Here is a 57,671-nt window from a genome sequence, read left to right as displayed (position 1 = left end):
CGAAAATATTTTGACTTATAAAACTGTCAAAAGTAGTAAAGTTGCACACGATTTAAAAAAAGTAGATTGGGAAAAAGATTTTCCGAATAGATACATTTCAAATATATTAGTAGGTAAATGATCTTTAAGGTGTAATACTTCTTTTAAATAGACTTTACTAGTTAAAGTTTGCGACATCGATCTAAGGGTTAAAAAATTTCAATCAGTCATACTTCTTTTACCACAATAATTATTACTAACTTAAAAGTCTATCCATAACCACCACCATTCCCACCAACGTTAAATTTTTGTTAAATCTGAAATCCGCCTTGCTTAGTGTATTTTTCACACTATATTTGTGCTCTTCATATTTAGGTTTATAATTGGTTAAAAGGACCTCATTCTCCCCGTTTGAGGTCCTTTTTTATTTACCGGTTTTCAGGCTAAAAAATACTCATTGCCTGTATAATTTCCATCGGCCTAAATTTTAAAATACCTAAAAAAACAGGGATAAAAGAAGCATTGGTTAGAAAATAGGATTATTACAGAAAGAATCTCGCGCTGTTACAAACATTATCTGCCTAGTAAAAGTTATTGCTGAAAAAGAAACAAGCGGTGGAAAAAGAAGAAGCAAACGAACCTGGAAACGAAAGTTCGGGTTTAACAGGAAGCGGCGCAAGCAGGCGCAGTTTTTTATCAAAAATAGCCGTGGCAGGCGCTGGGTTATCTTTAGCACCGCTGATCACTTCGGCAGCAGAACATGAAGCAGAAAGGGCGGGCATTGCACCGGTGAAAGTAAACGGTGTAACGCTGCTCATCAACGGAAAAAGTCAAACCTTGAATTTAGACACGAGGGTAACATTGCTGGATGCTTTACGCGAAAAACTGAATTTAACCGGAACAAAAAAAGGCTGCGACCACGGCCAATGCGGTTCGTGTACGGTTTTGATGAACGGCAATCGCGTCAATTCGTGTTTGGTATTGGCCGGGATGTGCCATGATGCACAAATCACAACCGTAGAAGGTTTGGCAAACGGCGAAAAACTGCACCCGATGCAGGAAGCATTTATCAAATACGATGCTTACCAGTGCGGCTACTGCACGCCGGGACAAATTTGTTCGGCGGTAGGTTTGGTGAAAGAAGGACACGCCAAAACCGATGCCGAAATTCGGGAAGCTATGAGCGGCAACATCTGCCGTTGCGGTGCTTACCAGAACATTTTAAGTGCCATAAAAGAAGTACAACAACAAACTGCCTAAACAATCCGACTAAAAAAATATTATGGAACCATTCAAATTAGTCCGGGCGCAAAACAACGCAACTGCCATTGCCGCTGCTTCCTCCAAAGACACCAAGTTTATTGCCGGCGGCACCAACATCATTGATTTGATGAAGCTGTATATCGAAACGCCAAAACAACTGGTAGATATTACCGGCTTAAACCTCAACCAGATTGAAACACAAGCCGATGGCAGCATCAAAATCGGTGCGCTGGTTAAAAACAGTACGCTGGCTTATCATCCAACCATCGCCAAACAATTTCCTGTGCTTTCGGAAGCTTTGCTTTCCGGTGCTTCGGCACAACTAAGAAATATGGCTTCGGTTGGCGGAAACCTGTTGCAAAGGCCACGTTGCTATTACTTTTACGATACGGCTTTTCCTTGCAACAAACGAGAACCCGGAACGGGCTGCTCTGCCATTCCGGGCTATAACCGCAACCACGCGGTTTTAGGGACTACCGAAAATTGTATCGCCACGCACCCTTCTGACATGTGCGTTGCGATGGCTGCTTTAGGCGCAACTATCCAAGTTCAAGCCGCAAAAGGCGTTCGCAGTATTGCTTTTAACGATTTTTATATCATCCCGGGAAAAACGCCGCAGTACGAAACGATTTTAAGGCCGGGCGAACTGATTACTTCGGTAACGATTCCGGCTTTGCCTTTTGCTGCTAAATCGCATTATTTAAAAGTGCGTGACCGGGCTTCTTACGAATTTGCGCTCACTTCTGCGGCCGTTGCTTTGGATGTTTCTAACGGAAAAATCAACAATTCGCGAATCGCATTGGGCGGCGTAGCAACCAAACCTTGGCGGTCATTGGCAGCAGAAAAAGTACTGAACGGCGCAACTGCAAACGCCCCAACATTTAAGGCAGCAGCCGATGCAGCGATGGCCGATGCAAAACCACATAAATATAACGCATTTAAAATTGAGCTGGCAAAACGCACGATCGTCCGTGCTTTGGAAACAGTGGGAGGAATGGTATGAACGAGACAGTAGGAAAACCTGTTGACCGTGTTGACGGAAAACTGAAAGTAACCGGTGGCGCTACTTATGCAGCCGAATTTAACTTAAAAAATATGGTTCATGCCGTTGCCGTAACCAGCAACATTACGAAAGGCAGGATAAAAAACATCAATACCAGCATGGCAGAGAAATCGCCGGGCGTAGTTGGGGTGATGACTTATAAAAACTCGATGCAACTGCATTCGCCGCAAAGTTCTGATCCCAGTGGCGGCAAGTTCGCCGAGAAAGACCTTTTGCCGCTGCAAAACGACCGTGTTTTTTATGACGGGCAAATTATTGCCCTGGTAATGGCCGAAACCTTTGAGGAGGCAGAATATGCTTCAACTTTGTTAAAAGTAGATTATCAGGCAGAAGAACCAATTTTTGATTTAGAGAAAAATTTAGCAAAAGCTTATAAACCTGAAAAAGCATCAACCGGGTCAGAAACTCAGGTCAGCCGCGGAAATGCAGACCATGCGTTGCAATCAGCGGCGGTAAAAATGGAAGAAACCTACACCACACCGGTTTATCACCACAACGCGATGGAGCCGCACGCAACGGTTGCCCTTTGGCAGGGTGAAACGGTAACCATTTATGACGCAACGCAATCCGTTGCTGGCACAAAAACTTTAATGGCTTCAATGCTTGGCGTTCCCAAAGAAAAAATAAGGGTGATAGCTTACTACATTGGCGGTGGTTTTGGATCGAAAGGATTTTCCTGGCCTAATACAGTTTTAGCGGCAATGGCTGCCAAACAAGTTGGCCGTCCGGTAAAACTTGTGTTGAAACGGCAGCAAAATTTTACAACAGCTGGGCGTCGTTCGCAAACCATTCAAAAAGTAAGTTTAGGGACAGACCAGGCGGGTAAGTTTTCTGCCATTAAACACGATAGCACCGTAGAATCGTCTTTTGTGGATGAATTTGTAGAAACGGCTGGCGTGGCAACTCCGATGATATACAGCAGCCCCAATGTAGATGTGAGCCATAAATTAGTGAGGTTAAACAAAGTAACCCCTTGCCCGATGCGTGCACCCGGCGAGGCACCGGGAACTTACGCGTTGGAAGTCGCGATGGATGAGCTTTCCTACAAATTGAAAATGGATCCGATACAGCTTAGGACAGTTAATTATGCTGAAAAGGACGAGGATAAAAAGAAAGATTTTTCATCCAAATACTTAAAAGAATGCTACCAAAAAGGTGCTGATTTGATTGGCTGGAGCAAGCGGAACCCGGAACCAAGATCAATGAAAGAAGGCAAATATTTGGTAGGTTACGGCATGGCAACGGCAACTTATCCCGCAAACCGAAGCGCTTCTTCTGCCAAAGCGGTATTGTTTGCAGACGGACATGTAGAAATTATGTGCGCTACGCAAGACATTGGAACCGGAACTTATACCATTATGACCCAGACTGCAGCAGATGCTTTAAGTTTGCCCATCGAAAAAGTAAAGGTTAAATTAGGCGACAGTGAATACCCGAAAGGCGCAAATTCAGGCGGTTCGCAGGTTACTGCAAGTGTTGGCCCTGCCATCCGCGCCGCTTCCCTCGGTTTGGTGAGCAAGCTGAAAAAGATGGCAGTTGCAGATGCTAAATCGCCTTTGCACGGTCAAAAAGAAGATGATCTGGTTGCGGAAAACGGACATATCGTTATCAGAACAAAAAGGGAAACCGGAGATGCTTATACTGATATTTTGAGCCGTCAAGGTTTGCAGGATTTACGCTCGCAGGCCGCAACCAAGGTTTCTACGCGGCAGCAAACAGAATCAAACCCAGCTACGGCAGGAAGTTCGGAAGCCGAAATTGAAGAAGAAAGCAAAGGAAACCCATTTGTTCAGGTTGATGAAAAAACAGACCGGAAGCCATTTTCTTTCCATTCTTTTGGTGCCCAGTTCGTTAAAGTTTTGGTTGACCCTGATTTGGGTATGGTACATGTTGATAAAGCAGTAGCGGTGATGGATGTGGGCACAATTATGAACGAAAAGACCGCCAAAAATCAGATTATGGGCGGGATGATTTTTGGGATTGGTATGGCTTTGATGGAGGAAACCAACTACGACCCAAACCGTGGCAGGCCGGTTACCAAAGACCTTGCCAACTATTTAGTTCCCGTCCATGCTGATATGCCTGAGTTTCAGATCGAATTTATCAACAAACCGGATATGTTAATTTCGCCAATTGGTGCAAGGGGTATTGGAGAAATTGGCATCACCGGGATTACGGCTGCCGTCAACAATGCCATTTATCATGCCACTGGCAAACGGGTTCGGGAACTGCCGGTAACGCCAGACAAACTTTTATAAGGTAAAAGAAGCATTTTCGGTTTTGGTTTTCCTGCCGGAAATGCTTCTTTTACCACCTTAAATTCTTTGATTATTATGTCCGAACTGCAACGTTTGTTAACTGCTTATGACCGTCAGCGTGAAACCGGAAACCCTTGTGCCTTGGCTACCGTTACCGAAGTTGAAGGTTCATCTTACCGACGGCCGGGCGCAAGGATGTTGGTTACTGATGATGGGCATTTGACCGGAAGCATCAGCGGCGGCTGTTTGGAAGGAGATGCCTTGCGCAGGGCGAGGCGTGTCATGCTTACCGGAAAAAGCGAAACCATCATCTACGACAGCACGGATATTGAGGAGGATTTGCAGCACGGCGCACAATTGGGCTGTGAAGGCACGATCCATATTTTGTTGGAATCAATTGATTATGCTGACCCAAATAATCCGGTTGAATTGTTGCGGAAAACTTCCCGGCAGGACTGGCAAGTAGTTTTAATCACAATTTTAGGTGCTAAAAACAGCATCAGCAATTTGTGCGGCAAGCGTGCTTTGCTTACAGATTCCAATCAGCAAGAACTGAGTTTAACCGGAAACGAAGCAACAGACCGACTCATTTTAAAAGATGCGTTGGAAGTTTTTCAATCCGGCCAATCGTTAACACAAAATTACCAGGATGGAGAAGAAAACCTTCGCCTGTTTCTGGAAGTGATTTTGCCTGCGCCGCAGCTTACTGTTTTTGGAGCCGGCAACGATGCACAGCCTTTGGTAAAACTGGCAACAGGTCTCGGCTGGCGTGTCCATATTATTGACGGGCGTATGCCGCAGGCAACCGTGCAGCGTTTTCCCGAAGCAGAAACGGTGGAAGTTGTTAAGTTAGCTGATTTGCAAATGCAGCAGTTTTTTCCCGGTTACGCGGTTTTGATGAGCCATAATTACCATTACGATTTTGCGGTATTGCAACAATTAGCTTCTTTTAGCCAGGTAAATTATATCGGCATTTTAGGCCCGCGAAAAAAAACAGACCGTTTGCTGGATGACCTGCAAAAAACAGGAATTTCTTTAAGCGAAGCAGAAAGCGAACGTTTGTACGGGCCGGTCGGTTTAAACATCGGTGCCGAAACTGCCGAAGAAATTGCGGTTGCCGTAATGGCCGAACTGTTGGCCATAAAACATCAAAGCAAAGCTGGCTTTTTGCGCGATCTTGACGGCCCGATCCATAACCGAAATTTTATTGCTGCTTCTACACTTTGAACCCTTCAGAAACCCCAAAACCTGATCTTAATATTGCAGTTGTTATTTTAGCCGGCGGTTCATCTTCCCGTTTAGGAAAACCAAAACAACTGCTTCACTATCAAAACGAAACCTTGATAAAACATGCGGTAAAAACAGCATTGTCCGTTTCGCCAAAAGCAGTGGTTGTGGTAAGCGGTTTTTTGCATGAAGAACTGGTGGGCGAAGTAGAAAGCAACGAATTAGTTCAACTTATCCATAACCCAAACTGGCAGCAAGGAATGGGTTCTTCCATCCGTGCCGGCATCAATGCACTCGGCCAGCACCCGGGTTTTTCAAAAATTGATGCCGCTTTGATTTTACTATGCGATCAGCCTTTAATCAACGCACAACATTTGCAACGCTTGCTTGCCCAATTTTCTGCCGATAAAAGAAGCATGATTGTGGCAACCGGTTATGCAGAAACCCAAGGCGTTCCGGCTATTTTTGATCGTTCTTTGTTTCCTGTCCTGCAAAACCTGCCACCAGAAAAAGGCGCACGATGGCTGTTCAAGGCGCATCAAAACAATGTTGCTGTTGTCCCTTTTGAAGGTGCGGCAATTGATGTGGACACGGAAGAAGACTACCAGCGTTTGCTTGCGTTAAACAAACCGCAACGCTAACATATATTTTACCGGATAACGCCGCTGCCGGGCAAAGCGGTTGTGTTATCGGCCACAGAAAGCACGCTATCCACTACAAAATTACTGACGCCGCGCCAAGGCAAGGTGCCGATGTATTCCTTGTAGTGCAACTGCACCAATTTTCCACCAGATGTTTCCAACTGGTTTGCAATACGCTGATCTGTAATCGAAAACATAAATTCGTTGGAAGAAATAGAACCTTGGCCAGCACCGGAACGAATTCCTGTTTGGATCAACCGGCCTTCGTTCGTTTTAAAAATATAGCCTTTTTTAACGATGTAATTTAATTCACCTGCTTTTACGCCTTCGCCAAAAACAAAAAAGTAACGGTAGTAAATAAAACCCGCTATCAGCAGGATCAAAACAATAGAAATAATAGTTACCGGTCGTTTCATAACTCACTGATTTTTTACTGCTAAAAGAAGCATTAATGTTTGGATATAGATCTTAAAAACTTAAAATAAGGCCACAACTTCCTTCTATTTTAACCCTCAGGCCTTCTTGCAAATTTGTTGCGGTAATCTGGTTTTCGCTAAGCAAATCCGTAAAAACATAATTTCCGGGAGATGAAATGTTAAACAGGTTCAGCAAATCATCGGTAAACTTCACCTGCAGTTTCACTTCATCGCGGTTAAAGTTAACAATAATCAGCAACCGTTCCTGATCCGTGTAGCGCAAGTAAGGATAAACTTTGTTATTAAAACCGCGTTCCCCTTCGTTCAAATAAAGCAAATCGTAAAAAGCACCGTTTCCGATCGCCTCATGTTCAGCAGTAATTTGCAACAAATGGCTGTAAAAATTACGCAAAGCTTTTTGTGCGTATGATAGTTTGGCACCATCCATTTTTCCGCCGTTCAGCCATTTCAAATGCTCGGGCATGCAACAATAATCAAAAATAGAAGTGCGGCCATCGCTGGAAGAAAAACCAGTTGTGCCTTCTGCCGGTTCGCCAACTTCCTGTCCGTTGTAAACCATCACCGGCCCCTGCGAAATGGTGGCCGAAACAATCATCGCCGGTAAAGCCAGCCAGGGGTTTCCGGCAAAATAACCGGATGCAATCCTCACTTCGTCGTGGTTTTCCATAAAACGCAGCATCCGTTCGGTAAACCCATTGTGCTGATGCTGCCACTGGTCGCGTATTTCGTACACATTTCCTTCGTAATCATTGCGGACCAGCTTTTTCAGCGTATCGTACAAACCCACTTTATCGTACAAATAGTCAAACTTTCCTTCAAAAATGTACCTGCCGTAATCCTGCGGGTTGTAGGCTTCTGCAATAAAAATTACGGTTGGATAAGCTTCTTTTACCTGTGTAATTACCCAATGCCAAAATTCTACCGGCACCATTTCCACCATATCGCAACGGAAACCGTCAACGCCTTTTGCCGCCCAAAACAGTAGGATGTCGCGCAGTTTAAACCACAACGGCGGAATCGGGTTGAAGTACGTTTGCCTGCCGTTTACATAATCCACACCGTAATTTAGTTTGATTGTTTCGTACCAATCATTGATGGAAGGCGCTTCGTAAAAAACATCGTTGCCGGTTGCTTTTGCCGGAAACTCAGTAAACATGCCATCTTTCAAAACGTTTTTAAATTCTGTCCCGCCCGGGTTTACATCTCCCGGAACCCAAAACTTTTTGCCCGGTAAATAATAAAAATCGTTTTGCGGACTGAAGGCTTTTGTGTTATCGTCCTGCTCGCCAATATCAATTACGCCTTCCGGTTTTGCATTCGATTGATAAGTGCGCGCAACGTGGTTCGGGACAAAATCAATAATTACTTTTAAATTGTGTTGGTGCGTTCTTTCGATCAATGCTTCAAATTCCTGCATCCGGTTTTTCACATCAACGGCCAAATCCGGGTCAACATCATAATAATCTTTAATGGCGTACGGCGAACCAGCACGTCCTTTCACCACGTCCGGATCGTCTGGTTTGATGCCGTAATAAGAGTAATCCGTCATGGTTGCATGTTCGATCACACCCATAAACCAAACGTGTGAGAAACTCATTTTCCGGATTTCTTCAAGCGCACAGTCGTTGATGTCGTTAAATTTTCCGCAACCGTTTTCTTCTATCGAACCATAATATTTATTGGTTGGGTTTTGATTGCCAAAAAGACGGACAAACAACTGGTAGATCAGCAGTTTATGTCCGTTTTGCTGAGGGTTTTGGGTTGATACGTCCATGGTATAAGTTTAAGCGATACTGTTTTTAGGGCGATAAAAACAGTATGAGGTGAATCAGGGTTTATTGACAATAACTTGCTGTTTAGCAGAAATGTTCTGTTCCTGATCGTAAACTTTAACTTTTACTTCCCGGTTAGATTTGTTGCTGATTTCAACGCGGCCTGCATAAACTTTAATGTTTAACAAGGCATCCCTGAAATTGATTTGGAACGAAAAGCTCGTCCATTTTTCGGGCAGAAAAGGGTTGAGGTGCAAGGTTCCGTTTTTTACCCGCATCCCGCCAAAACCTTCTACCACGGACATCCAGGTGCCGGCCATTGAAGTAATGTGGCAGCCATCGCAGGTATCATTATTGTAATTGTCTAAATCGAGGCGGGAAGTGCGTAGATAAAACTCATACGCTTTTTCCTGATCACCCAGTTTTGCTGCTAAAATTGCATGAACGCAAGGCGAAAGCGAAGATTCGTGTACTGTTCGTGCTTCGTAAAAATTAAAATTTCTGCGGATGGTTTCCAGATCGTACCGGTCCTGGAAGAAATAAATGCCTTGTAAAACATCGGCCTGTTTAATAAAGCAGGAGCGAAGGATGCGGTCCCAGCTCCATTTCTGGTTGATTGGGCGTTCGCTTTCAGGCAAATCTTTCACCAAAATTTGTTCTTTGTCGAGGTAATTGTCCTGCTGCATAAAAATCTGGTTCACCTTATCAAACGGAAAGTAAAGCTGACCGGCAATTTTATTAAACAACGATGCTTCTTTTACCGCATCAAAATTGGTCTTGGTGAAAATTTCCGCAAGCCTTTCCGGGTTTTGTTTTTGAACGATTTCTGTCGCTTCCAGCACATATTTTAAACACCAGGCCGCAATCGTGTTGGTGTACCAATTGTTGTTGATGTTGTTTTCGTACTCGTTCGGGCCGGTTACGCCAAGCATCACATATTGCTGCCGAACTTCCGACCAGTTAACACGCTGCGCCCAGAAACGTGCAATGCCGATCAAAACTTCCAAACCATTTGAAGCCAGATAAGCTTCATCACCGGTATAATTGATGTAGTTGAAAATAGCATAAGCAATCGCGCCATTACGGTGAATTTCCTCAAACGTGATTTCCCATTCGTTGTGGCATTCTTCGCCGTTCATGGTAACCATCGGGTAAAGCGCGGCACCATCTTTAAAACCTAATTTTTCGGCGTTTTCGATCGCTTTTTGCAATTGGTCGTAACGATAGATCAACAGATTTCGCGCCACTTCCTGCCCGGCCGTTGCCAGGTAAAAAGGAATGCAATAAGCTTCTGTGTCCCAATACGTTGAGCCGCCGTACTTCTCGCCGGTAAAACCTTTCGGGCCGATGTTTAAACGCGCATCTTTGCCGGTATAAGTTTGTTCCAACTGAAAAATATTAAAGCGGATGGCTTGTTGTGCGGCCACATCTCCTTCAATTTTAATATCGTTCATTTCCCATTTTTCGGCCCAGGCTTCGGCTTGTTCTTTCAGCATTTGGTTGAAACCTTTTTTGGTGATTTTATCAAGTGTTTCTTCAGTTTTGAGCTGAAGTTCTCCTGCGGGATGGTTGAACGAAGATAGATTTGCAGCGTATTTATAAAGCGTTATGGTTGATGCTTCTTTTACCGGTGTTTTTATTTCGAGGCCGGTAAATTTTTCGCGTTCTATTTGTGTTGGTTTAAGTTGAACAGGTTGACCATCCAACGAAACTGAAAACTGCATCCCGGTGCAAACTACAAAACCAGTTTTTTTGGTCCGCATTTCTACAAAGCTTCCGTTTTCGTAAAAACCTTTTCCGGTTTCGTCCCAAAACTTTTCTTCGTAATTGGAATCCTGGTTGCTTACATCGCCATTGATAAAAGGCGTTAAAGTGATTTCGCCCGAAAAATTAACAGGCGTTAAACTGTACCGAACCGCACCGCATTCATCATCAACCATACTGCAAAAACGCGTTGCCTGCACTTTTACGATTTTTCCGGAAGCTGTTTTGGCTTCAAAATTCCGTTCCAAATAGCCTTGCTGCATGTTCAGTTCCCGCCGGAAAGAGGAAACTTCGCACTTTGCCAGATCTAAAATTTCGCCGTCAATTTTGATTTCAATCCCAGCCCATTCGGCAGCATTTAAAACTTTGGCAAAGTATTCCGGGTAACCGTTTTTCCACCAGCCAACGCGGGTTTTATCGGGATAATAAACGCCGGCCACATAATTTCCCGGCAGGCTTTTGCCGGTATAAGTTTCTTCAAAATTGGCGCGCTGGCCCATACGACCATTTCCCAGACTAAAAATGCTTTCCGAGATTTCGTGATTCTCGGCATCAAAACTTTCTTCAATTATTTTCCACTCGTGTAACTGCAAATATTGCTTCATACTTCTTTTATACGGCTTTTAATTTTTCGAGGTCCATTTCGCTTAAACCTGGAATAACCAGATTCGCTTTGCTTAAAATTTCGGGCGAACCAATGCCAACCACTTTCATTCCGCCTGCCAAAGCGGCTTCTACACCGGCAATGGCATCTTCAAAAACAACACAAAATTTCGGGTCAACTTGTACGGCTTCGGCGCCTTTTAAAAAAACTTCGGGGTCTGGTTTTGCTTTGGAAACATGGTTGCCATCAATCACGGCATCAAAAAAAGGAGTCAACCCGGTTTTATCCAAAATAATCCCGGCGTTTTTGCTGGCCGAACCCAATGCTGTTTTTATGCCTGCATTTTTAACCAGTTGCAAAAATTCTTTGGCACCCGGCAAAACTTCATCAGGCTTCATTTTGCTGATCATTTCGGTGTACCATTCGTTTTTGCGGCTGGCCAATTCCTGTTTCTCGGCTTCGGTTTTGGTTACGTTCCCAATCTCCAAAACAATTTCCAAAGATCGAACGCGGCTTACACCTTTTAACCGTTCGTTGTCGTGCAGAGTGAAGTTGATGCCCAGTTCATCCGCCAGGCGTTTCCAGGATTTAAAATGATAAACGGCTGTATCTACAATTACGCCGTCGAGGTCAAAAATACAAGCTTTTACGTCCATGCTTTTTTTACCGGATAAAAATGAATAAAATTTTCATAAAAAAACCGGATGGCGGCAAAGTATTGCCAACGATTGGAAAGTTGAAAAACTTCCACATAGAAAACGTTCAGCCCGAACTAAAGCTGAATAGCAAACTGCTGTCGATTGCTCCAGTGTCCAGCCCCGATATCGGCCGTATTCTTGTTAGCGGTTATGTTTTGTCTCTGGAAGTTTTGGTAAACCAGATTTTTTAAGTTGTTCTTTTGCTTTTGCAAGTTTTTCAGGAAACAAAACAACATTGTCATACTGATTAAGTTCTGGGTCAATAGTAACTCCCTGAATTCCTTTTTTATTTGCTTCTACTGTTGTTTTCATAATCAAATTTACTGGTTATTTCTACGAACAGCAAATGCCTGGTTCTTTGCCAAACCGTTGTTGTGTGTATGGTTTTTATTTTGTCTCGGGCATGTTGCCTTTTCCTAAATTACAGTTGGAACAAAGAGTTTTTAAATTGTCCATGTTTGTTTTACCACCTTTTGACCAAGGTAAAATATGGTCACAGTGTAATACAACACCAGGATGTGTTACTGGACTTTTACCACAAGAAGTGCATCGAAATCCATCTCTTAGGAAAACACTAAAGCGAAGTCGTAAAGAAATTGACCTTGTACTATTTTGAATTAACTGCAGTTCTGCCGCTTTCTCTTCTATTTCTTCAATTAATTTCTCCTGTACAATTTGTTCCTCTTCTTTAAATTCAGCATTTTCGTAATCAATGAATTTTCTCAAGGCTTCCATCCAAGTTCCAAAATGTCGAATATAAGTAGTGCCGCCATATTTAGAGATCGGTGCTTTCATGTCTTTATTGACCGGTTGTTGACCAAGCTTTATCCAAACTGTAGCGATATTTTTGAAAAGTTCCTCTTCTGATATGTTAAAAGGAGATCGTGCTGGTTCTAATCCGGCTTTCTCTAAAACGATAAACCACGATTTAAATCTTCTTTGTATAGTTGACGAATGATATTTACCATGTTTTGAATAGTCGGACTGCGTAACGGTGTCTTTACCTGTAATTTTAGAAACAGAAATTACGTCTGCAATAAGTTCTGTTTCTGGAACATTTATGTTGTATTCTTTAAGTTCAAATTTCATTATGCTGCCTTACTAAACTTGCCTAAAACACACATAATTGCGCCATATATTAAAATTATTTTTAAGGCTGAAAGAAAAACCTACAGGTTTTTGTTCACCTGGTAGTGGTTTAATTTTGCTTCGATGGCAGCATTCTGGTTCCCCGAATAAGTTCCGTAAGCGCTAACCAACGTTCCTTTAATGTTATATATATCAGAAGAAATACCGTACAAGATTGACATATCAGACGGATTGGTCATTCCTTCAAAACGGTAAAATTCATCAATCTCAAATTCGTCTGCTGTCATCTCGATATGCTTTTCCCGGCATTGCATCCTGTCGTGGTCAACGTTAAAATCTTCGGTATAACCACGGGAAATTAAATCATTTAAAGCATCTAATAAAGTTTCGTAATTTTTCATGTTATTGGCGGTTAAGGTACAAGGTTATGGCTAAAAGGTTTACAGCAAAGAATCATTGTCACGGATCTCGTTTCGGCCCGATTTAAAATTAAGGTCAATTTCTTTGTCAATGGCATCTTTTAAATGGCTTTCTTTATCTTTGATATAAGCTGCATTGGCATCATGGTTTTTGGTGATCAAATCCAAAACACGGTCTTTTTCGTGCTTGATTGCTTCTGCCGATTCTTTGACCGGGTACAAAGAATAAACGGTAAGCGCAAAGTAATTGCCGTGGTCTGCCAGGTAAACTTCTTCTTTCGGATGAATCGTTGTATATTTTAAAGATTCGATATTTCCGGAATAAGGCACTGTATAAATGGCGTAATAAAGGGTTACAAAATCGCTGGTAAGGCTGCTGGTCAAATTCGATCCCAAAATATCGGCAGCAATGTTTTTCTCGAAACTAAACTCTTGGTTTTGCACACTGATGTCCGAAGTTTTGATTTTGAAATCATTAAAATCCCATTTGGCGGAAAGGTCGTCGTAAACGTCTCTTTTGATTTTTTTCAGGTCGCCTTCGTCTAAACTGTTCGAAAGCCGCAACGCTTTGATCATTTCGGGCAGCTTCCGCAGGTTTTCATTGTATATTTCATCCAAACGGTGTTCAAATAATGCAAATTTTGGTACAGTCATCACTTTAAGGTTTAAGCTTAGTGTATAAATTCTTTAACTTATTTTTTAACTTGTTAAACATTATTATGTTTTAGATCGGATTTTTTTATTTATGCTTGGCTTGCATATGAAGTTGTTTAAACTTATTCTTTTGTGCTTTACAACATGCTTCTTTTACCCTATAAAAGTTGGTGCCTGTATCTGCCTGAACAAACCAAAAACCAGGCAATGCCAATTTTTAGGCGGTAAAAGAAGCATCAGCCAAAAAAAAAAGGGCCAAAAAAAAAGTTTAAACAACTTCTATATTTACAAACATCCGGCGTTTATATAAGTTTACATTTTTGTTACAACTATAGTAGGCAAGAAAAACACCGATAAAAGAAGCATCCTGTTTGTTGCCGGAAAAAGAAATGCAATTCGCAGCTCAATTACCGGCAACAGCAGCTTAAAAAAACAGAATATGCATTTAAACGAATTTACAAAACATCCGAGGATCGTGATTATTGGCGGTGGCTTTGGCGGGATACAATTGGCCAAAACGCTCAAAAATTTAGATGCTGAAATACTGCTGATAGACCGGCACAACTACCACACTTTCCAGCCGTTGCTTTACCAGGTGGCAACCGGAAGTTTGCAGGCAGAATCCATTTCTTTTCCGCTGCGTAAAATCTTTCATCGCCAAAAAAACCTGACCGTTATTTATGCCAATGTAAAAGGCGTTGATGCGGCCAATAATATCATCAGCACCAGCGATGGCGATGTTTGTTATGATTATTTGGTGCTTGCCACCGGCTCTAACACCAATTTTTTTGGCAACGAGCAGATCGAACATTACGCCATGCCCATGAAAAACGTAACCGAAGCGTTAAACCTGCGCAGCCTGATTTTGCAAAACCTGGAGGCTGCTTTTGTAGAGCAGGATTTGGAAAAAAAGCAGGCGTTGTTAAATTTTGTGATTGTGGGCGGCGGGCCAACTGGTGTAGAGCTTTCCGGCGCGATTGCCGAGTTTAGAAACCATATTTTGGAAATGGATTACCCGGTACATCAAAAAGAGATGATGCGGGTTTTTTTGATCGAAGGAAAAAAGGAACTGTTGGCGGCAATGTCCGAGCAGGCTTCGGTTGAGGCAAAAGCCAACCTGGCTAAAATGGGCGTAGAAATTAGCAACGATGTACACGTTAAAAGTTACGACGGCAATTTATTGACCGTTGACAACGGGCAAACGATCTACACCAAAAACGTTATCTGGGCCGCCGGTGTAATGGGCGAACTGCCGGAAGGTTTTTCTCCGAAAATGTTGACACGGGGAAACCGTTTGCAGGTAGATGAGTTTAACCGTGTTTCCGGCCTGAACAATGTTTTTGCCATTGGCGATGCCGCCGCACAAATTTTGCCAAAATATCCACAAGGGCTTCCGGGCGTGGCACCGGTTGCGATGCAGCACGGCGAGCATTTAGGCAAAAACTTAATCAGGCTGCTTAAAGGCGAAGAACTGAAACCTTTTGTTTATAAAGATAAAGGCACTTTGGCCACCATCGGCAGGAACAAAGCCGTGGCCGATTTGGGCAAGCTGCACCTGCATGGTTTTATTGCCTGGCTGATCTGGATTTTTGTGCACTTGATGTCCCTGGTCGGGTTTACCAACCGCCTGATCGTATTTTTAAGCTGGGCATCAACCTATTTTACCTATAACGGCGGGAACAGGCTAATTATCAGGCGATTTAACACCAAGGAAATGAAAATTGATGTAAATGCCGATTGAAGCCAATGCTTCTTTTACCGGTATAAATTTGGTATTGGGATAAGTTTTTCAGACCAATTTTACAGGTATAAAAACAGTATCAATTTTTGCAAAAAATTTGTGCAGGAGCTTTCTTCTTCTGCACAAATCCTCAAACAAGATAAAATCAGAAACGTGGTTTAAATCCTTCAAATTCCATCATCTTCCGGGTTTCGTTTTCGGGGATCGAAACGGATTTGTAGGTTTTATAATCGTAATGGATGCATACAGTTTGGCCGGTTGTGCAAACCTGCTCTTCGCCGGTTTCTGTCATTTTTACAATCACATAATCAACATCAAAACTGCTGTTGCCAATCCTGGAAGTGCGGACGTAACAAAAAATCTGGTCGCCTAATTTTAAAGGTTTCAGGTAACTTATTTCTGATTTTCCCAGGATGAGGTTTGTATCGTCCCAGTTCCATTGGATAATTTCTTTAAAATAATCCGTCCGGGCAATTTCAAAAAAAGTTAAGTAAACAGCATTGTTTACATGGCCAAAAGCATCCAGGTCAGAAAAACGGATGTTGATCGGGGTTTTAAATTTGTAATTAGCAGTAATTTCGCGCATTTCCAGTCAGTTTGTCTTTTAAAAAATAATATTAGCGCCATTCTGTCATTAAACAGCTTTTGTTTTGCTAATGGTATTGTGTTTGAATAATAGTTTTCAGAAGTTAAATAAACAAAAAATAAAACCTATAAAAAAATGACACTCGTAAAATTTAGCCCTGCAAAAAATACATCATCTGTTAACCCATGGTTTACCGATGTTTTTGAATCTGTTTTTAACGATTCTTTGCTGACTGACCGTTTGGTGAGCCGTGTTCCGGCCGTAAACATTGCCGAAACAGAAGCTGATTTCCAAATTGAACTGGCTGTACCGGGCATGCAAAAAGAAGATTTTAAAATTGCGGTTGATAAAAATGTTTTGACCATCAACGCCGAGAAAAAAAGCGGACAAACAGAAGGCAAAAAATACAGCAAACGCGAGTACAATTATACTTCTTTTGTACGGTCTTTTACTTTGCCTGATACCATTGACCACAGCAAAATCGAAGCAGCCTATACCGATGGTATTTTAAAACTGACAATTGCTAAAAAGGAAGAAGCAAAAGTACAGTCAAGGGAAATTGCTGTAAAATAACAATAGCATCATTATAGTTTTTTGGTTGGTTTATAGTTTAGTTTGATGAAAGGGTTTGCGGTTAATGCTGCAAGCCCTTTTTTGTTTTGTAATTGCAGTAAATGAAATTAAGCTAAGAGCCTTTTTAAATTTTATTCAATTTATTTTATATGCTTCTTTTATCACCTAAAAAATAAATGTACTTTAGATTAATAAAATTAAACATTAAAAAAATATTGATGTTTATGTAGAAAACCAACTTCAACAAAAATGAAAAAAACAAAATTAGTTATGCTTGCGCTTGCTGCTTCGTTCAGCCTGGCGGCTTGCAATTCAAAATCAAACACCGGAGGCTCTGATACAGGTTCCGGCGCGTCATCTACTTCATCAACCGATACCAGCAGTACTTCTTCTACCACGGGTAGCGGTGCCGGTACAGGTGCAGGTTCCGGAACAGGTTCAACCAATGGCGGGTCAGGAACTGGTGGTTCTGCCACAACAGGAACGGGAGCAGGCTCTGGCTCAACCTCAACCGGTTCTTCAAACAGTTCAGGCGGAACAGGGACTTCAGGAACGGGATATAGTACTGGTTCTGGCACAAGCGGATCCGGAAGCGGTGCAGGATCAAGCGGTTCAGGCGGTGGCTCAGGATCAGGCGGTTCTGGCAGCGGCAGCTAAGTTGCCAAGCCTTGTTAATGAAATGTTTAGTAAAATCGGGCCTGGCAACAGGCCCTTTTTTTATGGTCTAAAACCAGCGCAAAGCTTAAAAAAGTAAGTCGAAATTGTATCTTACCTGCCGGTACAAATCCCTGACCAAAACAACAAAGATATTTCTGCTTTGTGTCCAGTTGCTCCGGCTCATGGTGCTTGGTTCTGATGCCGAATTTATTTGCCTGAACAAAGCTTTGTATTGATCATAAAACAAACCTTTTCCTTTGTTTTTGATGAAAGACACACACATCTTGTATTCGGTTTTGTCGCCTTTTAAACCTTCGGCATAACGCCCAAACTTCTTCAAAAACGTGCTGCGCCGCAAATGCGGGTGGTCGCTGTAATAATATATTTTTTTATAATTGGTAAACCAGGGCTTGATGAGCATTTGCGAATAACCTTTTTTGTAAGGCTTTAAATACGGATACCTGAGGTAAGCATAAAAGCGGGCCAAATCAAGCCCGGCGTCTTCTTCCATCATTGCTAAAGCGTCCGAAAAATGACCGGTAAAAGAAGCATCCGGTTCAAAATCTTCCTGAACGTATAAAGTGTAAGGCTTTGTTACGGCATCCTGGCCTTTGTTGATGTTGTTGCCCAAGCCTTTGTTTTGCAACGTGGTGATCAATTTAAAACCAAAACGTTTTTGCAGTTTTTTTAACGCATCCAAATGTGCCTGCAAACTGCCGTCATCAGAAACCACAATTTCACCAAAAAAACAATTCTGGCTATGAAAAGTGCTGAGCAAATTTTCTAAAGACTGGCTTCTGTTGTAATGCGTAACCAACAAAGAAACCTGGCGGAAATGAAAGGCCATATTCTAATTTTTATGGGGTAAAAGAAGCATTGGTTTGTTTGGATTTATGATTTAAATTTCAGATCAAACTGAATGTAAAATCAGGGTTTTTACGCGTAAAAGTAGTTTTAGTTTGGGTTACAAGTTTAAAAGTTTTTGAGTTTTTGTTTGAACTTTTGTTTTTGTCAGAATAAGGCTATTTACAACGGCAATAAATTCATCCCCCTAACCCCCCTTCGAAGGGCAACTATATACGAGTTGAGACAAAGGGAAAAATTATAAATTTTAATAGTGTGTTATAGATTGTCCTAAAAAATCAGTCTTTTTCTATTTGCACGTATATTGAATAATTAATTTATATTTGTACAGGCAACCTTATTATCACTAAGGTTGTATAAATCACTTTGGTTTAACTTAACAATCAAACAAAATCATGAAAACTTCGGCTGAACCTATAATTGAAGTTATAAGACACAATGAAAAGTTGTCTTCTTTAAAGGTTATTATGCCTATATGGAATGAATTAGGTGAAGATAACAAAATTTACACTAAAATGCCTTTATTGGGAGGTTTAAAAACTTATTCCATTAACGAAAATGATACTGATATAGCAGTAAAAGAAGCGATAGAGTGTTTTTGCATTGCTTCTGAAAGATATGGTAACGGTTTAGAGAATGAGTTGGAAAATATTGGTTGGGTTATAACTTCATCTTCTGATATTAGAACTGTTTTAAATATTGATTCAAGCAACTCCATGTTTAATCTTTTATTACAGACAGGAGAAACAACAGCTCTTGATTTAGAACTTGAAAAAGACCTTGAATTTGCATGATCAATTCTTTAGACGATCATTATCCACTTATAACAAAAGAAGCCCTTCACCATTTAATTTTAGCGAGTTCTAAGTTACAAGGAACTGTTACGATAGGAACAACAATTGCTTATATATTAACTGGCAAAAGGGCTTTATCAAAGCGAACACATCTATTACGTGAAACTGATGGACTGGTTGGTTTTAATCACGCGACTGGTATTTGTATTTGTTTTGGTTGCATGACTGGACTTCTAAAATGGTATGAAGATAATAGAAATTGGAAAGATGGAGGTTATTTTAAGTAACCCAATTTTATAAATATTTATTCTTTTTCTTTCGCTTTCTTCGGTTTCCCCAAAAAACTCGCTTTTATAACATCCTCAAAAGTTCCGTTTATAGCAAGCTTGCTATCGTATTTTTCAGCCCGTTTTTTTCATCTTGTCCCAACTCGTATATAAGTTGCCCTTCGAAGGGGGAAGAGGGCCAGGGCTGTTACCTTTACATCTCCAGATTTCTAAAGTTTAGAAAAGTAGGCGACAGGCTTCCCCCTTTGAAGGGGTTATGAAAATGATTTTAATTTTTACCCGATAAAAGAAGCATTTAAAAATTAGTTTAAGAACTTAGGCATTAATTTGAACCCAAAAGGACACGCAAAACAAATCAGCCTAAACTTAAAATTTAGGTTGACCAAAAAAACAGGGGTAAAAGAAGCATTGCAAGTTTTAACAACAATTTCCGCTAATCTTTAAACTGCAGTTTCAAACGCTCTAAACGGCTGATGACCTGGCCGATTTTTTCCTGCTCTGTTTTGATGATTTTTTTGCGGAGGTAAAACGTTACAAACGCCATCCAGCCAATGAATGCCAAATAGGCCAATATTTCGACGAGCAGCGGCACCGACCGAAGTATTTCGATCAAAAACAAGCCCAGGCCAATGCTTAACAAAACAGAATAAACATACAGCATTTTTCCGTTCATGCGGTTGCGGCCTTTTTGGTATTCTTTTAATTTTTGCAGGTAAATATTCACTTCAACCGTCGGGTCGTGCGAGGCAATCAGCCGGTAGTCCCGGTACATTAAAATTGCATAAATTAAAATGGTGCCCATCGTGATAAAAATACCCGCATAAGTAAGCCATGAATTGAACAGGAAAAACAGGAACAGCACGATCATGAAAATGAAAGTTGCCGCCATCATCAGGATAGAAACCAGCAGTTTCTGCTGGAGCGATTGCGTGCCTTTTTTTACCTGTTTTAATAAAGTGTCTGCCGTTATTTGCTCTTTTTGGGGTTGTGCGGTCCACATCGAGCTTAGTTCTTCAAAGTTCTTCATAATGGTTGTACAGCTCGGTTAGTTTTGATTTGATACGATGGATTTTTACCCGCAAATTTCCTTCTGAAATGCCTGAAATTTCGGCAATCTCCGGGTACGGCACTTCGTCCAAAACCATCGTAATAATAATTCTTTCAGATTCTTCCAGTTTGGCAATGCATTGGTACAACAGGTCAACTTCTTCTTTTTTTCCGGATACTTCTTCGGGTTCGTTCTCTGCAATAAACGGTGTCAGTTCATCTTTAGCCTGTCGTTTTTCCGACCGCAAATAAGTTAAACAGGTATTTACAGCAATCCGATAGATCCAGGTTGAAATCATCGACTGGTTGCGAAACTTGTCCAGGTTTTGCCAAACCTTGAGAAAAGTTTCCTGCATCAAATCGTTAGCAGCCGCGCTATCGGCGGTATAACTGTAACACAACCGGTAGATGCGTTTGGAGTTCGCCTCAAAAATTTCCCTGAAAGCGCTATCTTTAGTTTTCAACTGAATGGTGGCTGGTTTAAGTTGAGACCTAACTTATTTCGATATGTTACAGTACGAATTGTTTTTTCTCAAACCAATAGATTTCCTGTTCGGCTTCCGTTAGCATGGCTTCATACAAAAGCCCGTAATCATATTGCAGGTCTTCCTGTAACTTCAAAATCTCGGCTTTTAACTTTTCCACAAAACGGTAAAAAATATTGCGCAAAGGTTTGTACTGCGTATGGTAGTTTACATAGTTGATGTAGTTGTTGCAAAAATGCAGCAGCAGTTCGGTGCCAACGGTTTCGTTTGCGGCATAACGCATCTGGTTGTGCATTTGCGTTGCAATTTTTCGTACTGTTTTTACCACTATATAATTGGTGCCGCTTATTTTTTTAAACTGTTGGTCCATTTCTTCCTTGTATTCTTGGATGAACAAATCCTGGTCATCGGCGCGGAACAATAAATACGTCAGCAGTTCTTTGTTCTCTTTTTTAAAACGCGCCAAACGCAAACAAAGCGCCAGCAATTCGTTGCTGTTCAATTGCTGCAATTCTTTTTTTAGGTCTGTTGAACGGTAAACGGTAGCCATGTTAAGGAAATATTTCAGCAAAATAGTAATTTATTGTAGTTTTAGCATTTACGTATTTTCCTAAATGGCAAAAAGCAAACTTACTTTATACATTTTTTTAGCATTGATTGGCGGAGTTTTGGCCGGTTATATTTACAATGTTAAAACGATCAACCCTTATAACGATAAAATTTACCGGGCCGAAACACAAGTTAAAGCAATCCAACTTCAAATGCTGGCCATAAAAGACACCAGTTCTGCGGCTTATCAAACTTTAAAAACGCAAAAAGCGGCACAAAATAGTATCCGAAAAGAAAACGACACGATTCGTGAAAGCAAGCTGGAATATTTTACGATGTTGAGTGATATTTTTTTACGGCTGATTAAAATGATCGTGGCGCCGTTGGTTTTTACAACATTGGTTGTTGGCGTGGCCAAAGTGGGTGATATCAAAGCTGTTGGAAGGATTGGCGGGAAAACGATGCTTTGGTTTCTCTCGGCCACGCTGGTTTCGTTATTGCTGGGGATGGTTTTGGTGAACTTTTTTGAACCCGGAAAATCTATGCACTTGTCTTTGCCTGATGAACATCTGCAGTCCGGCATTCAAAAAACAGCTTTATCGCTGAAAGATTTTCTGGCGCACGTTTTTCCAAAAAGTTTTGTGGAGGCGATGGCCAACAATGAGATTTTACAGATTGTGGTTTTCTCGTTGTTTTTTGGCGTTGCCACGGCTGCCATCGGCGAAAAAGGAAATATCATCATCAAAGCGATGGATGCGATTGCGCATGTTATCCTCAAAATCACTTCTTATGTAATGTATGTGGCACCGCTTGCTGTTTTTGGTGCGATGACGGCCATTGTGGCCAAACAAGGTTTAAGTGTGATTGCAACGTATGCTGTTTTTATCAGCGAATTTTATTTTGCGTTGATCGTTTTATGGCTGGTTTTGGTGCTGGCCGGTTTTACCGTCCTCAAAAAGCGTGTCTTCACATTGGTCAATTATTTAAAGGATGCGATGTTGATCGCTTTCAGCACTTCTACCAGCGAAGCCGCTTACCCACGTACTTTGATCGAGTTGGAACGTTTTGGCTGTAAAGACAAGATTGTGAGTTTTGTGCTGCCTTTGGGTTATTCTTTCAACCTGGACGGCTCGATGATGTACATGACTTTTGCCTCGCTTTTTTTGGCGCAATCCTACAACATTCATTTATCTTTTCAACAACAATTGTCCATGCTTTTGGTGCTGATGCTAACAAGTAAAGGCGTGGCCGGTGTGCCGCGTGCCTCGTTGGTGGTGATTGCCGGAACGATTGCCAGTTTTAACATTCCGGAAGCTGGTTTGGCACTTTTAATTGGTATTGACCCGCTTTTGGATATGGGCCGATCGGCAACCAATGTTTTGGGCAACGCAATGGCAACCGCCGTAGTGAGCAAATGGGAGGGAGAGCTGGAAGGGTAAATTTAGTGCCATAAAAAAGCATTGCCAAATTATAGCAATGCTTCTTTTATCGGGTAAAAATTGGTTTGGGTTTATTGCGTTACCGTTGCATAAACAACCACGTCGTTAAAATCATTGTCGCATCTGGAATCTGTTCTGTCCAAATCTTCAAAGCCAATCAGCACTTTATTCTCTGGCGTGTAGTTGATCAACACCGCGTGCTTTTTCAAATTCGGGTCAACCTCCGGGTTTAGCACCGGATTAGAGCAAAAATGTACGGCATCGTTCACTACGGATTTTGAGGTTGGGCTCCAGCCGTTTTGCATCAGCACAAAACCGATAGAAGTACCGGCATCAAAAGAACCGATGTTTACTTTATCGCCCGGCTGCAACGGAGAATTCAAGCCAACACTTGGGAAAATATAAGTAATGGTTTTTATATCGGCAGCAGAAGCCGGCGGGCTGTTTGTCGGATATGTATAAAAACCAAGCGCATCGCTGATGCCTGTTCCTTGGGAAACAAACGTAATGGCGACATTAGATTTTTGGGTGATTTTAATATCCGCAGAAGCAGAACTTGAAAGCAGTTCCGGGTGCGAGTTTCGCAAATCGGTATGCTCAGGCAAGGTATTGCTCAGGTACGACATCAAGTTGGTAGAAACAACATCTTTTGTTGTTAAGTACGATGGCTTTCCGGTTGCATCATAAGTACCTAAGGTGGCGTACGAAGTAGATGTAAACTTTACCGGTGTGGTTACTGGTGCTATTGTGGTTTTTTTGCAGGCGCCCAGCATTAGTAAGGCAATAAAAAGTGGGGTAAGTTTTTTCATATTTTAAATAATTGGTGCAAAGAAATGATGATTTGGGTATTAAACGAAATTTTGCGGATTATAGTTTTAACAATTTGTGGTGCCGCGCTTTGCCCTGCGGCTGTTTGGCAGAGTTTTACTCCAAAAACTGATTTTTTATACAACAAAATTATGCCGGTAAAAACAGCATCACCAAAACCATTATTTTGGATAGTGGATTTTAAAGCCGAATTTTGGAACAGAAATTTTAAATTTTTCATCACCAAAAAACATGTCTGACCGTTCTAAAAAAATATTCCTGGCTTTAAGTATTGCCGTGCCTTTTATGTTGTACTGCGTTTATTATTATGGCATGATGATCAGCAACGCGCCTTTTAAGTTTTCGGAGTTTGAGTCGTTGGATTTTAAATACGGCGAAGGCAACAACCTCAACAACCAATACGACTCAAAAACCGGCCGTTATCAATACGTAAACAACCACGATTCTTTGGTGGTAAAAACAGTACGCCTAAACAAAGACGACCTGCTTTACCTGCATCGTAAAGCAGCCACTTTAGGTTTTTGGGATTTTCCGAAGAATATTCTGGGCGATTCGTCTGTTAAAGCGAATAAAAACTCTTTGCATTACCTTATCGCTTTTCATTACAAACGCAAAAGCAAACAGGTTTTGTACGATGTGGCGTATGATGAAAACCCGAAACTGCGCGATGCCGCCGCACAAATGACCAAAGAAATAGAACAGCGTTTGGCCGATGCCGAAGACCGGTCAAAATAGATGGAAATACTGTTTTTATTAATGGAAAAAGATGCTATATTTGCGCCTCATTTAAAAAATATTATTTAACAATGTACGCAATAGTAAGTATAGCCGGACAGCAATTTAAAGTTGTCAAAGACCAGAAGCTTTTTGTGCACCGTTTGCAAGGAGAAGAAGGCGCTAGTATTGAATTTGACCAGGTATTGTTGGCAGAAAACGAAGGGAATTTCACGATCGGGAACGGTTTGGAAAATGCACGCGTTTCGGCTAAGATCGTGTCTCATTTAAAAGGTGATAAAGTGATCGTTTTCAAAAAGAAACGCCGCAAAGGCTACAAAAAGAAAAACGGCCACCGCCAGCAATTCACTAAAATCGAGATCACCGGGATCACTTTATAATTGATTTTTAAATTCGGGGCCGAACTTTTCCCCACAAAAAATTAAAACAAAATGGCACACAAAAAAGGCGCGGGCAGTTCAAGAAACGGACGCGAATCGCATAGTAAACGTTTAGGGATTAAAATATTTGGCGGCCAGCCGGCCATTGCAGGCAATATCATTGTCCGTCAGCGTGGTACGCCGCACAACCCTGACAAAAATGTAGGTATCGGCAAAGACCATACTTTGTTTGCCATGGTTGATGGTTATGTAATGTTCAGAAAAAAAGCAGATAACCGTTCTTACGTTTCCGTTATTCCGTTTGAGACTGCAGATGTTGCAGCAACTACCACCACAGAACCAATTGCATTAAACGAAACCGTAGATGCACACCCAACGGTAGTAACGCCGGAAGGCAATTTGGTTGATGAAGCCGTTGCTTCTACAGAAACTGAAACCGCCACAGAAGGCGAAGGAGAAGCTGTTCCGGCATAAATTTTTTCTTTATTTATATTTCAAAGCCCTGACTTGTAAAAATCAAGTTGGGGCTTTTTGGTTCATTTAGTAAATTTAAAGGTATATAGTTAAATAATCTTATGGAACAGATAAAACTTTGGGAGGTTCAAGGAAATACAGTTAAACAGGTTAATAAGCAACCATTAGATTTTGAAAACAGATTAGAAAAATGGCTCATTCAAGACATATCAATCTTGTCTCCTAATTTGGCTGTTATCGGAAGCCAAGTTATCACACCATTTGGAAAGAAAATTGATATTCTTGCAATTAATTCTTTAGGTGAAATTGTAATAGTTGAATTAAAAAGAGACAAGACTTACCGTGAAGTTGTTGCTCAAGCACTTGATTATGCTACCTGGATAAAAGATTTAGTTTATGATGATCTTAATACTATCTTAAACAAGTATGGTAAAACGGATATAAAAGACATTGGAGACTTTTTCTCAGAAACATTTAATAAGGATGCTGAAGAGGTAGAATTTAATTCAGATCATAAAATGCTTATTGTCGGTTCTGAAATTGATGATTCTACGATACGCATAATTAATTATCTTTCGAACGAACCTTATTCGGTAAACATTAACGCAGTAAATTTTAATTATTTTAAAGATGCTAACGGAAGAGAATTTTTAGCACAGGCTTTTATAATGTCAGAGCATAATATTACAGAAGAAAGTAAAAGTAAAAAAAGAAAAAGAGCAAAATCAATAATAAAAGAATTATTTGAACAGAAGAAACTTAAAGTAGGTGATATAATGTTTTTTAAACCAGCATTGGATAAGAATGTATCAAAGAATGATCCAAGAGTTTTTGCTCAAATTGTTAATACTGACAATAATTGCCTAAAAAGAACGACTGATTCTGAAACACACTCTTTTAGTAGTCTTCGGAAAATTATTTCCCAAGAATTAGCATTGAATGTAAATTTTAATTGGGGTTATGGAATTCGATCAGATTGGGTTAATGACAATGGAAAAACTTTATCTGATTTACTGGACTAATAATCATAAAATTATTTCGTTAATAAATTAACTTTTAAACTATGCAAAACCGCATCATCAACATTGATCCTGAAATTTTAGGAGGAACACCAGTTTTTTTTGGAACTCGTGTTCCAATTAAAAATTTATTTGATTACTTGGAATCCGGAGAATCTATTGATTACTTTTTGGATGACTTTGAAGGTGTGCAGCGAGAACAAGTAATAAAAGTTTTGGAAATGTCACATAAACTTATCGAAACATCATCAAGTATTTTTGTATGAAAATTTTGCTTGATGAATGCGTTACTAAACATTTAAAGGCTCATTTGAATGAATATGAGGTTTTTACTGTTAGGGAAATGCATTGGAGCGGCATCAAAAATGGTAAGCTAATGAGTTTATGTGTGGAAAACAATTTTGATATTTTGTTAACCATTGATAAAAATCTTCAATACCAGCAAAACCTGGAAAAGTATCCTGTAACAATTGTTGTTTTTAATTCTTATACAAGTAAGGCAGAAGAATTGATAAAATTTTTACCTTCTTTTCGGACCCAACTTGCTGATTTTAAAAAGCACAAAGCTTATCTTATAAACAAACCTTTTTAATTTTCTGCACCAACAACATATCCGCAAAATCATACAATTTCGATTTTTTGCATTTCATTCAACCGTTTTCTCTGATCTTCATTTGGTCAAACAAATTTTTAACTACCAATACTTCTTTTACCCCTATAAATTTGGTGCCTTTATCAAATTAATAAATCAACTCTTCACCAATTTTTAGGCGATAAAAGAAGCATTCAAACTCTGTTCAATAAATTTTGTAAAGGATTTAAAATTTTAAAAACCAAACTTAACGTTTTTTGATTTTCAATTCTGAATACACGAAACTTACTATTCTTTTGGATGCATCACCGTTATAATTTCCCCAAAACTTGTCTCGAATTGTACTGATCTCGTTGATGCTTTCAACCTTCGTTTTTTGATTAAAAATTTTGTAAAGGTCCTGGCTATTTTTTACAACGGCACCGGCTACATTTTCCATAAACGGATAATTAAAATCACGGGAATCAACGTAACGGTCATAATCAAAAAGGTAAAGTATAACTTCTTTTCCCGGCATCAATATATAATCATAAAGGATAGAAGAATAGTCTGTAATAAGCGTATGGGTGTATGGCAATATACTGTATATATCAACGTTGCCAGGTCGACGTACGATGTTTGATAAAGCAGTTATCTCTTGGATATGGGGCGTATTGATATGCAATTTAAAGATCAGCAATGCATTGTTATGATGCAAAATATCGTTTAAAACAGCAAAATCAATCCCGGTGTCTTGGAGAAAATCAATAGAATCGCGCCAGGTAGGCATATAAATATATACCTTGTCGTAGTTTTTCATCAACCCGAGCAACTGTAGAGTTTCTTCCCGTTCATATTTCCGGATAAAACGTAATCGCTCATCTTCGGCAGCCAATAAAATATCGTTTCGCGGGTAACCGAAATCAAGGCATTTTTGTAGCGGGATACGAAAGGCGGTAGAAAACGGGACAGATTGAAACGGGGTAGAAGAAACAAACCAGGTTGGCCTTTTGTACAACCAGGGCATTGTAAGCCAGTAAAAAAATCTTTTCTTTTGGTAGCGGTCAGTAAGGGATCCGCGCTCTATGTTAAACTCGATTTTTTTTAAGCCAACCCCATGCCATAAATTTACCAGGATGGCACCGCCGCTGGTGTAATAATTTATATCGGCCGGGTAGGCATTGTAAAAATAAACTTTTGCGGTAAGGCAATGCCAAACCCCTGCCAAGCTTTTCTTTTTATAAACCTTTAAGCCAAGTTTTTTTAGTTGAAAATAAATGCCCGGATCAGGGGTGATATAAATAGCTTTGATATCAGGGCAATGTTGGTTTACATAAATAAACAAGTATTTAGGGTTGTCGTTAAAAGCATCTACAATATAATTGGCAAACACCCACTTTTTTTTATCGCGCGGCATCAAAAAAGAAAGCAGGTACAAACTATAATTACGCAGTACTTTATAAAAAAACAACAAACGGGCTTTTAATTTGAACAAGGGTAGATTTTTTAATTGTGTAGAAATTTGTTTGATATGGTCTTTTATCAAACTTTTTAAAAGGAAATATCAATGCTTCTTTTATCCCCATAAATTTTGTCTTGGATTTTTACCGAAACAAAAACCATAAAAAAGACAATGATTTTTAGGTGGTAAAAGAAGCATGGAAATAGTTGAATAGGCTTTTAAAACGTCGGCAATTTAACATCAATTACCTGGCCGGAATGTTCGGACAAAAGAGTTGCGATCGAAGCATTTGCAACATTTTCCGCAGATAAAAGCGTGTTTAAATTTTCGTTGCCAAAGTTCCTGATCCTCATTGGTGTGTGGGTACGCTCCGGGTTGATACAATTTACCTTGATTTTGAAGCCGTCCCACTCTTGCGAAATGGCCTGGACAAAATTTACAACAGCAGCTTTTGAAGAAGAATAAAGGCTGTAATAAGCACGCCCTCGGGTATATGAACTTGAGGTGAAAAATAAGAGATGGCCCTGGCTTTCTTTTAAGTAGCCAAAACTTTCAAGGGCGATATGAACCGTTCCTAAATAATTTGTATTAACGGCCTCCAAAATCTGTTCATAATCCATGTTCATCAAAGGTTCTTTTTTCAAAACGGCAGCCGTATTGATCACAAAATCAATCCTGCCTTCCTGCTGGTATACATTTTTTAAAGCTTCGGCAACACTCGTCCTGCAACAGATGTCCACCTTGCCGCAACTTCTTGAAAACGGATAAACAATGGCCTTATTGGCAGCGGCAATATCAACAATGCTTTTTCCAATTCCATAGCTTCCCCCAAACACCACCAGCACCTTGTCTTTTAAACCTGTAAAATCAGTTGCAGGCCCATTTGTAAAAACAGAAGTTTTTAACTGAAACAACCTGTCTAACAAATAAGTGTCTTCTTTATAAGTTAATTTCATGTTGGATTCTTCCCCCTTAACCACAAAAATTGGTTCGGCAGGAAGATATTTTTTAACAACGCCGCAATCATCCGTAGATTTAAAGTTTAGGTCTTTAAAAGAACTTTGATAAGCTTTTTTAATCAATTGTAAAGTAAAAGCCTGGGGCGTTTGGCCACGCATCAATTTGCTGCGGTCGGGTATGGTTTCAATTTCACTTTTTGCTGATGTTACCTGGATGATCGTGTCAACAGCAGGAACCGCAACGTCCACTGCCCGATAACCTACGTCCAAAGCTTGGATCACTTCATCAATAATCCGTTCTGAAACAAGCGGCCGCACAGCATCATGAAAAATAAGATGGCAATCGTCGCCGTATTCATAAGCATTAATGGCACTCCAGGTTGACAAATACCTTTCGTTGCCGCCAATTAAAATTTTTTTGACCTTGGTGAAGGCGTTTCTATTCACGCTGTCTTCGATCATTCCTATAAAATCAGGATGGCCGACTATCGCAATTTCATCTATTTTTTGATGCTTTTGAAAAATATCCAAAGTATGTTCTAAAACAGTTTTCCCCGCCACTTTGAAGAACTGTTTGGGCAACTCCAGGTTTAAGCGGGCCCCTGTTCCGCCAGCTAAAATAACTGCAATATTTCTCATTAATTTAATAATCTGCTGGAAGAAAAAAATTGATTACTAAAACTTTTTTATGGTTTATCTGGTCCCGGCTTTCAGTATTTTTCAAACTTAGAAATTTCTGTTAGTTTTTCAAATTTGTTATTGTAATTATGTTGACGTAAAAATTTCCAATGCTTCTTTTACCACATAAAAATCATTGTCTCTTGGAATTAGAAATAGGTTCATAATTAAACCTTTGTGTTTTGCTTATCATAAATAATAAAATTCGGATAAACATTTTGCTACGATAAAGTATTGATCATATAAATTGATACTGTTTTTATCGGGTAATATTTTAAACGTAAAAGGCAATGCCAACATCATTTATATAAACATATTTTTTTGTGATGAAAAAGGTTTTGATAACAGGCGCAACTGGTAATGTTGGCATTGAGGTAATTAAATGTTTAAGTAAAGTTAACCATCCAATTCAAGTTTTTGCCGGTTTGCGTAATGTGGAACAACACCAAAAAAAATTGGCAGCTTATAATGTTAGCTTTGTAAAATTTGATTTTACCGATAGCACAACTTACAAAAGTGCCTTGCAAAATTGTAACATTTTATTTTTATTAATGCCGCCTCAGGTTTCTAATATAGAAAAACATTTCAAATATTTTATTGCATTGGCAAAAGCAGCAGGAGTTGAGCATATCCTGTTTTTATCTGTCCAAGGTGTGGAGAACAATAAAATAATCCCTCATTATAGAATCGAGAAACTGATTGCAAAAAGCAATATTGCTTATACCTTTTTGCGTCCGGCTTATTTTATGCAAAACTTTACAACCGTATTGCGTAATGACATGGTAAACAAAAGAATAATATTTTTGCCGGCCGGAAACGCAAAGTTTACACTGATAGATGTGCGGGACATTGGCATGGCAGCAGCAACAATAATAGCAGATATTAAAAACCACATCAATAAAGCATACGAACTAACCAGTGCCGAAAGACTTACTTTTGGAGAAATGGCAAATAAATTCAGTGCCAAGTTGGGAATAAAAATACAATACCAATCACCAAACTTATTAAAGTTCTACTTAACAAAACGAAAGGAAAAAGTTCCAACTAAGTTTATATTGGTTATGATTATGCTCCATTACTTTCAACGGTTTCGCAAAGAACCACCAATTTCAGATTGTATAGAAAAAATAACCGGCAGGCAACCCATATCGTTTGATCAATTTATAGTTGATAATAAAGCTTTACTTGTAAATTAACTTGCATAAAATTGAACAAGTTTCCAAACTACCGATGCTTCTTTTACCATATAAAAATTGGTGGGTTTGGTACAACTTTATATTCTTCAAATTTATAATTATATTTGAGTATGAAAACCATCACCTTAAATATACCCGACAACATAGATTTAGATCAACACGAAGCAGCAATGATATTGGCGGCAAAGCTTTACGAACAAGGCAAAGTTTCGATGGGCCAGGGTGCAGAAATTGCTGGTTACAGCAAAGGCACGTTTATGGAGTTATTGGGTAGATACGGCGTGTCCGTATTTAACTATCCGGCTTCAGATCTGGCAAATGATGTGAAAAATGCGTAAAACTGTTATTGCCGATACAAGCTGCTTTATCTTGTTAACAAATATCAATGAACTTGATTTGCTGCATAAAACTTATGGTCAAATTGTAACTACGCCAGAAATAGCTGCAGAATATAGAATTGTTTTACCTGATTGGGTGCAAATTGTAGCGGTATCAGATAGCGGTAAACAGCAGTTATTTGAGTTACAAATAGATAAAGGAGAATCAAGTGCCATTGCATTGGCAATAGAAACACCTGATGCAAACATCATTTTGGATGACTATAAAGCCAGAAAAATTGCAATGCAATTAGGGCTTGATGTTACAGGAACTGTTGGCGTAATTATCAAAGCTAAACTTAAAGGTATTATTCCTTCTATTAAACCGATCTTGGAAAAGATAAGCCGAACAAATTTTCGCTTATCGGAAGATGTTGAAAACCAAGCGTTAAAAGAAGCTAAAGAATAAAAAATAAAAACCTTCTAATTCTCCCTTACCAGCAACATATCCGCAAACTCATACAATTGCGATTTTTGCGCTTCATCCAACGGCAAATCCTTTAAACTTTGCAAAGCGCGTTGGGCATAACGGTTCATTTCCTGTTCGGCTTTTTCGCGGATCTCCATTTGGTCAAACAGGTTTTTGACGGCTGATACTTTTTTTACCGCATCAAAATTGGTGAGCTGCAACCAGGAATTTAATTCCTGAAATTGTGTTGCATCCGCAGTTTCCAAGGCTTTGATCAACAAATAAGTTTTTTTGTTGGATAAAATATCGCCACCAACTTGTTTGCCAAACTTTTCGGGGTTGCCGTACACATCCAAAATATCGTCCTGCAATTGAAAAGCAATGCCCAAATCTTCGCCAAAGGCATAAATTAAATCGGCCTCAGTTTTAGTTGCACCGGCAATTAAAGCACCAATTTTTAAAGCGCCGCCCAGTACAACTGCTGTTTTTAAACGGATCATGTTGATGTACGATTCGATGCGTACTTCTTTTAGCTGCTCAAAATTCATGTCCAACTGCTGGCCTTCGCAAACAGCGATCGCGGTATGGTTAAAAATCTCTAAAACCGGGCGCAGCACTTTTTCATCCACCTGCATCATCAGCTTGTAGCCTTCCACCAGCATCGCATCGCCTGACAAAATTCCCACACTCGAATTCCACTTTTCATGGACGGTCGTTTTTCCTCGGCGGATCGGCGCATTGTCCATAATGTCATCGTGCATCAATGTAAAATTATGGAACACTTCGATGGCAATTGCCGGGTTGATGGCCTGGTAAATATCGCCGCCAAAAGCATCGCAACCCATCAAAAGCAGGGCAGGGCGAAGGCGCTTTCCGCCCAAATTCATCATGTATTGCATCGGCTCGTACAGTTCGGCCGGTTCTTCGGGATACTTTTTGCCTGCAATGGCTTGTATAATAATATCTTGTAACGCTTGTATAGAATACATAAATTTTTGAAACGGCTGTTATTCCTGAACGAGTGAAAAATCAATCTGCTTTTTGGTAAGGTCAACGCTTTTTACTTTGATTTTTACCTCGTCACCCAACTGGTAAATTTTCTTTTTCCGCTGGCCGATAATGGCATAATTCTTTTCATCCAACGTGTAAAAATCATCGGTAATGTCGCGTAGCCTGATCATGCCTTCGCACTTGTTTTCTTCAATTTCCACATACATTCCCCATTCGGTAACGCCCGAAATTATACCGGTAAAAACAGTACCGATCTGGTTTTGCAAGTATTCGGCCTGCTTGTATTTCACCGAAGCACGTTCTGCATCAGCCGCTTTTTTCTCCATTTGCGAAGAATGCACGCTCAACTTTTCATACGTTTCTGCATCCAACGGTTTGCCGCCAGCCAGGTAATGTTCCAATAATCGGTGCACCATCACATCCGGGTAACGGCGGATGGGCGAAGTAAAATGCGTATAAAAATCAAAAGCCAAACCATAATGACTGGTTTTCTTAGTCGTGTAAACCGCTTTTGCCATCGAACGAATGGCCAATTGCGTTAACACGTTTTGCTCTTTTTTGCCTTCCACATCGGCCATTAAATGGTTGAGTGATTTCGCAATTTCCTTATCCGTGTTCGTGTTGATTTTGTAACCGAAACGCAAAGCAAACTGCGCAAACGAAAGCAAATTGTCTTCCTTTGGCGAATCGTGCGAACGGTAAACAAACGTGTATTTGTTTTTGCCTTTGCCTTTTTTACCAATGAATTCTGCTACGCGGCGATTGGCCAGCAGCATAAAATCTTCAATAAGTTTATGCGCGTCTTTGCGTTCTTTGGTGTAAACACCCAGCGGTTTGCCTTGCTCGTCGAGCTTAAATTTTACTTCTGTGGTTTCAAAACTAATGGCACCGTTTTTAAATTTTCGGTCGCGCAGTTTGTAAGCCAGCTCATTCAGCAACAAGATTTCTTTTACAAAATCGCCATCTTTTGCTTCAATAATTTCCTGCACGTCTTCATAAGCAAACCTTCGGTCGGAATGGATGATTGTTTTGCCAAACCATTCCGTTACAATTTGTGCATCGGCATCCATTTCAAAAACGGCCGCAAAACACAATTTGTCTTCTTCTGGCCGAAGCGAACAAACGCCGTTCGATAACCTTTCGGGCAACATCGGGATCACGCGGTCAACCAGATAAACCGAAGTGCCGCGCTCAAAAGCTTCCGCATCTAAAGGCGTATTCGGCAAAACGTAATGCGAAACATCGGCAATGTGGACGCCAATTTCATAATTCCCATTCTCCAAAAACTTAAAAGAAATGGCATCGTCAAAATCTTTGGCATCAACCGGATCAATGGTAAAAGTAGTTGTCGTTCTAAAATCACGTCGTTTCTGGATTTCTTCTGCCGAAATTTCATCGCTGATCTCTTCTGCTTCGCGTTCAACTTCGGCCGAAAACGAAAGTGGAAAACCATATTCGGCCAAAATCGCGTTCATTTCGGTATTGTTCTCGCCTTGTTTCCCCAGGATTTGTTTGATGCGGCCAATCGGGTTTTTGGCTTCCGGTGGCCAGTCGGTAATTTCTGCAATCGCTTTAATGCCGTTTTTGGCGCCGTTCAGCTCCGAGATCGGGATAAAAATATCATGCAGCATTTTCCTATCGTCGGGGATAAAAAAAGCAAAACGTTCCGAAAGCTTTACAATCCCGGAAAATTCCATCTTGGCGCGCTGGATGATCTCGATCACTTCGCCTTCCTTGTGCTTGCCTTTTGATTTTCCGTAAACATAAATCTTCACGCGGTCGCCGTGCAAAGCATTTCGCAATTTTCGCGGAGCCACAAAAATATCAGTTTCGGCTTCGTCATCGGTAACGATAAAAGCCGAACCGTCAGCCGTTAAATCTACCCGGCCTTCCACAAAAGTTTTCAATTCTACCAGTTGGAAGTTGCCGCGCGATACTTCTTTTAGCACCTGTTTTTTGGCCTCTTCCTGCAAAATTTCCAAAATGGTTTCCCTGGATTCGGGATCGGTAATGTTCAATTTCGCCGAAACCTGTTTGTAATTGTATGTTTGGTTGCCGTTATTCTCAAAAACCTGCAGCACTAATTGGCTAAGCACTTGTTTTACAGAATGGCTGGTTTTATTCTTTGTTGCCATATATGATTTGCAAAGATACAAGGATTAAGCCTGATAAAGTGTTTGCCTTGTTGGCAAGATTATAGCAAAGGCAAACCCAAACCGGGAATGGAAGCAATCAGTTTTTGGGTGTAAGCTTCTTTCGGATGTTCGTAAATTTTTTGCGGGTCGCCCGTTTCAATGATTTCGCCTTTGTTCATCACCATCATGCGGTCGGCAAAATGTTTTACCACCGAAAGATCGTGCGAAATAAAAATATATGTGAGATTAAATTCCCGCTGCAGTTCTTTCAGCAAATTTAAAACCTGCGCCTGTACAGAAACATCCAAAGCCGAAACGGATTCATCACAAATGATAAATTCAGGCTGCAAAGCCAAAGCACGGGCAATGACAATGCGTTGGCGTTGGCCGCCGGAAAATTCATGCGGATAACGGTTAAAATGTTCCGGCAATAAATTAACACGGTCCAGCAATTCCAGCACTTTCTTTTTGCGCTGTTGCTGATCGCCGTACAATCCGTGAACTTCCATCGGTTCTAAAATGGCGTTTCCAATCGTGAGTTTTGGGTTGAGGGAAGAGTACGGATCTTGGAAAATCAATTGCATTTTTTTCCGCATTCGGCGCATTTCGTTTTGCGGAAGCGTTAAAATATCTTGTCCTTTAAAAATAATTTTGCCAAAATTTGGTTCGATCAAACGGATCAAACTTCGGCCCAAAGTTGTTTTTCCGCAACCCGATTCGCCAACCAAACCCAGCGTTTCTCCCGGAAAAACTTCAAAACTGATGTTGTTTACCGCTTTAACTGTTTCGGTTGAGCGTTGCAGAAACCCTTTTTTAATTGGAAACCAAGTGTTTAGGTTTTTGATTTTGAGCAACGGTTCCTGGTTGTAAAGCTTTTTTTGCCGCTGCTTTTTTTCATCATCGCTTAACGCATAACGTTGCCGGATTTCGTTGATGGTTGTGCCGGAAAATTGGATTTCGCCATGCAAATCTGTTTTTAAAAAATCCCGGATCACCGGTAATTTCTTTAAACGGAATTGCGGCGAAGGGCGACAGGCCAGCAAACCTTGCGTATATGGATGTTGCGGATTTGAAAAAATAGTTTCGGTAGCAGCCTGTTCCACAATTTTGCCTTTGTACATTACAATTACTTCGTCCGCAATTTCACAGATCACGCCCAGATCATGCGAAATAAAAATCAGGCTGCTGTTGCGCTCATTTTTGATGCGTAAAAGAAGCTCCAGGATTGATTTTTGTACCGTTACGTCCAAAGCTGTAGTTGGTTCATCGGCAATCAAAATTTCCGGGTTGCAACTTAAAGCCATGGCAATCATCACGCGTTGTTTTTGCCCGCCCGAAATTTGGTGCGGAAAACTATCAAAAATAGCTTCCGGCCGCGGCAGTTGTACTTCTTCAAAAAGCTTGATTGTTTTTGTCCGGGCTTCCTTCCGGCCAACTTTTAAATGCAGTTGTATCGCTTCGGCAACTTGGTAACCACAAGTTAAAACGGGATTAAGCGAAGTCATCGGTTCTTGGAAAATCATGCCGATACGGTTGCCGCGAAAACTACGCATTTTTGCTTCCGGCAGTTCTAATAATGCTTTGTCGTTCAGTAAGATAGAACCGGTTACCTTTGCTTTCTCTTCATCCAATAATCGCATCAAAGCCAGTGAAGTAACGGATTTCCCGGAACCGGATTCGCCCACAATGCCCAATACTTTTCCGGGTTCCAATTGAAACGATACTTCTTTTACCGCATAAAAATTGGTGTCCCCGGTTTTGAAACTTACACTCAGCCGGTCAACTTTTAAACTCATCGGCTAATCAATATAAACAATGTTTTCTTCGGAAATCAGTTCTTCCCCACGGAAACGACGAAGCAGTTGAGCTACCGTAATGACGTCTTTCTGGCAATAAATGCGGATGCGTTCCTGGTCGTTTTCTTCCCAATAAACGCGGCCAACTTCGCTGCCGTCAATGTCGTCTTTCGGTGTGGGGATATTGAAGATCGCAGCCAGCAAACTTAGCGAAGTATAGTTTTTATGGTCGCCAAACTTCCACAATTCCATCGTATCCAAATGGTTTGTTTCCCAGGGCTTTTTGCCGAAAGTTTGGAGTTGAGGCGGAATGGCGATTTGATGAACCAGCATCCTGCGGCACAAATACGGAAAATCAAACTCTTTGCCATTGTGTGCGCACAAGATTTTGTTGACCGGTTGGCGGTTGAGCATCGTTGCAAAATCTTCCAGCAATTCGCTTTCTTCATCGCAACAGTAAGATTTGATGCGCAAAGAATTGCCTTCAGCATCCGAAAAAACACCGGCCGAAATACAAATGATTTTTCCAAATTCGGCCCAAATTCCTGCCCGTTCATAAAACTCGGCTGCCGGAACTTCTTTGCGCTGGTAAGCCGTTTTCTGTTCCCACAAAAGCTGCAAATGCTCCGGCACTTCCTCGTACAGTCGAAATTGCGGCGCCGTTTCGATGTCTAAAATCAACAGGTTTTGTAAATCCAACTGTTCGAGCATGCTTCTTTTATCGTGCTTTTTTTGGTGATCTGTTTAACGCAAACTGTTTCCTTTAACCGAATTTAACAACTGATAACCAACCAATTCTTCGTAACGGCTGCCTGCGCGTTTGTAATACACCAAAATCTGGTAATCGTTTTCGGTTTCAAAATGGCTGCCGTTAATCGCCGTTTGGTCAATCTCGTTTCCATTTTTCAGCACGTAATGATAATCATAAATGCCTTGCTTTAAATATAAATTGCTGTAAAAAATACCTTTGGCCGCGTCATATTTCATCTGGCTGCTTTCGTCCAAATTATAATTGTTAAATTTTCCAGTGATAAAAACAGTACTGTTTGGCGTTGTCGGCGTGTAAAACAGGCTAAAGTAAATGTGGGCATAATCCGCATCCAAACGAGGGTCGCGGCCATTGGTATTGCGGATAAAAAAGTTGCCGTCGTTGTCATATTGAAAAGTATAATTGGGCTGGTCTAACGGACGGTCGTTCATCAGCATCACCGTGTTTGCCGTATCGCGATAAATTTTATCAACGTGTTCTCCGCCGGAAAGCAAAGTGCGCAAATCAAAACGCCGAAATTCATTTCCCCCAGGAAAATCATTGGTCTGTAAATCGGTGTATTGCAACAAACCGCCCTGAATAAATTGCGGACGCGTGTTCATCTGGCTTACATCATTCCGGCCGTTTTGCAAAACCAAAGTCCGCACTTCAGCATAAGGATTGGTTACGTTTAAGGGCGTTACATCAACATTAAAATTGAGTTTTTGGTTGGAAGTGCGGTTGGCTACATTGTTGGAAGGCGCGATGACGGCCGCAATCCCGGCACGGTTATCAACTACATAAAAACGGCGCGTTAAAATCGGTTGCTGCGGGTTTCCTTCGGGATAAACTTTTAAAACGTAATTCCCGGAAAGCTTGGGGACGATGTTGTAATTGGGGAAAGTAAGCTGGTAATGCGTGTATTTTTGAATCGTGTTGGATGAATAACGGTAATCCATAATCCGGTCTTCATTGAAACTTTGCAAATATTCTGAAGGGGAAAGGTTGGAAGGTTTCCAGTCGGCATCGCAATGTTCGATGGTATAACTGTAGGTTTTGGAGCCGCCGTTCAAATCATCAAAACTCAGTAGCAAAACATCATTGCTGTGCAAACCAATAATCGGGAAAGAGCCTTCCTGCTGCGCGTTAAAAAGATCAACGGTTTTGATATTGGGTTGAAAAACAGAGTTTTGGTACTGAGTTTGCGCTTTTGCATTCTTAAAAAAGAGGAGGTAAAAGAAGCATGGCAACCAAAAACTTAAATTTATTTTTACAGGCATTTTATTCGGCTGATGCTTCCGGCGGACTTTGATTGATCCGGTAATAAGTAATATTTAAATTCATTATCTCGCGGTAAGGAATAATGGTGAAATCTCCGGGCATATAATAATAAGGATCTTCGTTTTCTGGCCGATGATCATGTTTCAAATAACGGCGCTTTACATCACTTAAATACAATTGGTCAATTCCGTTGGAACTTGAAAGGACGTAGTGCGAGAGGTAGCCGCTGTACAAAACGCTTCCTTCCGCGGTTTTTACCAATGCATCAACATACTGAACTTCAGGCTGCACATCATATTGTCCGGTAATATTTGGAAAACCCAGGATTTCTCCGGTAAAAACATAATGCCATTCGTTTTGGTAACGAAACAACTGGTATTTACGGTCAAGCTTTAAGTTCCGCACTACATATTTACCGAGGTAACCTAAAACCGCACCGCCAAAAGCAGTAAAAACGAAGTAAAAGAAAATGTGATAAATGTTTTGGTAAATCTGCAAGAAAGCAACGCTGGTTTCGCTGCTGCTTCCGTTGCTGCCAATGAGTAAAAACAACGGCCATAAACTAATTTTATAGCCAAAGAGCCTGATTAAACCCTGACAAAATAGGTGTATCAGGATACTAAAAATCAGGGAAGGGAAAAGATAATCGGTAAAATTTTGCTTAAAATATTCTTTGGAAAACTCTCCGCTGTAATACAAACGCCTAAACAAAAAACCCGGCACCAGCATCAACAGCAAGATGATAGTAGGCAGGGCAAAATTCATCTGCTTTTTGGAAAAGAACCGATGCGTTCAACCGTGATCAACCCGTTTTTAGAAGTTCCTTTAAGCGAATTTTTATTATGACGTTCATCATCAATGGCTTCCATAATATCCGGTAGATGGCCTTGTTTTGCCAATTTAATAAACCTGTCGCTTAATATTTTTGGTGCCGTATTAAAAAATGAAAAAGCCATAATTAATTTTCTTGCTTAAAATTAAGAAACAAATCTGCAATAAGAAAATACTTACAAACCAAAAATTGTTTGCTGATTTTATGCCGGTAAAAGAAGCATTTAACTTTCTTCCATTTCCAGGATCTGATCGGCCAGGGCTTCCCATTTTTCCTGCTGCTGTTTCAGTTCCTGCTGTTTTTGTTTGAGGTTTTTGTTCACTTCCTGCAAACGGTTTTGCTGTTTGTAAATTTTATCGTCGCTCAGTTCGGCCTCCAATTGCTTCACGGTTTTTTCCAATTCGGTAATGCGTTGTTCCATTCCCGTCAGGTCCTGGTTCAGCTTTTTTAATTGCTTGGATTTATCTTCCGTTGGCTGTTTAACCGCAACCGTTTCTTTTTTTACTTCTTTTTTAGGCTGAGGTACGGGTGCTGATTTTGCTTCCAGTTTCCGCTTGGCCTGCCAAACTTCGTACTCGGCATACGTTCCAGGATATTCTTTGATTTGCTGGTCTTCAATAAACCAAATCTTATTGGCAATATTGTCGAGAAAAAACCGGTCGTGCGACACGGCAATCACCGTTCCCTCGTACTGCTGCAAAGCCTGGATCAAAATGTTGACCGAAGCAATATCCAAGTGGTTGGTCGGCTCATCCAAAATCAAAAAGTTGGCATCGGCAGTCAAAGCTTTGGCCAATGCCACGCGCGATTTTTCCCCTCCGGAAAGTACTTTGATCTTCTTAAAAACATCATCGCCAGTAAACAAAAACGAACCTAAAATAGAGCGTAGTTCCGTTTCGTTGTGTTTTGGGGCGAAGCGTTGTAATTCCTGCAAAATCTCACTATCCAAATGCAACGCTTCCAATTGATGTTGTGCAAAAAAGGTTTGGGTAACGTTGTAACCGGTTTCGCTTTTGCCTTCAAACTCTTTATCGGCTCCGGCAATAATGCGCAAAACGGTAGATTTTCCGCGACCGTTGGCACCAATCAAAGCAATTTTATCACCTTTTTCGATCACGGCATGTGCGCCTTCTACAATGTCAATTGTCGGGTATTTTTTGGTGAGGTTTTCAATGTTGATGACGTGGCGGCCAGACTGACGGGAAAACTTAAAGCTGAAATTTACGGAAGGATTATCATCGTCCACATCTTCCACACGCTCTAATTTATCCAATGCTTTGATACGCGATTGCGCCATTTTTGCTTTGGAAGCTTTGGCCCGAAAACGCTCGATCAAACGTTCTTCCTGCTTGATTTTTGCCTGCTGATTTTTAAATTCATTCTTCTGGATTTCGCCGCGCAGGTCTTTTTCTTCCACATAAAAAGAGTAGTTGCCTGAATAAGAAGTCAGTTTTCCTTTACGGGATTCCACCGTTTTGTTGATCACTTTATCCAAAAACCACCTGTCGTGCGAAACGATCACCACCGCGCCTTCAAAAGCTTTCAAATAATCTTCCAGCCATTGGATCGAAGGCAAATCCAAGTGGTTGGTTGGCTCATCCAACAACAAAATATCCGGTGCCTGCAACAGGATTTTGGCCAGCATCACGCGCATCCGCCAACCACCAGAAAAGGTACTCAATTTGCGTTCTGTATCGGCATCGCTAAAACCCAAACCAGCCAGAATTTCGTGCGCTTTGTATTCGATGTTGTAACCGTCCAAAGCTTCAAACTCGCTTTGTTTATCGCTCAATTTATGCAAAACATCTTCCGAATAATCGGTTTCCAGTTTTTTCAGCAAGGCTTCAATTTCATCATGCAACTGGTTCTGCCGCTCAAAAGCTTCCATCGCCACATGCAAAATACTTTTATCGGAAGCGTAAGAAAGCAGATCCTGGTTTAAGTAACCGATGGTCAGCTCTTTGGATTTGGAAATAGTGCCCGAAGTAGGTTTCAGATCGCCCACAATCAGCTTCAGCAAAGTTGTTTTTCCGGTTCCGTTGGCGCCAATCAAACCAATTTTTTCGCCTGGTTTAATGTGCCAGTTGGCTTCGTCGTATAATGCCCTGGAACCGATTTCGTAAGTTAAATCATTAATTGCAATCATTGGCGCGAATGTACGTTTTATCGGTGGTATTTACGTTTTTTGTGCCGATTAGGTACAGGAATATTACCAAAAGGAAACAGATCTTACGAACTTGGCAGATGCTTCTTTTACCAGGTAAAAATTGGTGCCCGAAAATCAAAATAAACTAAGGGATAGCTTTGTTGTTCATTGCTGCAGGTTGCCAAGTACACATACATGGATCAGAAACAGGTTGACTTTTTATTGTACATTGCCAAATGCCTGATCGGTGCCATCGTTGGGTTTTTTATTTACCGCGCTTTCCCTGAAGGCGGTGCCTGGAGCATGGTTTCTATTTTGCTGGTGCTTTCGCCCGAAAGAAAAGATGCGATCAATTTGGCCGAAGTACGGATCAAAGCCAATTTGGTAGGGGCGGGTACGGGTTTGCTGTTGTTTTTTCTGCACCCGCCGGCATTTTTTATGATCTGTTTGGGCGTTGTGTTCGTGGTTGTAATTTGCGAACTGCTGAAACTACAGGTAGCAACGCGTTCGGCATTGGCTTCGGTCGTGATTATCTGCATCCACGAAACGGGAAAATACTTTTGGCAGGTGGCGATTGAACGGGCAGCAGGCGTTATCGGCGGTTGTTTGATTGCTTTGCTGATTACTTATTTGGTTCATTATAAAACCCTGGTTAACAATGTAAAGGAACGGAAAGCGCGGGTTTCGTGGCGAAGGAACCGTTTTAAAAAACCAGAAGAAGTTGAGAAAACGGAGGTAAAATAGGATGTTTCTTTTACGGGTTCGAATAAGATTTCTCCCTTCGGTCGAAATGACAAAGCGAAGTAAAATAGGATGCTTTTTTTACGGGTTTGAAGAGGATTTCTCCCTTCGGTCGAAATGACAAAGCGAAGTAAAATAAGATGCTTCTTTTACGGGTTCGAAGAAGATTTCTCCCTTTGGTCGAAATGACAAAGCGAAGTAAAATAGGATGCTTCTTTTACGGTGCATAATCTACCGGCAGCAGTTCGGCCAGCTTGTCGTTCGCCCAATCGCCTTCATACAGAGTACTTTGCGGAGAGATCACCACACCGTTCAAATCAAACAAAGCATATTGGGCATACAAAGTGATGATGCTGGTGGCATTACTTTCCAAATCAAGCGGACGGTAAACATTGTCCAGATTGTTGGGGTCGCTTTTTTTGGTATAAACAACGTACAAACAATCAGGAAAAGTAAGCGCAAACAAACCGGGCTGCTCCGTGCGCCGCAACACATCTTCCTCATGCAAAGGTTGTTTAATCAGGTTTTCGATATACCGTGGTTCCTGCGCCTTTTCGTTCCAATAAGTTACCGAATCGCGGTTGTTGCTTTTGTTAAACTGTACATATTTTTTCTGCAAAATTTCTTCCGGCAGGCGTTTTGGGTTTGGCCGGCGTTGCAACTGGCGGATCACGAAACCTTCTTCCTGCAACTTTTGCTGGTACAAAGCGCGGAAAAAGTGCATGCTCGAACCGTAATAAGCCTGACGCCGTTTTTCCTGCCATTTCTTTTTTTGCCCTTCGCTGCCTTTCAGTTCTTCAAACAAAACTTGTCCCTGATAGCGGATGATGCTGGTAAGCGAGCTGCTTTCAAACTCTTTGATCAAAAAACGGACTTTATAACCCAGTGCCCGGTTTTCCACTTCCAAAAACTCATCCGTCGAAGCTTCCAGCGTTTGCGTTTTTTTATGGTAGATAAGGTAAACGGCGTGCGGGTTTAGCACTTTGCAAAGCTTGGCGTTTTCTGTTGTGCCGATAAAGTTCCTGATAAACAAAGCATAGTTTTTTTTCCAGTTGGCACTGGTGGTGATGACTACTTCCCGCATTTGTATCGGTTTGGGCATCATTTCGATGGTAAGTTGCTGTGGCTTTTCGCCCACCAAAATGCTTTGGTTGTAAGTTTCGTAACCCAAAATAGAAACCACCAAATTGTACTGGCCCGGTTTTACACCAGTCAGCGTGAAAGTCCCGTCTTCGGCCGTAACTGTTCCAAACGTAGCGTTGCTAAGAAAAACACTGGCTTTGCCCAACGGGCCTTTGGTGTCAATCGCGGTTACTTTCCCGGAAATAGTGCCGGTTTGTGCAAGGGAAATTGCAGGTATTGTTAAAATCAACCAGAAACAAAAGAAAAAACGCATCGCTAAAAGTAGCAGAATTTTGCCTGATCAACTTTGATTTTTAGTTGGTAAAAGAAGCATGTAACCAAATTTTTGCGTAAGGTGAAAAATGGCTTTACAAAAAAATCCCTGCTTTTTGCAAAGCAGGGATTGAACTAAACAGAACATTAACCAAATTATTTCTAAAACCGCTTTCTTCTACGGCGGCCTGGTTAAAAGGGTTACGCTTTTTTGAAATTATTTTTCATTGCAGCAAAATTATTTTTTTAATAAAAGTTATTTAGATTTTTCTGGTCTTCTTTTTTTGGTTGATGCTTCTTTTACCACCTAAAAATCTTAGTCATTTGTTTTTTTGATTTATTAAATTCAAACACCAATTTTTATGGGGTAAAAGAAGCATTGACATTTTTTATTGTACAAATTTAAACAGGGTCTTAAAAGTTAAAACAACTTTATTTTCTCAAAGCAAACATTGTTCTCCACGTTTTGATAGTGGCCGTAATTTGGTTTGATCTTGTAAAAATTACTTTTTAAAAGGATGTCCCAAATAAATCAAAACCAAAGACACAAATAAAAACGGGATTTCGATCAATGCAGCTTTTATATTTCCAGTTTGCAATTGAAAGCCCATCAGTAAAATAAATAATAGGGCACTGATGATATTGCCCGCAAAAAATGTTTGCGGAAACAAAATCATCAAAGCAATAAGTATGTTGGTGCAACTTAGTATGGTTTGTACAGGTTTACTTATGCCCCAAGCCAGCATATTTGCATCGCCGTTTGGTGCATTGTTCCTTAGCCCGTCTAGGCCATGTTTAAAACTTAAAACGGCTACAATTGCAATCAAAATCCCGCTTATAATTTTCATAAAAACTATTAATTAAATTAAAACTTATTGCATCATTTTCGCCCCAACTTTGCTGGTTTGGCTTAACGCAAATTTGGGTGCAATCCGAGACATGATTTTAATAACATTAGCTATGCCCGGATAAATTTCAAGCTTGTTGGTTTCCAATCCTTTGATCGCAGCCTGAACAATTTTGTCTGGTTCCATGTTGTTTTTACTGTCAAAACCATCCATGTTTTCAAACTTATCGTTTAAAAGCGTATTGGCACCGGGCGCAACCAGTTCAAACACTTTAATGTTGGTGTTTTTTAATTGTACCCTTAACGATTTGGTATAAGAACGAAGGCCGGATTTGGTGGCGCCGTAAATTGGGGAAATAGGAAAAGGGACCAACGCAAGGCCGGAAGTAACATTGAGGATTGCAGCCGTTTTTTTTGTTTTTAAATGCGGTAAAAATTGCTGTATCATTCTGATCGGGCCCATCAGGTTGATCTCGATTTCACGGGTAATATTTTGCAAATCAATTGTAGGGTCTTGCAAGTTTATTGTACGCATTTCGCCTGCATTGTTGATTAAAATATTTAGTTCAGGAAATTGTTGGGTTACATTTTTATAAAGTTGGATGATGGCATTTGGGTCGCTTACATCACTTTGAAAAGTATGTACTTGCGGCAATTGTTTTTTTGTTTGGTCGAGCTTGGATTGGTCTCTGCCGGTGATGATAACCGTATTGCCTAAGGCCAAAAGTTGGGATGCAAATTGATAACCGAAACCGCTTGTTCCGCCTGTTATCAGGATCGTGTTTTGAGTAAGTTCCATTTTTGTTTTGTTTAAAATTTAACTCCACAAAGTTGCCGGTAAAAGAAGCATCTAAGTTTGCAAACGCCAATCCAATGTTTGCAAAATTCAAACCAACACCATCAGGACCGGAAGCCGACAGGGGCAAAGGAAGTTTGCTTTTTAAAGAAGTTTGAAAAATGCGCCACTTCTTCAAAGCCTAAACAATAAGCAATTTCAGAAATGTTCCAATCCGTTTGTTTTAAAAGTAACTTAGCTTCCTGCACAACCCGGCTCGTAATAATTTCTGTGGTTGTTTTACCGGTGTTTTCTTTCAAAACTTTGTTCAAATGGTTTACATGCACCGCCAATCGGTCTGCATAATCTTTGGCCGTTCTTAAACCAAGTTTTTGCTGCGGAGATTCTATCGGAAACTGCCGTTCCAAAAGTTCAATAAACAAGGAGGTTACACGGTTAGAAGCATTGTGTGCGGGATACAAAGCGGTGGCAGGCTGCAGTTTTTGCCCGTAATGGATCAGCTCTAACACATAATTACGCAACAAATCGTATTTATAAGCATAATTGGAAGACAGTTCCTGGTACATTTTCACAAAAATAACAGTAAGTTCTGCCGATTCTTTGTCTGTAACTTCAAAAATCGGATAGCCGCCGGGCTTGAAAATCGGCAAGTCGTCCAGCATTACGCCGCTTTTGTTCCTGATTAGAAATTCGTCTGTAAAAATACAGAAGTAGCCGCTTTGTTTTTCGCTGTTTGGTGTCCAATGGTAAGGCACTTTTGGCGTGGCAAACAGCAGGCCGTTGTTCGCAATTTCAATCACCTTGTCGGCATATTCGGAAGTGTTGCTGCCATTGATCAAGCTGATCTTATAAAACGCCCTTGTGTTATAAGGCATCACCTTTTTTGCCTTAAACTGCGCAACTACTTCTTCATTTTTGAAAACGTTAAAATGCCCGATCTCTTTATTGATTTCTTCGGGTATCGTTGTCCCAATTCCTTTGTACCAATCGGTAAGTGAGATAGTTTCCATGTTTGATCTGATCTGCAAAAATCAAATATAGTAAATTAACCAGCGATGTATAAAATTGAATTTTCTTGAATCGGTAAGGTTATAAACTTGGATTGATGCAATGCTTCTTTTATCGCATAAAAATTAGAAAAGAAGAAATTGGAGTATTAAAAAAGTTAACAATCTAAAAACAGCAAAAACTTAAATTTATATGAGCTGATTAAAATTTACCTATAAGTCTAATTTACTATTCTAAGTTCCATTTTTATAGTTGCCCTGGTATAAGGCACGTCATCAAGCGGAACTACTTTGAAACCATTTTTAAAGTATAGATTAAGTGCATTCACCAATTTTTGATTTGTATAAAGAATTATGCTGCTTAACCCAAGCTCTTTAGCTGCTTCGATAGCTTTTTCCATTAAAGATTGTCCGATTTTTTTTCCTTGATAACCTAAATTAACGCCCATTCGGGTCAATGCATATTGCCGATTGGTTATTTTTTCTAAAGCAACTGAACCTACAATTTGATTTTCATACTGAGCTAAAAAAATAAACCCTCCTTTATCAATAATTTCCTGTTGCGGGTTGTCGAAAGCTTTTTTGTCAAGTTCGGTAACTTCAAAGTATTTTTTAATCCATTCATAGTTTAGGTTTCTAAAGGCTTCCTTAAACGCTTCCTGATAAGTAATAATTTGAACTTTATTTTCTGTAGATGAATTCATACTTTGAGTTGTTTAGATTGATGCAAACACCAATTATATAGGGTAAAAGAAGTATTGGCCCAAAGAGTTTTAATACAAAAAAATTAAATTATAACATTACAGTTTAAAAATTGGATTGGGAACCGCGGTGATGAAAATTGTTTTCATTTTTTTGTTTCAAATTGAACCACAAAGGTTGGACATCCATATTTTTAAGTGTAGCCTAATTAAAAATGGTATAGCCAAAATTAGGAAAAGTTGTGATTTGGAATGCTTCTTTTATCGTATAAAAATTGGTGTGGATTAAAATAGCTTTTGAATTTTTATAAGTTGGGTTAGAAAGCAAAAATTTTTAAAAGATTGGATTACAAACTTGGGCTAATGAAAGCTAACATTTTTGTTTTGCACAATATAAATATACGCAATGTCTCTTATTTCTAAATTGCAAATTTAGCTAAATATTAAGCTTTGATGCTTCTTTTATCGGGTAAATGTTGGTGGGTTGGTTTTGAAACCAGATTACAAATCCGTAGCTCAAAAGGCCGGATTACAAATATTACAAATTCGGAATAATGGATGCTTCTTTTATCGTATAAAATTTAGTGCTGATGTTGCCAGCTTCGTTATAAAACGACTGGCAAAAAAACCGACAAGCACAAACAAAAACGCATGGCTAAAAGTAGCAGGTTTTTTGCTGAATAAATATTAACCTTGATTTTTGGTTGATAAAAGGCGTTTATAATTAAAGTTTTTGCGGAAAGTGGAAAAAGCGCATAAAAAAAATCCCAGCCTTTTGCAAAGCAGGGATTTTAACTAAAACAGAACATTAACCAAATAATTCTAAAACCGATTACTTCTACGGTAAGCAATAGCGGTTGGTTACAACTTTTTTTATTTTTATCGAAAATAAGTTTCGGTTATATGGCCGAACGTAAAACTTATAACAAGGCGAGGGCGAAGGTGGCATGCTTCTTTTATCGGGTAAAATTTGGTGTTGTGTTTTAGGATTATAGATTTTTAAACCAGATTAGAAATCTGTAGCTCAAAAGACCGGATTACAAATCCAGACTAATGGATTTTAGGATTATAGATTTTAAACCAGATTAGAAATCTTTAGCTCAAAGACCAAATTGCAAATTCTGACTATTGGGAAGCTTTATACAAATATTTAAACTTCTCTGACATTGCATTAACTGTCTCTAAGTTTTTAGGAAATGTTAAATCTATAAGCTTTGAATTTATTTTTTGCCTACTTTCTAACAATGAATAAATTGCATCTGAATTTATCATTTTATTACTTAATATAGTTTCAAAATCAGGGCAAAGAATTTTAATTTCTTGTCCGTTCCTGCTAAATGACAGATGAAGATTTTTATCTGTTTCATTTTTAGCAAACTTTATATCGTTAACAATAATTAATGAATTTAATGTATCCAAACTTTTACTGTCAGATATCGAATTTTTAAATAGAGATTTTATCTTTAAGGTATCAGTAAAATTTATATTCTTGTTAATGAGATAAGTATCAAAATTCGTAGCTAACAACTTGTTATTGTTTAAAACTTTCATGCAAAGGTCAATTGCATTTTGATTTGTAGAGGAACTAAATAGTGTTGAATAAATAGGATCAAGCATCAAGTTACCTGCCATTAACGATTGTTGTGAAATAGAATATTGTGTTATGTTGAGTATTTTTAAAAGTCTTGTTTCAAGAAGGTCTTGATTGATGCCATTAACTGAAGTGCTTTGTAAGTAATCTTTTATGTTAACTGGTTTAAAATCTGTGTTATTTCCTGCAGTCTGAAAATAATTTCCAAAAGTTGTAATCATATTGGTGAATTCATTTATCATCTCATAACTAAAGTAGTTTCCAATAACATCTTTACTGTCAAGTGGACTTAGTTCCTTCATCTTTGCTATAATATATAGGGGCTTATTTACGTCTTTTGTCAAAGAATATGGAAACATCAAAGAATACATTGCGCTATTTAAATTTTGAGAATAAAATACTTTAAACAATTCTAGAGTAGGCTCATATATATTCCTAATTTCAGATGTTATAAATTCTTCGTCTTTTAAATCTCCATTTGTTGAGACGAAAAAGTAAGAAAGGTTTTTACCGATTGTAAAATCATTCAAGCCTTCTAAACATTTTTGACAAGTTTGATTGTAATACTTTTGATAATCTGAATAAGTGGAAAAATTTACATTTCTTTTTCCCCAGATGTCTTTTAATGTTTTACAAGCTTGATAATCTCTATATAATATTGTGGTAGCCTTTGTATTCAAAGTATTAATTTTCCAATTTATTCTTTCAAGTTGATTACCAGTATATTGAAATGAAAGTACCATTGTTTTATACATACTTACGGTAATACTCGATAACGTATCTAATTTTGTTTCTATCCTGTCCAGATGTTTATCAACGTTATCGAATCTTTGGTTCATCACTTCATACATTTGTGTGAGCATTTGCATTTCAGGACTTGGTGTTGGCTTGCTAAGCAATCCTCCTATCCCAGAAACAATACTTGCTAATCCTGAAATATCTCCGGCATAAACTCTTGCAACACCTGTTACTATGGATACAACACTTATTAGTTTACCAACGTTCTGAGCAGCTTTACCCTTTAGTACGCCTGCATTAACTAAACCGCCGTAAACACCTTTGGAATAATTTTCAATATCACTTGAAACGCTAATTATTGTCTCTTTAGTTTTAATATCTTTTAACTCACCAAGTAATTTCTGCTTTTCATCATCTTTAAAGATATTATCAAAATGACCTTTTTCTAAAGCTTTGATTTTCTGAGTTGTGTTTAAATTCTGAAATGTATAGCCACTTAATATATCAATTTGAAAAGCATTTTGAGCGAGAATTTTATCATGTTCATCCTGTTTGCTTTTTAATAAATTAATGTCATCCTTCACCAACAACATCTCGTTCTCAAGAACTGTAACCCTTTTTTCATTAATCTCAACTCGTTCCTTAATATTATCAAGTGTTTTATATATTTCATCTTGATTTTTCATCAGATCAGAAATGTTGTCGCCTAACTCTTTAAATTTATTGTCAAGTTCTTTTTGAAATTCTTGGGTTTTTGAGTTGACTTCTTGCTTTACTTCTTCATATTGCTGAGTTGTTTTTAAATTTAGCAATTGTAAATCTGTCCGGTTTTTAGCAAGAAAATCATATGCTCTTTTGGTAAGCTCTTTTGTAAGTGTACCGTTCATATCTCTATTTAGAGCAGGTATATCGCCATGAGCTACCTCAAACATTGCTGTAAATGCTTGTTCATCAGCGGCAGTTCTTACATCAATTCCATTTGAATAAAGCAGGTTTATTCTGTTTTTAATAATATTATCAACATCATTTTTATGTTCCTCAATTCCTTTGTTAATCTCATCATCTACATATAACTCGTAGCCTTGCTGAATGGCAGGGGTTAAAAAATTAGTTAGATGTTTAGTGGGTAATGCTTGAGCATAATTGCCTAACACGCTTAGACCGTATTTCCCTATTTCTTTTCCTGTTTTCCAAAGAAATTCCTGTGCTTCGTATTGCTTTTTTGTTTTGTCAAGGGTTATGTTAAAATCATTAATAAATCCTTCGACATTGATTTGAGTTTGCAAAGGATATTTTGCTTGTTCAACATTTAATAATTTTTGAAAGTCCTTGGTGTATGCAGGTTTTCCTAATTCTAAATTTACAGCATTTATTATTTCACAGGATGAATTTCTGATGTCATAACCTTTGTAACTTTGGACAGTGCTTTGACAATAAGCACTGAATAAACAAGATGAAAAAAATAATATTGGCAGGATTATTTTTGAATGTTTCATATCACTCATTGATTTTGATATATGTAAATAAGGCGATATTTTTTGGACGAGTTTCTTCCCCATTAAGATTAGTTCCAATATCTTTTATAGAAATAGAAACTTCTGGTTGATTTGCTGCCATCGGGTTTCCTCTTGTTGAACCAGACCATTGATTACCGTTACCCCAACCACCAAAAAAGCCAAAGCTGTTTGAAAGATTATGAGTATGCTTCTTTATTGCGTCAGGTTGATATTCTAAAGCTAATCTGTCTCTATTATTTTCAGTTTTAAACACGTCCGCTTTATCATCATTCCTCGTGCCGTTTAAACAACGAATAAATAAACCCCTTGTATCGGGAATTTCTGTTACTCCATGTTTAGTGTTTAATGCTGAACCTTGAATGGGTACTTTATTATCCATAAGAACCCAACCATTTCCATTTTCTTCTTTGAACTTGTCAGGTGGTAATACAGAATATTTTACGTCGCCAATTGCGCCTTCTGATTTGGTGTCAACCTTTGCGAATGCAAAAACTGCTACAATTGTTCCAACAATTGCAAGTGTTATAACGTGCTGCTTCATTATAGTTTAAATTTATAGGGTAAATATCTATAATAACCGCGACGCTAAAACAGGGTGTTTTCACCCTTTTTATACCGTACTTTCTACTACAAAATTCTCCCTAACAAAAAAATCCCCGCCTTTTCAAGCAGAGATTTTAACTAAAACAGAACATTAACCAAATAATTCTAAAACCACTTACTTCTACGGTAACTTAATTCTTCAGGTTACACCTTTTTTTATTTTTATCGAAAATAAATTTCGGTTACCCATCAGAGCGTAAAACTTCTAACGGTGGTTTGTTTAAAATACCGCGGCTGTTAAACAAGCCGATCAAAACTGTGATCAGCGCGACCACAAAAAACAGGATGACCACGGGCAGCAGCGGCGGCGAAAATGCAGTATCAAAACTATATTTGGCCAAAGCCCAGCTTCCCGGAACGGAAATTAAAATACCGGTGAGCGCGGCAATGGAACCGAGGAAAAAGTATTCCAGCCCGGTGATGATTAAGATTTGCCTTTTACTGGCACCCAAAGTCCGCAGCAAAACGCTTTCCTGGATGCGCTGGTATTTGCTGATCAGCACGGAAGAAACCAGCACGATCAACCCGGTTAAAATACTGAAACCAGCCATAAAACGGATCACGAAACTGATCTTGCCCAGAATATCATCCAGCAGTTTTAAAACCAAAGCCAGATCAATAATGGAAACATTGGGAAATTGCTTCACCACGGCCTGCTGATATTTGGCCGAAGCTGCGGTTGAAGGCACGTGCGTAGTAAACACAAAATATTGCGGCGCCTGCTCCAAAACGCCTTTAGGGAACAGCACCAGGAAGTTGGTTTGAACACGGTTCCAGTTCACTTTCCGAAAGCTGGCAATCCGGGTTTCCATGTTTACGCCCTGCACGTTGAAAAGCATTTTATCGCCGATTTTGATATGGTTGTTGTTGGCAAATTTTTCTTCGATGGAAATAGGAATGTTGTTGGAAGCAGGATCTGCTTTTCCAATCCAGTTTCCGGCGGTTATTTTCTCCGAAGAAACCAAGGTATCTCGGTAAGAAACGCGGTATTCGCGACTGAAAACCTGGCGGGAAACTTTTAAAGCGGTATCTTTTTTGTAGAAAGCAGCGTTCTTTCCGTTTAGTTCTTCCAAACGAATGGTTACAATCGGCACCATGCCCATCACCGGCAAATGTTGTTGTTTGGTTAAATCTACCACTTGCTGCTGCTGGTTGCCCTGTATATCAAACAAAATTAAATTAGGCTGACTGCCGCCGGAAGACAGGTTGATCCGGCTTAACAAAATCGATTGGATAAAAAATAAAGTGCTGATAAAAGCAGTACCTAATCCGATGGAAACCAGCAAAATGATGGTTTGGTTATTGGGCCGGTACAAATTGGCAAAACCCTGCCGCCACAAATAACTCCAGGAAAGCGGCAAAAATTTCCGCAGCAGCCACATAATCAGCGTGGCAATTCCGGTCAGCACAAAAAACGCCAGCAGCACAAACGCGGTGAACGACAAAGCCTGTTTCCAACTATCCAATTGCAGGTAGGTAAAAACAGTAATAAAAGCAACGATCAGCAAATAAACCAGCCATTTCAAAGGATCACGTTTTTGGTTGACCGATTCATCCGACACGCGCAAAGTGTTTAAGGGCGAAACATTTCGGACAGAAACCAAGGGCAGCAAAGCAAACAACAACGAAATAACCACGCCCAGCAAAATGCCGGTGCCGATGGAAGCCCAGGAAATTTCAACCGTAATTTCAATCGGCAGAAAATCTTTAAAAGCAATGGGTAAAACCTGCTGCACAAGCGTTCCTAAAATCGCGCCCAAAACAGAACCGATAAAACCGATGACGACGATCTGGATCAGATAAATCAAAAAAGCCTCGGTAGATTTTACGCCCAAACAACGCATAATCGCAATTGCTTTCAGCTTTTCGCGCACATAAATATGGATGGAACTGGCCACGCCAATACAGCCTAAAAGCAAGGCCACAAAGCCAACCAAAGCCAGAAAATGCGTTAAATCTTCAAAAGAACGTGAGGTTTGTTCTTTTTGAGAAGCCACCGTTTGCAGGTTTAAATCTTCTTTATCTAAACGCGGTTCTATTTTGGTGGTCAGTTTTTCAATGTTTTCCGGTCGGTCGTACTTGATGTAATAACTGTAATTGATGCGGCTGCCGCGCTGCATCAAACCGGTTTGTTCAAGGTAGGAGAGCGGCATGTAAATCACCGGCGCAACGGAAGCAGAAATACTGGTTTGGCCGGGTGCTTTATCCAAAATACCGGCAATGGCAAACGTTACTTTCCCAATTTTAATGGAATCGCCGGGATGCGCGTTAAATTGCAGCATCAGGTTGCGGTCGGCCAGCACTTGCTGTTTTTTCCGGAAAGTGGTTGCTGCGGAGGCCGGCGTGGTTTCGATGGAACCATAATACGGGAAATCGCCTTGCAACGCGCGCACTTCCACAAAACGCGTTCCCTGGTTTTTGGTGAAAAGCGCCATCGAAACAAAGCTGCGTTGGGTTGATTTCCGGTCGCCCAAAGAATCCACCAAAGTTTGGATTTGGGGCGAAAGCGGTTTGTTTCCGGAAATTACCAGATCGGCACCAACCAATTCTGCGGCCTGGCGGTCAATATCCTGCCTCAAATTAAAACCGAAAGAATAAATGGCAACGAGCGAGGCAATGCCCAGCACAATGGAAGAAATAAAAAGGAACAACCGCGACCGGTTTTTACGGCTGTCGCGCCAAGCCATTTGCAGCAGCCAGCCAAAATTGATGGGGCGTTTATAATTGATGGGATCCGTGTTCATTTAAAAAAAGGGCGATAAAAGAAGTATGTGTTAAATTGCGGCGGCGGTGCGCTCATCAGAAATTAAATTGCCGCCTTTGATGCGGATAATGCGTTGGGTTTTAGAAGCCAGTTCCATATCGTGCGTTACCAAAATCAGCGTGGTGCCGCTTTCACGGTTTAGGTCGAATAATAACTTGACCATTTTTTCGCTGGTTTCGGCGTCTAAGTTTCCGGTTGGTTCATCGGCAAATAAAATTTTAGGCTGATTGGAAAAAGCACGCGCCAAAGAAATCCGCTGCTGCTCGCCGCCCGAAAGTTGGGTTGGATAATGATGGCTTCGGTCTGCCAGTCCCACTTTGTCCAACAAATCCATCGAACGGGCGCGGCTGTTTTTCTCGCCCCGCAACTCTAATGGAACCATGACGTTTTCGAGGGCGGTTAAAGTTGGAAGCAATTGGAAATTTTGAAAGATAAAACCCACATATTGGTTGCGGACTTGCGCGCGTTCATCTTCGCTTAAATTATCCAAACGGATGTTGTTAAGTTCGACCAAACCGGAAGTGGAACGGTCCAGACCGGCGCAAAGGCCAAGCAACGTGGTTTTTCCGCTGCCGGAAGGGCCGACAATGGCAAAAGTGGAACCTTTATCCACCGAAAAATTGATATTGTTTAAAACCGTAAGCGTGTTGCCCGCGCTTTTATAGGTTTTGGTTAAATTTTCTGTTCTGAGAATTGAATTGGCCAAGAGATTGAAATTTTGATGTTTTGAAATATACGGACTATTGCTAAACTTAAATGTTAGCTGTATGTTTAAGAAACTGTTTTAGCAATTTTGTTACACCTGTATGATGCAAAAAATATTTTCCTGTTTCGCCCTCGTTTCCTTACTGATTTTCTGCGGATGCGGCAACAAGCAAAAGCCAACCGAAGGCACTGAAAAAGATACGGTAAAAGAAGCATCGGCCAAAACGCAAACGCAAAAAAGCATTTTGTTTTTTGGGAACAGTTTAACGGCCGGTTACGGTTTGGATGATCCGCAAAATGATGCTTTTCCGTCGGTCATCCAGCAAACGATTGATTCGCTGAAACTGCCTTATAAAGTGGTGAACGGTGGTTTAAGCGGGGAAACTTCGTCGGATGGAAAAAATAGAATCAATTGGTTATTGCGCCAGCCGGTTGACGTTTTTGTGCTGGAACTGGGCGCAAACGATGGTTTGCGCGGCATCCCGGTTGCAGAAACGGAAGCGAATTTGCAAGCTATCATTGATCAGGTAAAAGCAAAGTACCCGAAAGCAAAATTGGTGATGACGGGAATGCAAGTGCCGCCAAATATGGGCGGGACTTATGCGAGTGATTTTGGGAAAGTGTTCCCCAGACTGGCCAAAAAGAACAACATGGCTTTGGTGCCTTTTTTACTTGAAAATGTGGCCGGGAACCGGGATTTGAACCAGCGCGACGGCATCCATCCAACTGCAAAAGGCGCAAAAATTGTGGCGCAAAATGTTTGGCAGGTTTTAAAAGATCAGCTTTAATACTGTTTTTACCAGTGTATTTTTGGTCTGTTAAAATTTTTGTCGGGTGTATTTTTGATGCTTCTTTTATGCCATAAAAATTGGTGCCTTGTATTTTGGCTAAAGCCAGTTCTATTTCCCTTTATCCACGGCCTGAAGGCCGTGGCAATGAACAAGAACCTGTTTAAATTTTGCCAGAAAATTGGAGATGCTTCTTTTACCCTGTAAAAATTGGTGGCCGTATCAGTTTTTATAAATCGAAAATAAAATGTTTTACCAATTTTTAAGCGGTAAAAGAAGCATGAAAAATAAATTGAACAAATTTAAACGGGCTCTGAATAACAACTAAAAAGTTGTTTAAACATTTTATTCGGATATTTATCATATATGTTTTTAAAAATAGAAGCGAAACACACCCCTAACCCCTCTCGAGAGGGGAAATATGGCGCCTACCTTTCTATCGTTAGAAAGATAGCAAACTGTGCTTCCCCTCTCGAGAGGGGTTAGGGGTGTGTCCTTTATTAAATTAAACAAATAATAAGATGATGACAGTTAAAAGTTTAAACAACTTCTGAATAATGGTGTAAGATTTTGTTATCAGCGTTAAAAAAAATCGCTATAAAATAAGCCAGTTAAATTGCCACGGCCTTTAGGCCGTGGAATAGATAAAGTTTAAGTTGGCTTTAGCCAAAACATTACTGAATTAAAATTGAATAGGCACATGGATTATCGCCTCGCCAAATATTTGCTTCAATCTAAATAAACCGAAACAAGTTTACGGTTCAATTCTCTTTTCAAACAAAAATATTGCCTGAATAAGCCGACTGATTTTTCAAATATTAAAATTTGAAATAGTGTAATTTAAACTGGTTTTTTTTAGTATGTTCGGATGTTTTTTGGCTGAAAAATATTTTTTGTAAAGAAAGATTGTCAGTGAAATGAGGAGCATAACCTATCCGATTTAACTTTTATACGCTTAAAAATTTTATAGGTTACCGTAAAACCAAAAATTGTGGGCACAAAAATTAAGGCAGTAAAAGAAGCATGACAAAAAAATTTACTTTCTGTATTTTTTCTTTGTTGCTAATGCTTGCCTTTGCCGGCCCGGTTTTCGCGCAAACCAACAAAGGCACGGATTTTTGGGTGGCTTATATGGATAATGTGCGCGGTGTTACCAGTAGTTCGTCCTGCCAAATGAGTTTGTATTTGACTTCCGATATCAGCACAACCGGAACTGTAACCGTTGCCGATGGCAGCTATTCGCAAAGTTTTAATGTTACGGCCAACCAGGTTACCGAAGTGGTGATGCCGCAATCTGCTTTTCTCGGCACAGAAGGGCAATCTTTAAAAGGGATCCATATTTCTGCTGCCAACCCGATTGTGGTTTATGCCCATATTTACGCTTCCAATGTTTCGGGCGCCACGTTGGTTTTGCCGGTCAATACGCTGGCCAAAGATTATTACTCAATTAATTACAACCAGCGTTCCAACGAAGGCAACTCTTATTCTGCCTTTGTGGTTGTTGCCACCGAAGATTCTACAACGGTTGAAGTAACGCCCGCCGCGCCTTTG

Annotated in this window: 57 protein-coding genes (1 of these 57 running past the window's edge); 24 read left to right on the top strand and 33 right to left on the bottom strand. The window is 40.1% G+C overall.

Going from position 1 to position 57,671, the window contains the following annotated elements; genetic code table 11:
• The 6 genes from V5804_RS03765 to V5804_RS03740 form a co-directional block, all read left to right on the top strand.
• A protein-coding gene (locus tag V5804_RS03765) for a hypothetical protein (RefSeq protein ID WP_369590038.1) crosses the window boundary here: on the top strand, positions 1-121 show its end. Its footprint begins 827 nt before the window's first position; only the last 121 of its 948 coding nucleotides appear in the window; its start codon lies off the left edge, out of view; it ends in the stop codon at positions 119-121.
• A 473-nt stretch (positions 122-594) separates the two neighbouring features.
• On the top strand, positions 595-1,239 hold the full coding sequence (locus V5804_RS03760; RefSeq protein ID WP_369590037.1) for a (2Fe-2S)-binding protein: 645 nt from the start codon (positions 595-597) through the stop codon (positions 1,237-1,239).
• 22 nt (positions 1,240-1,261) lie between these two features.
• Complete coding sequence (locus V5804_RS03755) at positions 1,262-2,245, top strand: xanthine dehydrogenase family protein subunit M (RefSeq protein ID WP_369590036.1); 984 nt, start codon at positions 1,262-1,264, stop codon at positions 2,243-2,245.
• On the top strand, positions 2,242-4,563 hold the full coding sequence (locus V5804_RS03750; protein ID WP_369590035.1) for a xanthine dehydrogenase family protein molybdopterin-binding subunit: 2,322 nt from the start codon (positions 2,242-2,244) through the stop codon (positions 4,561-4,563). Before V5804_RS03755 ends, V5804_RS03750 begins: the two co-directional genes overlap by 4 nt.
• A gap of 75 nt (positions 4,564-4,638) precedes the next feature.
• Positions 4,639-5,790 (top strand): XdhC family protein, encoded by a 1,152-nt coding sequence (locus V5804_RS03745; RefSeq protein WP_369590034.1) that lies wholly within the window; start codon positions 4,639-4,641, stop codon positions 5,788-5,790.
• The gene (locus tag V5804_RS03740; RefSeq protein ID WP_369590033.1) at positions 5,787-6,431 is read left to right on the top strand and encodes an NTP transferase domain-containing protein; all 645 of its coding nucleotides are present in this window, start codon (positions 5,787-5,789) and stop codon (positions 6,429-6,431) included. Before V5804_RS03745 ends, V5804_RS03740 begins: the two co-directional genes overlap by 4 nt.
• A gap of 8 nt (positions 6,432-6,439) precedes the next feature.
• Here the strand turns inward: V5804_RS03740 and V5804_RS03735 are convergent, their stop codons facing one another.
• The 8 genes from V5804_RS03735 to V5804_RS03700 form a co-directional block, all read right to left on the bottom strand.
• Complete coding sequence (locus V5804_RS03735) at positions 6,440-6,847, bottom strand: hypothetical protein (RefSeq protein ID WP_369590032.1); 408 nt, start codon at positions 6,845-6,847, stop codon at positions 6,440-6,442.
• 52 nt (positions 6,848-6,899) lie between these two features.
• A complete protein-coding gene (locus tag V5804_RS03730) occupies positions 6,900-8,642 on the bottom strand; it encodes an alpha-amylase family protein (protein WP_369590031.1) in 1,743 nt (580 codons plus the stop codon).
• A 54-nt stretch (positions 8,643-8,696) separates the two neighbouring features.
• Positions 8,697-11,009, bottom strand: a complete 2,313-nt coding sequence (locus tag V5804_RS03725; RefSeq protein ID WP_369590030.1) for a glycoside hydrolase family 65 protein — start codon at positions 11,007-11,009, stop codon at positions 8,697-8,699.
• Between the two features lie 7 nt (positions 11,010-11,016).
• Positions 11,017-11,664 carry a beta-phosphoglucomutase gene (pgmB, locus tag V5804_RS03720; RefSeq protein WP_369590029.1) on the bottom strand — a complete coding sequence of 216 codons (648 nt, stop codon included), beginning with the start codon at positions 11,662-11,664 and terminating at the stop codon, positions 11,017-11,019.
• Between the two features lie 183 nt (positions 11,665-11,847).
• Positions 11,848-12,018 (bottom strand): hypothetical protein, encoded by a 171-nt coding sequence (locus tag V5804_RS03715; protein ID WP_369590028.1) that lies wholly within the window; start codon positions 12,016-12,018, stop codon positions 11,848-11,850.
• Between the two features lie 75 nt (positions 12,019-12,093).
• Positions 12,094-12,795 carry a homing endonuclease associated repeat-containing protein gene (locus V5804_RS03710; protein ID WP_369590027.1) on the bottom strand — a complete coding sequence of 234 codons (702 nt, stop codon included), beginning with the start codon at positions 12,793-12,795 and terminating at the stop codon, positions 12,094-12,096.
• Between the two features lie 80 nt (positions 12,796-12,875).
• Positions 12,876-13,196 carry a phosphoribosylpyrophosphate synthetase gene (locus tag V5804_RS03705; RefSeq protein ID WP_369590026.1) on the bottom strand — a complete coding sequence of 107 codons (321 nt, stop codon included), beginning with the start codon at positions 13,194-13,196 and terminating at the stop codon, positions 12,876-12,878.
• A gap of 39 nt (positions 13,197-13,235) precedes the next feature.
• The gene (locus V5804_RS03700; protein ID WP_369590025.1) at positions 13,236-13,868 is read right to left on the bottom strand and encodes a hypothetical protein; all 633 of its coding nucleotides are present in this window, start codon (positions 13,866-13,868) and stop codon (positions 13,236-13,238) included.
• A gap of 439 nt (positions 13,869-14,307) precedes the next feature.
• On the opposite strand from V5804_RS03700, the gene V5804_RS03695 reads away from it, so the two are divergent.
• Entirely contained in the window at positions 14,308-15,609 is a 1,302-nt protein-coding gene (locus tag V5804_RS03695) for an NAD(P)/FAD-dependent oxidoreductase (protein ID WP_369590024.1), read from the top strand.
• Positions 15,610-15,754: 145 nt separating this feature from the next.
• Here the strand turns inward: V5804_RS03695 and V5804_RS03690 are convergent, their stop codons facing one another.
• Positions 15,755-16,195 carry an acyl-CoA thioesterase gene (locus tag V5804_RS03690; RefSeq protein ID WP_369590023.1) on the bottom strand — a complete coding sequence of 147 codons (441 nt, stop codon included), beginning with the start codon at positions 16,193-16,195 and terminating at the stop codon, positions 15,755-15,757.
• 135 nt (positions 16,196-16,330) lie between these two features.
• Between V5804_RS03690 and V5804_RS03685 the strand changes: the two genes are divergently transcribed.
• On the top strand, positions 16,331-16,768 hold the full coding sequence (locus V5804_RS03685) for an Hsp20/alpha crystallin family protein (RefSeq protein ID WP_369590022.1): 438 nt from the start codon (positions 16,331-16,333) through the stop codon (positions 16,766-16,768).
• A gap of 249 nt (positions 16,769-17,017) precedes the next feature.
• Positions 17,018-17,425 carry a hypothetical protein gene (locus tag V5804_RS03680; protein ID WP_369590021.1) on the top strand — a complete coding sequence of 136 codons (408 nt, stop codon included), beginning with the start codon at positions 17,018-17,020 and terminating at the stop codon, positions 17,423-17,425.
• Between the two features lie 85 nt (positions 17,426-17,510).
• Here the strand turns inward: V5804_RS03680 and V5804_RS03675 are convergent, their stop codons facing one another.
• Positions 17,511-18,272: a glycosyltransferase gene (locus V5804_RS03675; protein WP_369590020.1), complete on the bottom strand. Its 762-nt coding sequence runs from the start codon at positions 18,270-18,272 to the stop codon at positions 17,511-17,513.
• 412 nt (positions 18,273-18,684) lie between these two features.
• On the opposite strand from V5804_RS03675, the gene V5804_RS03670 reads away from it, so the two are divergent.
• Positions 18,685-19,083, top strand: a complete 399-nt coding sequence (locus tag V5804_RS03670) for a hypothetical protein (RefSeq protein WP_369590019.1) — start codon at positions 18,685-18,687, stop codon at positions 19,081-19,083.
• Positions 19,080-19,370: a hypothetical protein gene (locus V5804_RS03665; protein WP_369590018.1), complete on the top strand. Its 291-nt coding sequence runs from the start codon at positions 19,080-19,082 to the stop codon at positions 19,368-19,370. Before V5804_RS03670 ends, V5804_RS03665 begins: the two co-directional genes overlap by 4 nt.
• 433 nt (positions 19,371-19,803) lie before the next feature.
• Here V5804_RS03665 and V5804_RS03660 read toward each other — a convergent pair whose 3' ends face one another.
• The 3 genes from V5804_RS03660 to V5804_RS03650 are packed head-to-tail and all read right to left on the bottom strand — an operon-like array spanning position 19,804 to position 21,452.
• Positions 19,804-20,397, bottom strand: coding sequence for a hypothetical protein (locus V5804_RS03660; RefSeq protein ID WP_369590017.1), 594 nt, complete (start codon positions 20,395-20,397; stop codon positions 19,804-19,806).
• The gene (locus V5804_RS03655; RefSeq protein WP_369590016.1) at positions 20,384-20,881 is read right to left on the bottom strand and encodes an RNA polymerase sigma factor; all 498 of its coding nucleotides are present in this window, start codon (positions 20,879-20,881) and stop codon (positions 20,384-20,386) included. The genes V5804_RS03660 and V5804_RS03655 overlap by 14 nt, the downstream gene beginning before the upstream one ends.
• A 46-nt stretch (positions 20,882-20,927) precedes the next feature.
• Entirely contained in the window at positions 20,928-21,452 is a 525-nt protein-coding gene (locus V5804_RS03650; RefSeq protein WP_369590015.1) for a hypothetical protein, read from the bottom strand.
• A 64-nt stretch (positions 21,453-21,516) separates the two neighbouring features.
• Here V5804_RS03650 and V5804_RS03645 point away from each other — a divergent pair, with 64 nt between their 5' ends.
• Complete coding sequence (locus tag V5804_RS03645; RefSeq protein WP_369590014.1) at positions 21,517-22,890, top strand: dicarboxylate/amino acid:cation symporter; 1,374 nt, start codon at positions 21,517-21,519, stop codon at positions 22,888-22,890.
• 71 nt (positions 22,891-22,961) lie between these two features.
• Here the strand turns inward: V5804_RS03645 and V5804_RS03640 are convergent, their stop codons facing one another.
• Positions 22,962-23,699: a DUF4114 domain-containing protein gene (locus V5804_RS03640; protein ID WP_369590013.1), complete on the bottom strand. Its 738-nt coding sequence runs from the start codon at positions 23,697-23,699 to the stop codon at positions 22,962-22,964.
• 250 nt (positions 23,700-23,949) lie between these two features.
• On the opposite strand from V5804_RS03640, the gene V5804_RS03635 reads away from it, so the two are divergent.
• The 6 genes from V5804_RS03635 (at position 23,950) to V5804_RS03610 (ending at position 26,918) form a co-directional block, all read left to right on the top strand.
• Entirely contained in the window at positions 23,950-24,453 is a 504-nt protein-coding gene (locus V5804_RS03635) for a hypothetical protein (protein ID WP_369590012.1), read from the top strand.
• Positions 24,454-24,524: 71 nt separating this feature from the next.
• Positions 24,525-24,833 (top strand): 50S ribosomal protein L21, encoded by a 309-nt coding sequence (rplU, locus tag V5804_RS03630; protein WP_369590011.1) that lies wholly within the window; start codon positions 24,525-24,527, stop codon positions 24,831-24,833.
• 51 nt (positions 24,834-24,884) lie between these two features.
• Positions 24,885-25,307 carry a 50S ribosomal protein L27 gene (gene rpmA, locus V5804_RS03625; protein ID WP_369590010.1) on the top strand — a complete coding sequence of 141 codons (423 nt, stop codon included), beginning with the start codon at positions 24,885-24,887 and terminating at the stop codon, positions 25,305-25,307.
• Between the two features lie 101 nt (positions 25,308-25,408).
• The gene (locus tag V5804_RS03620) at positions 25,409-26,329 is read left to right on the top strand and encodes a hypothetical protein (RefSeq protein ID WP_369590009.1); all 921 of its coding nucleotides are present in this window, start codon (positions 25,409-25,411) and stop codon (positions 26,327-26,329) included.
• 41 nt (positions 26,330-26,370) lie between these two features.
• Positions 26,371-26,592 carry a DUF433 domain-containing protein gene (locus V5804_RS03615; RefSeq protein ID WP_369590008.1) on the top strand — a complete coding sequence of 74 codons (222 nt, stop codon included), beginning with the start codon at positions 26,371-26,373 and terminating at the stop codon, positions 26,590-26,592.
• Complete coding sequence (locus tag V5804_RS03610; RefSeq protein ID WP_369590007.1) at positions 26,589-26,918, top strand: DUF5615 family PIN-like protein; 330 nt, start codon at positions 26,589-26,591, stop codon at positions 26,916-26,918. Before V5804_RS03615 ends, V5804_RS03610 begins: the two co-directional genes overlap by 4 nt.
• A 247-nt stretch (positions 26,919-27,165) precedes the next feature.
• Here the strand turns inward: V5804_RS03610 and V5804_RS03605 are convergent, their stop codons facing one another.
• Positions 27,166-28,392 carry a CDP-glycerol glycerophosphotransferase family protein gene (locus tag V5804_RS03605; RefSeq protein ID WP_369590006.1) on the bottom strand — a complete coding sequence of 409 codons (1,227 nt, stop codon included), beginning with the start codon at positions 28,390-28,392 and terminating at the stop codon, positions 27,166-27,168.
• Positions 28,393-28,577: 185 nt separating this feature from the next.
• A complete protein-coding gene (locus V5804_RS03600) occupies positions 28,578-29,957 on the bottom strand; it encodes an SDR family NAD(P)-dependent oxidoreductase (RefSeq protein WP_369590005.1) in 1,380 nt (459 codons plus the stop codon).
• 365 nt (positions 29,958-30,322) lie between these two features.
• Between V5804_RS03600 and V5804_RS03595 the strand changes: the two genes are divergently transcribed.
• From V5804_RS03595 to V5804_RS03585, 3 genes are all read left to right on the top strand, one after another.
• Positions 30,323-31,192, top strand: a complete 870-nt coding sequence (locus tag V5804_RS03595; protein WP_369590100.1) for an NmrA family NAD(P)-binding protein — start codon at positions 30,323-30,325, stop codon at positions 31,190-31,192.
• A gap of 110 nt (positions 31,193-31,302) precedes the next feature.
• Complete coding sequence (locus tag V5804_RS03590; protein WP_369590004.1) at positions 31,303-31,530, top strand: UPF0175 family protein; 228 nt, start codon at positions 31,303-31,305, stop codon at positions 31,528-31,530.
• Complete coding sequence (locus V5804_RS03585; protein WP_369590003.1) at positions 31,523-31,978, top strand: DUF3368 domain-containing protein; 456 nt, start codon at positions 31,523-31,525, stop codon at positions 31,976-31,978. The genes V5804_RS03590 and V5804_RS03585 overlap by 8 nt, the downstream gene beginning before the upstream one ends.
• Before the next feature lie 14 nt (positions 31,979-31,992).
• On the opposite strand, the gene V5804_RS03580 is transcribed toward V5804_RS03585, so the two are convergent.
• From V5804_RS03580 to V5804_RS03545, 8 genes are all read right to left on the bottom strand, one after another.
• Positions 31,993-32,967 (bottom strand): polyprenyl synthetase family protein, encoded by a 975-nt coding sequence (locus V5804_RS03580; RefSeq protein ID WP_369590002.1) that lies wholly within the window; start codon positions 32,965-32,967, stop codon positions 31,993-31,995.
• A gap of 18 nt (positions 32,968-32,985) precedes the next feature.
• A complete protein-coding gene (gene rnr / locus V5804_RS03575; RefSeq protein ID WP_369590001.1) occupies positions 32,986-35,124 on the bottom strand; it encodes a ribonuclease R in 2,139 nt (712 codons plus the stop codon).
• 59 nt (positions 35,125-35,183) lie between these two features.
• On the bottom strand, positions 35,184-36,920 hold the full coding sequence (locus V5804_RS03570) for an ABC transporter ATP-binding protein (protein WP_369590000.1): 1,737 nt from the start codon (positions 36,918-36,920) through the stop codon (positions 35,184-35,186).
• A 3-nt stretch (positions 36,921-36,923) separates the two neighbouring features.
• Entirely contained in the window at positions 36,924-37,631 is a 708-nt protein-coding gene (locus V5804_RS03565; RefSeq protein ID WP_369589999.1) for a 3'-5' exonuclease, read from the bottom strand.
• Between the two features lie 33 nt (positions 37,632-37,664).
• A complete protein-coding gene (locus V5804_RS03560) occupies positions 37,665-38,948 on the bottom strand; it encodes a DUF5103 domain-containing protein (protein ID WP_369589998.1) in 1,284 nt (427 codons plus the stop codon).
• Position 38,949: 1 nt separating this feature from the next.
• Positions 38,950-39,714 carry a hypothetical protein gene (locus V5804_RS03555; RefSeq protein WP_369589997.1) on the bottom strand — a complete coding sequence of 255 codons (765 nt, stop codon included), beginning with the start codon at positions 39,712-39,714 and terminating at the stop codon, positions 38,950-38,952.
• Entirely contained in the window at positions 39,711-39,905 is a 195-nt protein-coding gene (locus V5804_RS03550) for a hypothetical protein (protein ID WP_369589996.1), read from the bottom strand. Before V5804_RS03550 ends, V5804_RS03555 begins: the two co-directional genes overlap by 4 nt.
• Before the next feature lie 99 nt (positions 39,906-40,004).
• On the bottom strand, positions 40,005-41,927 hold the full coding sequence (locus V5804_RS03545; protein ID WP_369589995.1) for an ABC-F family ATP-binding cassette domain-containing protein: 1,923 nt from the start codon (positions 41,925-41,927) through the stop codon (positions 40,005-40,007).
• Between the two features lie 195 nt (positions 41,928-42,122).
• Between V5804_RS03545 and V5804_RS03540 the strand changes: the two genes are divergently transcribed.
• Positions 42,123-42,671 (top strand): FUSC family protein, encoded by a 549-nt coding sequence (locus V5804_RS03540; protein ID WP_369589994.1) that lies wholly within the window; start codon positions 42,123-42,125, stop codon positions 42,669-42,671.
• A 214-nt stretch (positions 42,672-42,885) separates the two neighbouring features.
• Here V5804_RS03540 and V5804_RS03535 read toward each other — a convergent pair whose 3' ends face one another.
• The 9 genes from V5804_RS03535 to V5804_RS03495 form a co-directional block, all read right to left on the bottom strand.
• On the bottom strand, positions 42,886-44,064 hold the full coding sequence (locus tag V5804_RS03535) for a carboxypeptidase-like regulatory domain-containing protein (protein ID WP_369589993.1): 1,179 nt from the start codon (positions 44,062-44,064) through the stop codon (positions 42,886-42,888).
• Positions 44,065-44,566: 502 nt separating this feature from the next.
• Positions 44,567-44,911, bottom strand: a complete 345-nt coding sequence (locus V5804_RS03530) for a hypothetical protein (protein WP_369589992.1) — start codon at positions 44,909-44,911, stop codon at positions 44,567-44,569.
• A gap of 24 nt (positions 44,912-44,935) precedes the next feature.
• Positions 44,936-45,709 carry an SDR family oxidoreductase gene (locus V5804_RS03525; RefSeq protein ID WP_369589991.1) on the bottom strand — a complete coding sequence of 258 codons (774 nt, stop codon included), beginning with the start codon at positions 45,707-45,709 and terminating at the stop codon, positions 44,936-44,938.
• Positions 45,710-45,810: 101 nt separating this feature from the next.
• Complete coding sequence (locus V5804_RS03520; RefSeq protein ID WP_369589990.1) at positions 45,811-46,716, bottom strand: helix-turn-helix domain-containing protein; 906 nt, start codon at positions 46,714-46,716, stop codon at positions 45,811-45,813.
• A gap of 218 nt (positions 46,717-46,934) precedes the next feature.
• On the bottom strand, positions 46,935-47,417 hold the full coding sequence (locus V5804_RS03515; RefSeq protein WP_369589989.1) for a GNAT family N-acetyltransferase: 483 nt from the start codon (positions 47,415-47,417) through the stop codon (positions 46,935-46,937).
• Positions 47,418-48,539: 1,122 nt separating this feature from the next.
• Positions 48,540-51,239, bottom strand: coding sequence for a hypothetical protein (locus V5804_RS03510; protein ID WP_369589988.1), 2,700 nt, complete (start codon positions 51,237-51,239; stop codon positions 48,540-48,542).
• A 1-nt stretch (position 51,240) separates the two neighbouring features.
• Positions 51,241-51,801 carry a hypothetical protein gene (locus V5804_RS03505; RefSeq protein ID WP_369589987.1) on the bottom strand — a complete coding sequence of 187 codons (561 nt, stop codon included), beginning with the start codon at positions 51,799-51,801 and terminating at the stop codon, positions 51,241-51,243.
• Positions 51,802-52,045: 244 nt separating this feature from the next.
• Positions 52,046-54,607: an ABC transporter permease gene (locus V5804_RS03500; protein ID WP_369589986.1), complete on the bottom strand. Its 2,562-nt coding sequence runs from the start codon at positions 54,605-54,607 to the stop codon at positions 52,046-52,048.
• A 30-nt stretch (positions 54,608-54,637) separates the two neighbouring features.
• Positions 54,638-55,333: an ABC transporter ATP-binding protein gene (locus V5804_RS03495; protein WP_369589985.1), complete on the bottom strand. Its 696-nt coding sequence runs from the start codon at positions 55,331-55,333 to the stop codon at positions 54,638-54,640.
• 100 nt (positions 55,334-55,433) lie between these two features.
• On the opposite strand from V5804_RS03495, the gene V5804_RS03490 reads away from it, so the two are divergent.
• Together V5804_RS03490 and V5804_RS03485 are read left to right on the top strand one after the other, a co-directional pair.
• Positions 55,434-56,120 carry an arylesterase gene (locus V5804_RS03490; protein ID WP_369589984.1) on the top strand — a complete coding sequence of 229 codons (687 nt, stop codon included), beginning with the start codon at positions 55,434-55,436 and terminating at the stop codon, positions 56,118-56,120.
• Positions 56,121-57,143: 1,023 nt separating this feature from the next.
• On the top strand, positions 57,144-57,671 hold a 528-nt coding region (locus V5804_RS03485; protein ID WP_369589983.1), incomplete at its 3' end, for a hypothetical protein.

It is taken from the genome of Mucilaginibacter sp. (genome assembly GCF_041088075.1).
In the GTDB taxonomy this organism is placed as follows: domain Bacteria; phylum Bacteroidota; class Bacteroidia; order Sphingobacteriales; family Sphingobacteriaceae; genus Mucilaginibacter_A.
The sequence above is the reverse complement of the archived record's forward strand: the minus strand, read 5'-3'. Positions and strand labels throughout refer to the sequence as shown.

What these genes read in the sequence shown, in the direction of transcription:
- V5804_RS03755 (WP_369590036.1), top strand. Translation starts at nt 1,262, where the DNA reads ATGGAACCATTCAAATTAGTCCGGGCGCAAAACAACGCAACTGCCATT.
- V5804_RS03750 (WP_369590035.1), top strand. Translation starts at nt 2,242, where the DNA reads ATGAACGAGACAGTAGGAAAACCTGTTGACCGTGTTGACGGAAAACTG.
- V5804_RS03745 (WP_369590034.1), top strand. Translation starts at nt 4,639, where the DNA reads ATGTCCGAACTGCAACGTTTGTTAACTGCTTATGACCGTCAGCGTGAA.
- V5804_RS03735 (WP_369590032.1), bottom strand. Translation starts at nt 6,847, where the DNA reads ATGAAACGACCGGTAACTATTATTTCTATTGTTTTGATCCTGCTGATA.
- V5804_RS03730 (WP_369590031.1), bottom strand. Translation starts at nt 8,642, where the DNA reads ATGGACGTATCAACCCAAAACCCTCAGCAAAACGGACATAAACTGCTG.
- V5804_RS03725 (WP_369590030.1), bottom strand. Translation starts at nt 11,009, where the DNA reads ATGAAGCAATATTTGCAGTTACACGAGTGGAAAATAATTGAAGAAAGT.
- pgmB (WP_369590029.1), bottom strand. Translation starts at nt 11,664, where the DNA reads ATGGACGTAAAAGCTTGTATTTTTGACCTCGACGGCGTAATTGTAGAT.
- V5804_RS03715 (WP_369590028.1), bottom strand. Translation starts at nt 12,018, where the DNA reads ATGAAAACAACAGTAGAAGCAAATAAAAAAGGAATTCAGGGAGTTACT.
- V5804_RS03710 (WP_369590027.1), bottom strand. Translation starts at nt 12,795, where the DNA reads ATGAAATTTGAACTTAAAGAATACAACATAAATGTTCCAGAAACAGAA.
- V5804_RS03705 (WP_369590026.1), bottom strand. Translation starts at nt 13,196, where the DNA reads ATGAAAAATTACGAAACTTTATTAGATGCTTTAAATGATTTAATTTCC.
- V5804_RS03700 (WP_369590025.1), bottom strand. Translation starts at nt 13,868, where the DNA reads ATGACTGTACCAAAATTTGCATTATTTGAACACCGTTTGGATGAAATA.
- V5804_RS03695 (WP_369590024.1), top strand. Translation starts at nt 14,308, where the DNA reads ATGCATTTAAACGAATTTACAAAACATCCGAGGATCGTGATTATTGGC.
- V5804_RS03690 (WP_369590023.1), bottom strand. Translation starts at nt 16,195, where the DNA reads ATGCGCGAAATTACTGCTAATTACAAATTTAAAACCCCGATCAACATC.
- V5804_RS03685 (WP_369590022.1), top strand. Translation starts at nt 16,331, where the DNA reads ATGACACTCGTAAAATTTAGCCCTGCAAAAAATACATCATCTGTTAAC.
- V5804_RS03680 (WP_369590021.1), top strand. Translation starts at nt 17,018, where the DNA reads ATGAAAAAAACAAAATTAGTTATGCTTGCGCTTGCTGCTTCGTTCAGC.
- V5804_RS03675 (WP_369590020.1), bottom strand. Translation starts at nt 18,272, where the DNA reads ATGGCCTTTCATTTCCGCCAGGTTTCTTTGTTGGTTACGCATTACAAC.
- V5804_RS03670 (WP_369590019.1), top strand. Translation starts at nt 18,685, where the DNA reads ATGAAAACTTCGGCTGAACCTATAATTGAAGTTATAAGACACAATGAA.
- V5804_RS03665 (WP_369590018.1), top strand. Translation starts at nt 19,080, where the DNA reads ATGATCAATTCTTTAGACGATCATTATCCACTTATAACAAAAGAAGCC.
- V5804_RS03660 (WP_369590017.1), bottom strand. Translation starts at nt 20,397, where the DNA reads ATGAAGAACTTTGAAGAACTAAGCTCGATGTGGACCGCACAACCCCAA.
- V5804_RS03650 (WP_369590015.1), bottom strand. Translation starts at nt 21,452, where the DNA reads ATGGCTACCGTTTACCGTTCAACAGACCTAAAAAAAGAATTGCAGCAA.
- V5804_RS03645 (WP_369590014.1), top strand. Translation starts at nt 21,517, where the DNA reads ATGGCAAAAAGCAAACTTACTTTATACATTTTTTTAGCATTGATTGGC.
- V5804_RS03640 (WP_369590013.1), bottom strand. Translation starts at nt 23,699, where the DNA reads ATGAAAAAACTTACCCCACTTTTTATTGCCTTACTAATGCTGGGCGCC.
- V5804_RS03635 (WP_369590012.1), top strand. Translation starts at nt 23,950, where the DNA reads ATGTCTGACCGTTCTAAAAAAATATTCCTGGCTTTAAGTATTGCCGTG.
- rplU (WP_369590011.1), top strand. Translation starts at nt 24,525, where the DNA reads ATGTACGCAATAGTAAGTATAGCCGGACAGCAATTTAAAGTTGTCAAA.
- rpmA (WP_369590010.1), top strand. Translation starts at nt 24,885, where the DNA reads ATGGCACACAAAAAAGGCGCGGGCAGTTCAAGAAACGGACGCGAATCG.
- V5804_RS03620 (WP_369590009.1), top strand. Translation starts at nt 25,409, where the DNA reads ATGGAACAGATAAAACTTTGGGAGGTTCAAGGAAATACAGTTAAACAG.
- V5804_RS03615 (WP_369590008.1), top strand. Translation starts at nt 26,371, where the DNA reads ATGCAAAACCGCATCATCAACATTGATCCTGAAATTTTAGGAGGAACA.
- V5804_RS03610 (WP_369590007.1), top strand. Translation starts at nt 26,589, where the DNA reads ATGAAAATTTTGCTTGATGAATGCGTTACTAAACATTTAAAGGCTCAT.
- V5804_RS03600 (WP_369590005.1), bottom strand. Translation starts at nt 29,957, where the DNA reads ATGAGAAATATTGCAGTTATTTTAGCTGGCGGAACAGGGGCCCGCTTA.
- V5804_RS03595 (WP_369590100.1), top strand. Translation starts at nt 30,323, where the DNA reads ATGAAAAAGGTTTTGATAACAGGCGCAACTGGTAATGTTGGCATTGAG.
- V5804_RS03590 (WP_369590004.1), top strand. Translation starts at nt 31,303, where the DNA reads ATGAAAACCATCACCTTAAATATACCCGACAACATAGATTTAGATCAA.
- V5804_RS03585 (WP_369590003.1), top strand. Translation starts at nt 31,523, where the DNA reads ATGCGTAAAACTGTTATTGCCGATACAAGCTGCTTTATCTTGTTAACA.
- V5804_RS03580 (WP_369590002.1), bottom strand. Translation starts at nt 32,967, where the DNA reads ATGTATTCTATACAAGCGTTACAAGATATTATTATACAAGCCATTGCA.
- rnr (WP_369590001.1), bottom strand. Translation starts at nt 35,124, where the DNA reads ATGGCAACAAAGAATAAAACCAGCCATTCTGTAAAACAAGTGCTTAGC.
- V5804_RS03570 (WP_369590000.1), bottom strand. Translation starts at nt 36,920, where the DNA reads ATGAGTTTAAAAGTTGACCGGCTGAGTGTAAGTTTCAAAACCGGGGAC.
- V5804_RS03565 (WP_369589999.1), bottom strand. Translation starts at nt 37,631, where the DNA reads ATGCTCGAACAGTTGGATTTACAAAACCTGTTGATTTTAGACATCGAA.
- V5804_RS03560 (WP_369589998.1), bottom strand. Translation starts at nt 38,948, where the DNA reads ATGCCTGTAAAAATAAATTTAAGTTTTTGGTTGCCATGCTTCTTTTAC.
- V5804_RS03555 (WP_369589997.1), bottom strand. Translation starts at nt 39,714, where the DNA reads ATGAATTTTGCCCTGCCTACTATCATCTTGCTGTTGATGCTGGTGCCG.
- V5804_RS03550 (WP_369589996.1), bottom strand. Translation starts at nt 39,905, where the DNA reads ATGGCTTTTTCATTTTTTAATACGGCACCAAAAATATTAAGCGACAGG.
- V5804_RS03545 (WP_369589995.1), bottom strand. Translation starts at nt 41,927, where the DNA reads ATGATTGCAATTAATGATTTAACTTACGAAATCGGTTCCAGGGCATTA.
- V5804_RS03540 (WP_369589994.1), top strand. Translation starts at nt 42,123, where the DNA reads ATGGATCAGAAACAGGTTGACTTTTTATTGTACATTGCCAAATGCCTG.
- V5804_RS03535 (WP_369589993.1), bottom strand. Translation starts at nt 44,064, where the DNA reads ATGCGTTTTTTCTTTTGTTTCTGGTTGATTTTAACAATACCTGCAATT.
- V5804_RS03530 (WP_369589992.1), bottom strand. Translation starts at nt 44,911, where the DNA reads ATGAAAATTATAAGCGGGATTTTGATTGCAATTGTAGCCGTTTTAAGT.
- V5804_RS03525 (WP_369589991.1), bottom strand. Translation starts at nt 45,709, where the DNA reads ATGGAACTTACTCAAAACACGATCCTGATAACAGGCGGAACAAGCGGT.
- V5804_RS03520 (WP_369589990.1), bottom strand. Translation starts at nt 46,716, where the DNA reads ATGGAAACTATCTCACTTACCGATTGGTACAAAGGAATTGGGACAACG.
- V5804_RS03515 (WP_369589989.1), bottom strand. Translation starts at nt 47,417, where the DNA reads ATGAATTCATCTACAGAAAATAAAGTTCAAATTATTACTTATCAGGAA.
- V5804_RS03510 (WP_369589988.1), bottom strand. Translation starts at nt 51,239, where the DNA reads ATGAAACATTCAAAAATAATCCTGCCAATATTATTTTTTTCATCTTGT.
- V5804_RS03505 (WP_369589987.1), bottom strand. Translation starts at nt 51,801, where the DNA reads ATGAAGCAGCACGTTATAACACTTGCAATTGTTGGAACAATTGTAGCA.
- V5804_RS03500 (WP_369589986.1), bottom strand. Translation starts at nt 54,607, where the DNA reads ATGAACACGGATCCCATCAATTATAAACGCCCCATCAATTTTGGCTGG.
- V5804_RS03490 (WP_369589984.1), top strand. Translation starts at nt 55,434, where the DNA reads ATGATGCAAAAAATATTTTCCTGTTTCGCCCTCGTTTCCTTACTGATT.